Origin of the sequence: Pseudomonas sp. S30_BP2TU TE3576, from assembly GCF_050436025.1 — a bacterium.
Classification (GTDB): Bacteria; Pseudomonadota; Gammaproteobacteria; order Pseudomonadales; family Pseudomonadaceae; genus Aquipseudomonas.
Window position 1 is genome coordinate 3338864 of record NZ_JBNDLK010000001.1, and the last position, 56552, is coordinate 3395415.

The window sequence follows — 56552 nt, forward strand, 5'->3', positions numbered from 1 at the left end:
GCCGAACGAATGGAAATCTTCGGTCGTAAGGTGATTCGCAGTGAGATGCCGGACCAGCACCGCACGTTCTATCAGCAATTGCCCTTCATGCTGTATGGAGCGGTGGATGCCGACGGTCATCCCTGGGCCAGTATCCTTGAAGGCCAGCCCGGTTTCGCACAATCACCAGAACCTGGCCTGCTGCAATTTCGCAGCCTGCCGACCTTTGATGATCCCGCGCAGTTGAGCGACGGCTCGGCCATCGGCCTGTTGGGCATCGAGTTGCACACCCGCCGTCGCAACCGCATCAACGGGCATGTCCGCGCCATGACCACGGGCGGTTTCGCGGTGACGGTGGATCAGTCCTTCGGCAATTGCCCGCAGTACATTCAGTTGCGCCAGTTTCACTCGGTGCCGCTGGCCGACCCCTCGACGCGTGTCGCCCAGCATTTCAGCGGGCTGGATGACGCGGCCAAAGCCATGATTACCGGGGCGGACACGTTCTTCGTTGCCAGTTATGTGGATGTCGATGGCGAGCGCTCGGTGGATGTTTCTCACCGTGGCGGTCAGAGCGGTTTCGTACACGTGGAAGGGAATCGCCTGACCATTCCGGATTTCGCCGGCAACCTGCATTTCAATACCTTGGGCAACCTGTTGCTCAATCCCCGGGCCGGGTTGTTGTTCATCGATTTCAATACCGGTGATTTGCTGCAGCTCAGCGGACGTACTGAAATCCTTCTGGAAGGTCCTCAGGTCGAGGCGTTCCAGGGGGCCGAGCGCCTGTGGACAATCGATGTCGAGCAAGTCGTACGCCGCCCCGCCGCACTGGCGTTGCGCTGGCGTTTCGACGGCGTTTCACCCACCAGTTTGCTCACCGGTACATGGGCGCAGGCCGAGGCACGTCTGCAGGCCAAGGCTTTGGGCGATCAATGGCGGCCGTTGCGGGTGGCGCGGATTGAAGCGCAAAGCCACAACATTCGCTCGATTTACCTGGAGCCCGCCGATGGAGCCGGGTTGCCACTGTTTCAAGCCGGGCAGCATTTGCCCCTGCGCTTCAATATTGATGGTGATGTACACATCCGCACCTACAGTTTATCGAGCGCTCCGTCCGATGATTTTTTCCGCATCAGCGTGAAGCGTGACGGGCGGGTGTCTACGCATTTGCATGAGCAGATTCGTGTCGGCGACCTGTTGGAGGCGCGAGCGCCGCAAGGGCACTTCACCGTGGCGCCCCATGAGCGTCGGCCACTGGTGTTGCTGGCGGCCGGAGTGGGCATCACGCCGCTGTTGTCGATGCTGCGCGAGGTGGTTTACCAGGGATTGCGCACTCGCCGTATCCGCCCGACGTGGTTGATCCAGAGTTCGCGCACGCTGGCCGACCAGCCGTTTCGCCGGGAACTGGATCGCTTGCTCGAAGATGCCGGTGATGCGGTGCGGGTAGTGCGTTTGCTCAGCCAACCGGAAGCCGAGGCGGTGCAAGGAGAGGACTTTGACCTCAGTGGACGGATCGACGTCGCGCTGCTCAAGGATCTGCTGACGGTCGAGGATTACGATCAGCTGGATTTTGTTGTCTGTGGCCCCGGAAGTTTTACCCAGGCGCTGTACGACGGCCTGCGCGAACTGGACATTCGCGATTCGCGGATTCACGCCGAAACCTTCGGCCCGTCGACCTTGCGCCGGCGCCCGGACCCCGATGCGGTGGTCATCGAGCAACCGCCAGCCGCTACCACGTCCGTACCCGTAGTGTTCCAGCGTTCGGCCAAGGAGGCGCGCTGGCAACCGGAGGGCGGCAGCTTGCTGGAGTTGGCGGAAAGCCGTGGCCTGCGTCCGGAATTCAGTTGTCGCGGTGGCTCCTGCGGCACCTGCAAGACGCGCCTGGTCAGCGGTCAGGTGCATTACCCACTGCCGCCAGCGGAGGTGCCGGATGACGGACACGTACTGATTTGCTGTGCGATTCCGGCGCAGGGGGCGCAGCCGTTGGTGCTGGATATCTGAAGGAAGATTACCGCTGAACATTGCCCGCTGGTCGATGGCTGGGTAGGGTAGTGGGCAGAACGAAAAAGGGCCGCAGAGGCTAAGGCCATTCGGTCATGCCCCTGACATTGTGGGAGCGGGCTTGCTCGCGAAGGCGTCGTGTCAGTCAACATCAATGTTGCTGACACGACGCCTTCGCGAGCAAGCCCGCTCCCACAAGGTTTGCGGTGTGCAAACGCTTGACGCGGCCCTTTCTGCATTTCAGGAACAGGCGTTTCAATGGTTTTTTTCATTCGCTCGGTCGCCTTGCTGCTGGCGCTGGTGCTGACCGCCGGATGCGAAAGGCACGACGCACCGCCGCTGGATCAGCAACTCTACATCTGGCAGCGGCAGTGGACGCAGGCCCACGACGCCGCCCTCAGGGACAGCCGCGCCGATTTTACGACGTTGCGGGTGCTGGCCTTGCAGGCCTTCCCCAATGCCGGCTGGAGCCGTGCCCGAATTGATCCGGTATTGCTCAAGCGCGATGGCCGGCCGGTGATTGCGGTGGTTCGCCTGGATGGGCAGCTCAAGGCACTCGATCAGGAGGAGGTCACAGCACAGATCCGCCAGGTAATCAGCGATTGGCAGGAACAAGGCTTGAACCTTGTTGGCGTGGAAATCGACCACGACGCCGGAAACGCCCGGCTACCGGCGTATCGCCAGTTTCTGGCGCAATTGCGTGTAGCGTTGCCGGCTTCGCTGCCGCTGAGCATCACCGCGCTGCCGTCCTGGCTCGACAGTCGCGAACTGCCGGCGCTGTTATCCACGGTCGACAGCAGCGTGCTGCAGGTGCACGCAGTGAGCGATCCGCGTCGCGGCTTGTTTGATGCCGATCAGGCCCGGCAATGGGCGAAGGCCTGGAGTCGTATCACGACGAAACCGTTCTATGTGGCGCTACCGGCCTATGGCGTGGCGCTGCTGCCGTCGGTGGACGGTGCACCGGTTGTGGAAAGCGAAGTGACGCTGGAGCGCGAAGGCCTGCGCCGGGAATTACTCGCCGATCCGCAGTCACTGCGCACCCTCGGCACCGAACTGCGTGCCGATCCACCGAAACATCTGGCGGGACTGATCTGGTTTCGCCTGCCATTGGCCAACGACCGCCGGACCTGGAGCTTGACCACCTTGCGCGCCGTGGCGCGTGCCGATGTCCTCGACAGTCGGTTGACGCTGCAACTCTCGGCCGACAATGGCCTCTATGACATCGGCCTCAGCAACCAGGGCAACCTCGACAGCGCCTGGCCCGAACGCCTGACACTCACGGTCAGCGGCTGTGAAGGGGCCGATGCCTTGGCCGGTTACGCGTTGCAACAGCGACCGGATCTGCTTACCTTCACCCGCCTGCGCGATGGCCGAATTCCGGCCGGCGGACAGCGTGCCATCGGTTGGGCTCGCTGCGCACACATTGATCAAGGAGGTTCGAATGTTCACCCGTAACTGGCCGCGTCATTTGCTTTGCCTGAGCCTCAGCCTGCCGCTGGGCTCGGCGCTGGCCTGCGGCCCGGACTTCCCCATGCGCCTGCTGGATAACCGTGGCCAGTCGCTGGCGGAACTGCCCGAAGGCAACTTCAGCTTTGAAATCAGCCGCCTCGGCCACGCCATCAACGGCTTGAAGAACGTCACTGCTGGCGCCAACTACAGCGATCAACCTGACCTTGTAGCGCAACGGGATCAGGCCGAGCAGGCAGGACTTTCCGCTGAGCAACAAGTGTTGGTAAAACACTTGCGCAGCCTGACGGATGCCCGTCAGGTTGAAACCGAAGGAGCGCAACTGCCGCCCGAGCTCAGGTTGTATCTGGCAGGCGCCGTGGCATTTGGTACGGGTGATAATGCCTTGGCCGCCGGGTATTTCAAGAAAGTGCTGGCGTTGCCCGCCGAGCAACGGGCTTCGCGCAGCACCTGGGCGGCTTACTCGCTGGGGCGCGCGTTGTTCGCCATGAGCGCTGAAGCCGATGCGGCTCCGGATCTGCTCGAACAATCCCGCAAGGCCTTTGAGCAAACCCGGCAATTGAGCATCGACGGCTTCAGCGACCCGCTGGAACTGGGGGTCGCCAGCCTCGGTGAAGAAGCCCGGGTGGCGCGTATCGCCGGCGACTGGAACCGCGCCATCGAATTGTACGCCACGCAAAATCTGCACGGTTCCGCAGTGGGCTACACCTCGCTGAAGCTGTTGATGGCGGACCTGATGACGCTGCCGGAGGATCAAGTGGCCGAGTTGCTCAAGGGCCAGCCTGTGCAGCAATTGGTGACCGCATCACTGATCAGCCGGTTGGGCTGGTCCTTCGGCGATCAACCACCCAACGAACAAAAAATGATCAAGCTGTTGCAAAACAGCACTCGCGGCAGTCTCGAAAACGCCGACCGCCTGGCGGCGATGAATTATCAACAGGGCGATTACGCCAGCGCCAAGGCTTTCCTCGAGCATGCCGGCGATGGCGGGTTGGCCTGGTGGCTGCGGGCAAAACTGGCGGTGCGCGAGGGCGATAAAAACGCGGCCGCCGCAGCCTATGCCAAAGCGGCCCAGGCCTTCCCGCAGAATGAATCCTGGGGCGAGCGACGGACCCCGGACTTCGATTACGAAACACTTCAGCCCAAATGCCGGGTCGAGGGTGAAAGTGCGATCCTGGCCCTGCAACGCGGGGACTACCTGCAGGCCTTCGATCAGCTGTATCGCAGCAAAGGCATTTACTGGTTCGACGCCGCCACCGTCGCCGAGCGCGTATTGACCCTCGAGGAACTCAAGCACTACGTCGACACACAAGTACCGGCCCCGCCTCCACTCAGCCAGCAGGAACGCGACAATTACGTGCCCTTGCCGGTGGCGGCGAGCCTGCGCAATCTGCTGGGGCGGCGCTTGTTGCGCGAGGGGCATTACGAGCAAGCGCTGGCGTACTTCGATAATGACGGCTTGCGGCACAAGGCCAGGTTGTATGGCGAGCAACGTCTGGCGGCTGATTCTGCCTGGTGGCCGACCCGTCGCGCTGCTGCGTTGTTCCAGGCGGCCTGGACGGCACGCGAGTGGGGCATGGACATTCTGGGCTACGAAATGGCGCCGGATTACGCCACGTTCGGCGGTAACTTCGTTCTCGAAAACGCCGAACTCAAAGTCGGTCCATTGGTGGCCGAGGACGAAGTGAAGCGCCAGCAGGCCAGCGCTGCCCAACCTGATCAGCGTTACCACTATCGCTTCGTGGCCACGGCGTTGGCGAGCAAGGCCGCGGATAACTTGCCTCACACCAGCCAGGCGTTTGCAGCGGTGCTGTGTGAAGCGTCGGGGTGGAACAGCAGCCTTGAGGAGCAACGTGCGATTTATCAGCGTTATGTCAAAGAAGGGCCTTACGTGGAATGGGCCGCCGATTTCGGCCACCAATGCCCGTATCCCGACTTCGAGAACGCCGACAAACGCTACGTGACTCAAGTCACCGACGCTGCGCGTTCGGCCTTGCGGCCGTACAAGACACTGTTACAGGTCGGTGGCGTACTGGCGGTCGTGGCAGCCGCGCTGTTGTTGTTCAATCGCCGCCGCAAGGCGCAGTAAGGTTCAAACCTGTTGCACGAAGGTCAGCCGCACGGCGAAACCGATCAACAGGCTACCGAACAACCATTGCTGCAAGCGCTGGGCAGAGGGGCTGCGTTGCAGCCACCGGCCAAGTGCCGCACCGACCAGGGCGTAGGCGCTGTCGAACAACAAACCGACGCCGACCAGCACCACGCCCAAGGTCACAAATTGCCCGAGCACCGGCCCGGCCTGTGGATTGATGAATTGCGGCAGCAGCACCGAGCAGAACAACAGTGCCTTGGGGTTGAGCAGGTTGGTCAGCAGTCCGCGCCGAATGGCTGCGCTCCAGCGCGGTTTTTCGCCGGTTGTGTCGGCGCCTCCGAGGTTCGGCAGCATCGTCGTCCGCAGGCACTGAATACCGATCCACAGCAGATACGCGGCGCCTGCCAGGCGCACCACGTCGAAGGTCCAGGGCGCAGCCTTGAACAGTGCCGCCAGGCCCAGCGCCGCCAATGCCACATGACAACCGCGGGCGATGCCCAGGCCCACTGCCGTGGCCAGCGCGGCGCCTTTGCCCTGGCGGGCACCGGTCTGCAACAGCAGGATCATGTCAGGCCCGGGCAAGAGATAGACCACTGCCAATGCCATGAAAAACAGCCAGAGCCCTTGCATGTTGCACCCCATTCGTTGTCGATTCGGTCGTGCCAGTCTAGGGCTGAAGGGCGGGGCAGGTGCTTGCGTTGTCAGCTTCTATCGGAGTCTGTATTGGCATAATCTGCCACTTTATTTCGCTTGAACCATCGGGATCTGCCAAACCATGAAACTTGACGCCTACGACCGCAAGATTCTCGCGGCACTGCAACGGGACGGTCGCCTGAGCAATGTGCAACTGGCAGACGAGATCGGCCTGTCGGCATCGCCTTGTTTGCGCCGGGTCCGGATGCTCGAAGAGGCGGGGGTTATTCGCGGCTACCAGGCCAATCTGGATCGCGACGAAGTGGGGTTGGGGCTGACGGTGTTTGTCGGGGTCAAGGTCGAGCGTCATAACGACGAACAAGCCGAAGCCTTTCGCCTGGCGGTGACGGCATTGCCCGAGGTGATTTCGGCGTTTCTGGTGTCAGGGGAGTCGGACTTTCTGCTGCAGGTGGTGGTGCCGGATTTGCGTGCCTATGACCGGTTTCTCACCGGGCGTTTGTTGAAGCTGCCGGGTGTGAGCGACATCCGCAGCAACTTTGCGATTCATACGGTGAAGGCCCCGGGGGCGTTGCCGCTGGAGCATTTGCCGCTTTAGACCGAGTCGTCTGCCTTCGCGAGCAAGCCCGCTCCCACATTTGATTTGTGGCGCACACAAAACCAATGTGGGAGCGGGCTTGCTCGCGAAGGCGATAGATCAGTCACTGCAACTCTTCAAGCCTTACATCTGCGTCGCCATCCCCTCCACATTCATCGCCGCCTGACGCAACGCTTCGGAGCGGGTCGGGTGTGGGTGGCAGGTCAGGGCGATGTCTTCGGCCGAGGCGCTGAACTCCATGGCCACGCAGTACTCGCCAATCATTTCACTGACGCTCGGGCCCACCAGATGCACGCCGAGGACCTCGTCCGTGCGCTCATCGGCCAGTACTTTGGCGAAGCCTTCGGTTTCGTGGTTGATCTTCGCCCGGCTGTTGGCGGTGAAGGGAAACTTGCCGACCTTGTACGCCCGGCCTTCAGCCTTGAGCTGTTCTTCGGTCTTGCCGACGCTGGCCAGTTCCGGTTTGGTGTAGACCACGCTAGGGATCAGGTCGTAGTTGACCTCGCCAGCCTTGCCGACGATCTGTTCGACGCAGGCCATGGCTTCGTCCTCGGCCTTGTGCGCGAGCATGGGACCCGAGGTCACGTCACCAATCACCCAGACCCCGGCGGCTTCGGTGCGATGCCCCTTGTTGGCGAGCATGCCGCGTTTATCCGTGGTGAGGCCGACGTTTTCCAGGCCCAGGCCCTGTGTATAAGGTCGGCGTCCGATGGCCACCAATACGTAATCGGCTTCCAGCAACTCGGCAGCACCGCCAGCGGCAGGCTCGATGCTGAGCTGAACGCCATTGGTGGAGCTGGTGGCGCTGGTCACTTTCGAACTCAACCTGAAACTCAAGCCTTGCTTGCTCAGGGAGCGTTGCAGGGTTTTGCCGGCTTCGATATCCACGCCTGGGCAGATCCGGTCAAGGAATTCGACCACGGTCACCTGCGCCCCCAGGCGTCGCCATACCGAACCCAGCTCCAGGCCGATCACGCCGGCGCCGATCACCACCAGATGCTTGGGCACCTCTCTCAGCGCCAGGGCACCGGTGGAGTCGAGGATGCGTTTGTTATCGATGTCCACGCCGGGCAGGGGCGTGGGTTCGGAGCCGGTGGCGATGATGATGTCCCTGGCGCTCAGTTCGGTCTTGCCGACGGCGCTATCGGTCACCGTGACTTTGCCCGGTCCGTCGATGTGGCCCCAGCCTCTGATCCAGTCGACTTTGTTTTTGCGGAAAAGAAACTCGATGCCCTTGGTCAGCCCGGTAACGCTTTCATCCTTTTGCTTCATCATCTGGGCGAGGTTGAGACCGGGTTTGACTTCGATCCCCAGGTTGGCGAATTCCGCGCCCATGGCTGCGTCGTAAAGTTCGGAGGCATGCAGCAACGCCTTGGATGGCATGCAGCCGACGTTCAGGCAGGTGCCGCCGAGTGTGGCGCGGCCTTCCACGCAGGCGGCTTTCAGACCCAGTTGTCCGGCGCGGATCGCCGCGTTGTAACCGCCGGGTCCACCGCCGAGTATCACGACGTCATAAGTGCTCATGGATGTACTCCTGGATCGAAAGGGGAAGGGATGGGTAAAAGTAGTTCCTGGATAAAATTACGAACGTAATATGTGCGTTCTGCAGCATTTCGGTCAAGGCTTCAGGTACGCGACAGGTTGGGCATCTTTAGATGGCGCGCTTGAATACGGAAATTTCACCATTTTCGTTATATCGTAACGAATTGCCATGTTAGCGAAGACACTCTGGGGTGGTATGCAAGTCGATCTCGATGTTGATGAAGCGCCGTTAGCCGGGTTGCCGCGCTTTCAGCAGGCGGCCATACAAGGGCGGCGGTTGCGTCAGTTCGCCATCGGTGCGGGCATACTCGCGACGGTAGGTGTGCTGCTGGCATCTTTTGCCTGGCTGTTTTCTTCGCAAACACTGTGGCCAGCGTTGTTGCTGAACCTGAGCGCGGCGTCTGCGGTGTTGATGGCGGGTGCGCAATCGGCCGGGTGGGTGGCCCAGTGGCGTGCCCGCGCAATGAGTCCCGTGGTGCCGGAGGGCGTTGTCGACGAATCTGTCGCGCCTTCGGGGTGGTATGAACGCTTGCTGGACCGGATCAGCCGGCAATCGCAGCACCTGCTCAGGCAAATAGGCGCGCCGACGCTGTGGCTTGGCGGTTGGGCCGTGTTGGCGCTGGTGGGCGTCGAACAGGCCTGGAACCTCACGTTGCCCCCGGCAGCGTTGGGCCTGGCCGCCACTGTCGGGGCGGCGTGCTCCTTGCTGTTGGCGTTCGGCCTGTTGGTGATGGAGCGCCATCTGACCCAGGAAAACCCCGCGCAATGGCCTGAAGCTGCCGCGTTGGCGCAATTGACGCGTGTGGCGATCATCAGCCTGGTACTCGGTGCCTTTTGTCTGTTGTTTGCCGATGAAACGTCGATATGGCCCGTACGCCTGGCGGTATTGATCGGACTGCTGCCGGGGTTGGTGGCAGCAGAACTGTTGCTGCGCACGGTGTTGTCATTGTTCAGCCCGCGCCGCGAACGCCTGGAACCGGAGCTGCTGGCGCGCAGTTTTGTCGCTGACATGTTGCGCTGGCCACCACAGCCATTGCTGGCGCTGCAGCACGAATTGCATAACCGCTTCGGCATCGATCTGCGGCAGATCTGGGCCTTCACTTACATGCGTCGGGCGTTCCTGCCGGTGTTGGCGGTGGTTGCGCTCGTTGGCTGGTCGCTGACTGGCATTCACGAAATTGCGCTGCAAGGGCGTGGCATCTACGAACGATTCGGCAAGCCGGTGGAGGTGTTTGGCCCAGGTTTGCATATGGGGTTGCCGTGGCCATTGGGCCGTGTGTTGAGCGTCGAGAATGGCGTGGTTCACGAGTTGGCCACCAGTGTTGGCGAAACCTCGGCCCCCGTTCAGACCGACCCCGCTGAAGGCCCGGCCCCGGCGATTGCCAATCGTTTGTGGGACGCCAGCCATGTGAACGACAAATCCCAAGTGATCGCCAGCAGTCGAGCCGACAAGCAGAGCTTTCAAATCGTCAATATGGACGTGCGCTTCGTCTATCGCATCGGTCTGAGCGATGAGGCGGCGTTGGCCGCGACCTATAACAGTGCCGATGTGCCGATGTTGATTCGCAGCACCGCCAGCCGAATTCTGGTTCACGACTTCGCCTCGCGCACCCTCGACGGTTTGCTGGGCGAGGACAGGGTAGGGCTGGCTGAAGAAATCGGTCGCGCCGTCCAGGCTGACTTGCAAAAACTCGACAGCGGCGTGGAAATTCTCGCCACGGTGGTCGAGGCGATTCACCCTCCGGCCGGTGCAGCCAACGCCTATCACGGTGTGCAAGCGGCGCAGATTGCTGCGCAAGCCTTGATCGCCCGTGAACGCGGCGCCGCTGCCGAGGCCACCAACCTGGCGCAGTTGCAGGCCAGTATCGCCCGCGATCAAGCGACGGCCAGTGCGCGGGAAATCAATGCTGGCGCCCAGGCAGCGGACCTGAAATTCAATGCCGAGCGAAAAGCCTATGCCAGCGCTGGCCAAGCCTTTGTGCTGGAGCAGTATTTCAGTCAGTTGTCCCAGGGTTTGGCCAACGCCAAATTGCTGGTTCTCGATCATCGTCTGGGCGGCAGCAGCAACGCGCCGACCATCGACCTCCGTACTTTCACGCTGCCGGTTGACCCTGCGCCGTCGCGTAAAACCGCTCAGCCAGGAGCTGCCAATTGAGCCAGTCCCATACGCACGATCACGATGACCACAGCAGCCACGACCACGGCCATGGCGGGCATCACCACCACGGCCATCACCATCATGGCGATCCTCAGGAGGCCGGACCGTTTCCATGGCGCCGTATGGGGTGGGCTGCTTTGTTGGTCGCATTTGCTGTCGCTGCCGCGAGCCTGGTGCAGGTGCGTTCGGGTGAGGCTACGGTGATCACGCGCTTCGGCAATCCTTCACGGGTTTTGCTGGAGCCGGGGCTGAGCTGGCGCTGGCCGGCGCCGTTCGAGGCGGCGATCCCGGTGGATCTGCGGCTGCGCACCACCTCCAGCGGTTTACAGGACGTGGGCACGCGGGACGGTTTGCGCATCATCGTTCAGGCCTACGTGGCGTGGCAGGTACAGGGCGATCCGGACAATGTGCAACGCTTTATGCGTGCAGTGCAGAACCAGCCCGATGAAGCAGCGCGGCAGATTCGCACCTTTGTCGGTTCTGCACTGGAGACCACCGCCAGCAGTTTTGATCTGGCGAACTTGGTGAATACCGATGCCAGCCAGGTGCGCATCGCCGATTTCGAAGCGCAACTGCGCAAGCAAATCGATCAACAGCTGCTCACCACTTATGGCGTGCGTGTGGTGCAGGTCGGTATCGAGAGGTTGACGTTGCCATCGGTGACGCTCACCGCGACCGTCGACCGGATGCGTGCCGAGCGTGAAACTATCGCCACTGAACGCACGGCCATCGGCAAGCGTGAAGCTGCACAAATTCGTTCCGCCGCCGAGCGTGATGCGCGGATCGTGCAGGCAGATGCCACAGTGAAAGCCGCGGATATTGAAGCGCAATCACGCGTCGAAGCGGCACAGATTTATGGTCGTGCCTACGCGGGATCGCCGCAGCTCTACAACCTGCTGCGCTCGCTCGACACCTTGGGCACGGTGGTGACACCGGGGACCAAACTGATTCTGCGCACCGATGCTGCACCGTTCCGGGTGTTGGTTGACGGTCCGCCGAACCTCGAAAACAAGTCCGGATCGCAGCCATGAGTTTAGTTCCACGTGGAACAAATGAGTTGAGCAGTCCCTGGATTCAGGCCGGGCGTTTGGCGTTTATTGCCCTATACGCGGTGACGGTGTTGGCGGCGTTGGTGTGGGCGTTTTCCAATGTGCGGCAGATTGATCCACAAAATCGCGCAGTCGTTTTGCATTTCGGCGCGTTGGATCGCATTCAGAATGCAGGGTTGTTACTGGCCTGGCCGCAACCGTTCGAGCAGGTGATTTTGTTGCCGGCGGCGGATCGAGTGATCGAGCGTCGAGTGGAAGGCCTGCTGCGCAGTGGTGCCGCGATACAGGCAGATCGCGTGGCCAGTTTTGCCACGCCGATCAGCGATGCCCTCGCAGGCTCCGGCTATCTGTTAACGGGGGATGCCGGGGTGGTGCAACTCGATGTGCGGGTTTTCTACAAAGTCACTGAGCCCCATGCATTCGTGCTTCAGGGCGAACATGTGTTGCCGGCACTGGATCGGCTGGTAACCCGCAGTGCCGTGGCGCTCACGGCCGCACGGGATCTGGACACCATTCTGGTTGCTCGCCCGGAGTTGATTGGAGCCGATAGCCAGGCGGCAGAAAGACGCGAGCGCCTGCGGGGTGATCTGGTGCAGGGCATCAACCAGCGCTTGGCTGAGCTCACTGCGATAGGGCAGGGTTTGGGGATCGAAGTGGCGCGGGTCGATGTGCAATCGAGTCTGCCCAGTCCTGCGGTCAACGCCTTCAACGCGGTGCTGACGGCTAGCCAGCAAGCCGATAAAGCCGTCGCCAATGCGCGCACCGAAGCCGAGAAGTTGACGCAGACCGCCAACGAGCAAGCCGACCGCACACTGCAGGTGGCTCATGCCCAGGCGAGTGAACGACTGGCCAAAGCGTCGGCTGACACGGCCACTGTGTTGAGCCTGGCCAAGGCTCAACAGCAAGGTACTGACCCGCAAATGCTGCTGCGCATTTATCGCGAGCGGATGCCGAAAATTCTCGGCCAGGCCGGATCGGTCACGACGGTCGATCCCAAAGACGATTCCCGCCTGATCATTCAGGGAGCTGCACAATGACCGCTCAAACCGCCGCCGCACCGAGCCTGTTGTCGTCGACCGAACAGCGCCGCGCCGCGCGCCAGTTGACCCTGGCCATGCTCGCATTGGGCCTTCTCGCGCTGGGTTTGATCTGGCGTTGGCTGGCGCCGCAGCAGAGTGGCGTCAGTCAGCTGTTGCTGGGTTTTGCCTCATTGCTGGTCGCCGTGCCGGTCATGCGCTCGGCCTGGTACAGCCTGCGTTATCCAAGCCTGCATGGCATCACCGATCAATTGATTGCCCTGGCCATGCTGGGTGCCTGGGCCACCGGGGATCTGCTGACGGCAGCCCTGTTGCCGATCATCATGATCTTCGGTCACGTGCTGGAGGAGCGTAGCGTGATCGGTTCCCAGGAAGCGATTCACGCCCTCGGCAAACTGACCCGCAGCCACGCGCGCAAGGTGCAGGCGGACGGCACCATCATCGAAGTCGACAACGGCACGCTCAAGGCCGGCGATCTGGTCGAGGTGCGCGCCGGGGATCGGGTGCCGGCGGATGGCCGGGTGTTAGCCGGCCAGGCCAGTCTGGACACCGCCTCCATTACCGGCGAATCGGTGCCGATGGAGGCGGGTGTCGGCATGTCGGTGTTCGGTGGCGCGATCAACCTCGACGGTCTGCTGCGAATCGAAGTGACCCGCACCGGCCATGAATCGACCCTTGGCAAAGTCATCGCCCTGATGCAAAACGCCGAGCGCTCGAAGCCGCCAATCACCCGTCTGCTGGAGCGTTACGCCGGCAGCTACATGGTGCTGGTATTGCTGCTGGCCGCCGTGACCTGGTTCATCACCAACAATGCCCAAGCGATGCTCGCGGTGTTGGTGGCCGCCTGTCCTTGTGCGTTGGTGCTGTCGGCACCGGCCACGGCGATTGCCGGGGTGGCCGTGGCAGCGCGGCACGGGATTTTGATCCGCAGCTCTGCGTTCCTTGAAGAGTTGGCGGACCTGACTTCGCTGGTGGTGGACAAGACCGGGACGCTGACCTTCGGCACCTTGCGCCTGCAATCCATCGACAGTCCGCTGGAGGATCGCAGCCATGTCCTGAAGCTCGCCGCCAGCCTCGGCTCGGCCAGCAGTCACCCGGTCAGCCGTGCGCTCGCGGGGTTGGTGACCCAGGAACATTTCCTGCTGCTTTCTGACATTCATGAACGCCAGGGCCTGGGCGTGGTGGCGATGACCGGGCAGGGCGAAGCGGCGCTCGGCCGGCCAGAGTTGTTTGCGCAACTGGGCATCAGCACAACGGCGGTTCCCGATCACGACGGTCCGATTGCAGGGCTGGCGCTCAACGGCGAGTTTCTTGCCTGGCTGTTGCTGGCCGACAGCGTCAAACCCGAGGCGCAGTTTGCCTTGGGTGAGTTGCGTGAACTGGGTCTGGGTCGCCAGCTGTTGCTCACGGGGGACCGCCATAGCGTCGCGCAGACACTCGCCCGGGATGTCGGGATCAGTGACGTCGAAGCGCAAGCCCTGCCCGAAGACAAACTGAACCGCGTGCTCAAGGAAATCGACAGCGGCTTTCGGCCGATGGTGGTCGGCGATGGCATCAACGACTCCCTGGCCCTCAAGGCTGGCGTGGTGGGTGTCGCCATGGGCGCCGGCGGCGCAGACATCGCCCTGGCATCGGCTGACATCGTGTTGATCGGCAGTGACCTGCGTCGCCTCGGCACCTGCGTGCGCCTGAGTCGTCAGTGCCGTCAGACGTTGCAGGTCAATGTGATTATCGGACTGGGCTGGACCCTGGCCATTGTGGCCTTCGCCGCGTTCGGCTGGCTCGGCGCTGCCGGGGCGATGATTGCGGCGTTGTTGCATAACCTCAGCACCTTGCTGGTGTTGGGTAATGCCGGTCGTTTGCTGCGGTTCCAGGAGCCGTTGCTCAAACTCAAGGATGAAGCCTGAAAGCGAATGCTCTAAACCGGGTAATCACGGGGCTTTAACTTTTTAGAACTGTGCGCGTACTTTGTAGTCATTGGAGATGAGGGCACATCATTTTGTGTGTTCGCGGCGGCCGGTATGGGCGTCGCGAAACATTGAAAAAGGCTATTAATTCGATAGCCAGCTATTTTTCAAAGATGGTCTACCCTCTGTTTAGACGTCTGAAACAAGGGAGATTCTCCATGCTCGCGCATCTTCCACCGGCCTTACAGAATCTGCAATTGCCGCTTCGCCTGAGACTCTGGGATGGCCATGAATTCAATCTGGGGCCAACGCCCAGCGTCACGATTGTGGTCAAGGACCCACAAATGGTCTCCCAGTTTACCCATCCAAGCCTGGATGCCCTGGGCGCTGCATTTGTCGAAGGCAAACTGGAACTCGAAGGCTCCATCGGCGATGTGATCCGCGTCTGCGATGAATGGAGCCAGGCGTTGCTGGATGAAGGCGAAGGCAATCAGCCGGTTCGTAGCGCCCACGACAAAGAAATGGACGCCAAGGCGATTTCCTACCACTACGACCTTTCCAACGCGTTCTATCAGCTGTGGCTCGACAGTGACATGGCGTATTCCTGCGCTTACTTCGAGACCGGCAGCGAAACCCTCGAACAAGCCCAGCAAGCCAAGTTCCGTCATCTGTGCCGTAAGCTGCGCCTGCAGCCCGGCGAATACCTGCTGGATGTGGGTTGTGGGTGGGGCGGATTGGCGCGTTTTGCGGCGCGGGAATTTGGCGCGAAAGTGTTCGGTATCACCCTCAGCAAGGAGCAGTTGGCCCTGGCCCGGGAACGTGTAAAAGCGGAGGGCCTGGACGACCTGGTCGAACTGCAACTGCTCGACTATCGAGATCTGCCGCAGGATGGCCGTTTCGACAAAGTTGTCAGCGTCGGCATGTTCGAACACGTTGGCCACGCCAATCTTGCCGAGTACTGCAAGACCCTGTTCGGCGCGGTGAAAGAGGGCGGCCTGGTGATGAACCACGGGATCACCGCCAAATACACCGATGGCCGGCCGGTGGGGCGCGGTGCCGGTGATTTCATCGGGAAATATGTGTTCCCCAACGGCGAGCTGCCGCACCTGTCGATGATCTCCGCCGAGATCAGTGAGGCCGGGCTGGAAATCGTCGATGTCGAAAGTTTGCGCCTGCACTATGCGCGCACCCTGGATCACTGGAGCGAACGCCTGGAGGATAACCTCGAAGCGGCGTCCAGACTGGTGCCTGAGCACGTGCTGCGGATCTGGCGGCTGTATCTGGCCGGATGCGCTTATGCGTTCGCCCGGGGCTGGATCAACCTGCACCAGATTCTTGCGGTGAAGGCCCACGCCGATGGCAGTCATGAACTGCCGTGGACCCGTGACGACATCTACCTCTAGAGAATCGGTGAAATCAGCCGGGCGACCCGCATGCCGACCTGCTGCAGGCGGTGGGTCTCCCGGCCTTCTTCTTTGGCGATTTCGTGGGCGTTGGCGAAGTCATCGTTGAGCATCAACTCCACCTCGGCGGCAAACGCGCGGTCGACGGTCAGTAGCATTACTTCGAAATTCAGCCGGAACGAACGGTTGTCCATGTTGGCGCTGCCAATGGCGCTGATTTCGCTGTCGACCAACACCACTTTCTGATGCAGGAATCCGGGCTCGTAACGGAACACCCGCACTCCGGCGCGCACCGCTTCGAAGGCATAGAGACTGGAGGCGGCGTAGACGATGCGGTGGTCAGGTCGTGACGGCAACAGCAGACGCACATCCACACCGCGCAGTACCGCCAGGCGCAAAGCCGCGGACACGGCTTCGTCGGGGATGAAATACGGGCTGGTAATCCATACCCGTTCCGTTGCCGCATGGATGGCTTCGACAAAGAACAGTGAACAGGTTTCGTAGGAATCTGCCGGACCGCTGGCGAGCAACTGGCACAGCACGCCGTCTTCCGGATAAACCTCGGGCAGGATCAGTGGCGGCAGTGCACGAGCCGCCCAGAACCAGTCTTCAGCGAAAGACTCCTGCATACACGCCACCACTGGCCCGCGCACTTGTACGTGGGTATCGCGCCATGGTGCCAGGGGCGGCTTCTCGCCCATGTACTCGTCACCGACGTTGTGGCCGCCGACGAAGCCCAGAATGCCGTCTACCACCACGATCTTGCGGTGGTTGCGGAAGTTCACCTGAAAGCGATTGAGCCAGCCACTGCGGGTGGCGAAGGCTTTGACCTCGACCCCGCCATCACGCAAGGCCTGCAGATAGCCGTGGGGTAGGGAGTGGCTGCCGATTCGGTCATACAACAGGTAAATCGCCACGCCTTCGGTGGCTTTCTTTAACAACAGGGTTTGCAGGCGTTGGCCGAGGCGGTCATCGTGAACGATAAAAAACTGGATCAGCACGGCTTCTTTCGCCTGGCTGATGGCATCGAAAATGGCGTCGAATGTCTGCTGGCCGTTGATCAACAATCGCATCTCGTTATTGGCCAGGCATGGCATGTGTCCCAGTTTCGGCAGCGCTCTGAGTGAGGCATATGCCGAGGAAGCGCGGGCGGTGAGTGCTTCTTCCACCCAGGGTCGCCAGTTGAGTTCGGAGATGGCCTTGCGCATTTCCTCGTTGGCCTGCCGCCGGGCCTTGATGTAGCCATCGAACGTGCTGCGGCCGAACACCAGGTACGGGATCAGCGTGAAGTAGGGGATGAAAAACAACGACAGGGCCCAGGCAATCGCACCTTGGGCGGTACGAACAGTCAGCACGGCATGTATGGCCGCGATCATGCCCAGCGAGTGCAGCAGGGCGATGGTGTAACCGAAAATATGCGGTCCGAAATAATCCATGGGGCTGCCTTGCTCCTGAAGATTCAGTGCTTAACAGACCATGTTCCGTGCAGAATGTCGCTAATTAATTGGCCCATGAACCGAAGCCGGCGGCTGACGTCTAACGGCCACTACTGATCAGGAGTTACTCGATGAACGTTCGTCTGCTGGGTTTGGCCATGGCACTGGGTTTGGCACTTCCTGTGGCGGCTCACGCGCAAATGCTGCAACCAGGATTGTGGGAGCTGACCACGAGCAACATGAAGGTCGATGAGCAGAATATGCCGGACCTGCAATTGATCCTCGGTCAGCTCCAGAGCCAGATGACCCCTGAGCAGCGTGCACAGCTGGAAAAACAGGGCATCACCATGGGCGGCAAAGGGATCCGGGCGTGCCTGACCCCGGAACAGGTCAAGACCGACAACATTCCGCTGACCGATCCGCAGTCGGGCTGCAAGCAGGAAATCACCGACCGCTCCGGCAATCAGTGGAAATTCCGTTTCAGCTGCCCTAAAGCCCAGGGGGCGGGCGTGGCGACATTCCTTAGTGATCGCGAATTCACCACCAAGGTCAACGGGACGTTCAACGCTACCGGCATTCAGCAGAAGGGCAGCCTCGAATCCCGCGCTGTCTGGTTGGGGCAGGATTGCGGCACTGTGAAGCCAAGAGCTTAAAAGCTTCGCGAGCAAGCCCGCTCCCACATTTGATCTATGGTGTTCACGAAACCAATGTGGGAGCGGGCTTGCTCGCGAAGGCGTCCATCCAGCGTCCCTAGATCCCCGGCCGACTCAACCACTCACACGCCGCCTCGACAGCCATCCGGCCAAAATCCTCCCCGGAGCGACTGCGCACACTGACAAATCCGCCCGCCTGTTCTTTTTCGCCCACCACTACCAGGTACGGCACGGTCCGGCTGTGCTGGCGAATCTTATAGTGGACCTTTTCGCTTCGCAGGTCGGCCCGGGCGCGCACGCCCCTTTGGCGCAAGGATTCGGTTACCGCTTGTGCATAAGTCGCCTGGCGGTCATCCATGCTCACGACGACCACGTGGGGTGGAACGCGCCAGTGTTGCAGCTCCTGATGGTTCGACCAGCAGGTGCCGTAGATCCGTTGTTGCAACGTGCCGCTGATGTGATCGAGGGTAAACGCCTGCAGGACTTTAGTGGTGGGGACATGCGGCCCGAGGCTCGGGTACTCGGTGTCTCCCAGACGGTACAGTGACACCTCTTCGCGTGGTGGCCGACGACGGATCGAGTGATTGGTTGCTGCCAGTGACTGCATGCGCGCTTCGATAAGGGGCAGGTCTGCCGGGGTCAGCGGTTGCTCGACTGCAAACTCGTAAAAGAAGCCATCGCCCAACTCCTTTCCCGCGCGCATTTGCGCATGTGGGTGAAGTTGCTTGATCGCCATGGCCAGCATCAATGCACAGGAGCGGCGCAGGATCTCCAGGCCGTCCGGCTCCCGGGGGGTGACAATGCTGACCCGGGCATCCGCCTCGATCATGTATTCGCAGTCCACCAGTACACCATTGACTCGACCCGCTACGGCCGCGCTGGCCAGTTCGGAGCCGATGCTGGCAGCTAACTCGTGCACGGAGAGCGGTTGGTCGTACTCACGCAATGAACCATCGGGCAGGGTGATCTGGATCATGGTCGGCGTACTCACGTGCTTCTTACGAGCGTTATTGCATAAACCGTAGGCGCAAATCCTGGCAGCTGTCATTACGACGTTTGTCGTGCCAGGAAAATTGCCCCGACACGATCACGGTGCTGATGCTGTGCCGAAAGCTCCGGCGGGCGAAGGGGGCGGCCGCATTGCGGCCGGATTGGTTGCGTGGAAACGGCAACGCCGCCAGGCTCGGGTTTGATCAGCGCCAGATCTGCCCAATAGCCGTCTCGAAGATAACCGTGATCGGGAATGGCGAATAGGTCGGCGTGGGGTTCTTGCAGATCATGGCTTGCTCAACGCGTTGTACAGGGTGTTGAGGTTGTACTCGAACAACCCGGTGAAGGTGCTGGCCGGACCGCTCGCCGCAAGGGCATCGGAATACAACGTGCCCCCGATCTGCGCGCCGCTTTCATCGGCGATCTGCTTGAGCAGGCGGGCGTCCTTGATGTTTTCCATGAACACGGCTTTGACCTTGGCCTGACGAATCTGGGTGATCAGTGCGGCCACCTCGGCGGCTGAAGGTTCGCGCTCGGTGGACAGGCCTTGAGGCGCCATGAAGTCGATACCGTAGGCTTGGCCGAGATAACCGAAGGCGTCATGGGACGTCACGATCTTGCGGTTGCCCGGTGGCAGTGAGCCGAGTTTGGCCTTGGCTTCGGCGAGCAAGGCGTAGACCTGTTTCAGGTACACCTGGCTGTTGCGCTCATAGTCGGCGGTGTTCGCCGGGTCAGCGGCGATCAGCGCCTTGGTGATGTTGGCGATATACAGCTCGGCGTTCGCCAGGTTATGCCAGGCATGCGGGTCGGGAACGGTTTCGCCGTCTTCATCCAGGCTACGCGGTATGACACCGTGGCTCGCGCTGATGACCGGCGCTTTGGTCTCGGTGCTCGTCACCAGGCGATCCAGCCAGGGCTCGAAACCCAAGCCATTCTTGATGATGAGTTTGGCATTGAGCAGCGCCTTGGCGTCGTCCGGTGTCGGCTCGTACGTGTGGGCATCCGCGTCCGGGCCGACCATGTTGGTGATCTGGATATGATCCTTGCCGACCTGTCGGGTCATGTCGGCGAGGATGCTGAAGCTGGTGACCACCTGTAGTTTTTCGGCGGCAGACAGCGACATCGACACCATCAAAATGAACAGCACGAGTAAAGCGCGCATCGGGTAACACCTCATTGGGATGTGAGCAAAGGTGGGCGGCGCAGCAAACCGTGCACCGGCCCGAACACCACGGACAACAGATACCAGCCGCCCGCCACCAGCACGATTGCCGGGCCACTGGGCAGTGAGTAGTGGAACGAGATCAACAGACCGAGCCACACCGAGATGCTGCCGAGCAAGGCCGCGACGACGATCAGTACTGGCAAGCGGCGGCTCCAGAAACGCGCGGCGGCGGCGGGCAACATCATCAAGCCGACCACCATCAACGCGCCGATCGCCTGGAAACCGATGACTAGATTCAACACCACCAGCGTCAGGAACACGCCGTGGGCCAACGGGCCGAGTCGGCTGACGGTTTGCAGAAAAAGCGGGTCGAGGGTGTCGAGCAACAATGGTTTGTAGATCAGCACCATGGCAATCAGACTCAGGCCTGACACCCAGAGCATGCCGGTCAAGGTGGGGCCGTCGACCGCCAGCGCCGAGCCAAACAGCAGGTGCAACAGGTCCAGGCGTTTGCCGGCGATGCCAAGAATCAGTACGCCACACGCCAGGGAAATCGGGTAAATCGCCGCGAGGCTGGCATCCTCCCGCAGGCCGGTGCGTCGCGTAATCCAGGCAGCGAGGCCCGCCATACTAAGGCCGGCGCCGAGGCCGCCAATGGTCAATGCCGGGAGGCTCAACCCGGCAAACCAGAAGCCTAAAGCCGCACCGGGAAGAATGCCGTGGGCGACGGCATCGCCGATCAGGCTCATGCGCCTGAGGATCAGAAACACCCCCAGCGGGGCTGTGCTGCACGCCAACACCAAACCACCGAGCAGCGCCCGACGCATGAAGACGAATTCGTGGAACGGTTGCCAAAGATGCGCAGCAGCGGTCATCAGGTCACCTGCGCTTGTGGTTGTTGGCGGATCAGTTCGGTGCTCTGACCGAGTACGCAACCGCTGCTTTTGATCAGCAATGTTTGTGGGATGTGCTCGCGGACAGCCGCGAGGTCATGGCTCACGACCATCAGCGTCCGGCCTTCGAGGTGCCATTCGTGCAGGTGCTTCCAGAGCAATGCCTGGCCGAGTTCATCGAGGGCCGCGTGGGGTTCGTCGAGTAACAGCAAGGACGCTTCGGTCAGGCTCAAGCGGGCGAGCAAGGCACGTTGCAATTCACCGCCGGAGAGCGCCATCAGCGGCCGATCTTCCAGGCCGTTCAGGCACCAGTTTTCGAGGACGGTTTTCAGTCGTTGGCTGCGGATTTCCGGCGACTGTTTGTTGCCCCAAAAACCGGCGGCGACCAATGCCTGAAGACTGATCGGGAATTGCCTGTCGAGGTGTTGTTGCTGGGGCAGAAACGACACTCCGCCCTTCAGTGGAACGCTCAGTCGCACCTTTCCGGCCAGCGGTTTTTGCAAGCCGGCGATGACCTTCAGCAGGCTGCTTTTACCGCAACCGTTCGCGCCGATGATGGCGGTCAGGCTGCCCTTCGTCAGTTCGAGGTCCAGCGCCGGCGTGAGTGGCTGACCCGGTGCACCCCAGCGCAATGCGTGGCAACCAATCATGCGATCTCCCAGTTGAAACGGCTTTCGGCCACGGCGTCATGAGCGTGCAGGCTTTCGGCGTGGATGACACGAATGTGGAAGGCATTGATGCCGGTGGAGCGTTTCAGGGCCAGATTCAAACGGCGTGCGGCGTCTTCGCAGAACATCAGGTTCTGACCATTGGCCAGGGCGAAAGCTTGTTCGTCGGCGCGTTTTACCGCTGTTTGAACGGCTGTGCCGAGTGCGGCTTCGACGTCATTGATGACTTCGATCAGAGGCAACTCATCCAAAAAATCAGCCAGACGTACGCGCAACTTTGCGCTGCTGCGTTGGCTGTGAGGTGTGGCGACGATGCCACTTGTGGAGCCGAGCCACGCTAAAACGTCGGCGTGTTGCAGTGACTTGTTGGCGAAATCATCGGCGAACTGTTGCTGAATCAACTGTCGAGAGAGGGCCGCGGAACATGGACAGGTTGAGGAATAAGGCACGTCGATTTTTAGTTCCACGTGGAACATCGCGTTTTTCAAACGCGCTTCGATGCTCATCGGATAGCTTTTCCAGCCAGACAGTGGACTGATCAACGCCGGCCTTTTCAGCAACAAATCGGCGTGAATGGTTAAGTGAGCACTGCCGGAAAGCCCTTCATGGCTCTCAAGAAAACGCTGCAAAACCCTGCGCAATAAAGCAGGTGAAAGGCTTTCCTGCTCCAGTAATTCAAGCGCCAGATAGAGCCGTGACATGTGAATGCCGCGAGCGTTGCCATCGTCGAGACTCACGCCAGCATCGGCCTTTGCATTCAGTCGTTGGCCGTCAAACAAAACAGGAAGAGCAATGCCGCACATGCCCACCCACTCCAGTGGCAGGGCTTGGCGTGAGGCCTGCGCGGCGATATCCGGCAGAGTCAGCGCATTCATGAGCAGGTCCATCGTGGGAGTTGATTTGGCATGTTATAGTATAACAATAAAATCAACGATGCCTTTTTCATGAACAGGCTTTCATCATGCACGACGCCACTTGCTCAACTTGATTCTGGCCAGCGCCGCATTGGTGCGTCGGCTACGCAAATTCGAAGAAAAAAAGGCAGGCCTAACAGCCGGCGATCCGGCTGCAGGTGAATTTGGCGCTGCTGCCGCCGGAGCTGGAAAACCGGTTGATCGTGGTCCAGCCGACGCGCTGGTTGTAGCCAACCCAAGCCTCGCCATCGGACGCGATGCCGGTGAAAAACGTAAGCTGACCGTAGCGGCTGTTGGTCTGCACCCAATAGCGTTTTCCGGCCATTTCGAATCCCCGCAGATAGATTGTGCTTCCGGCGGTGTTGACGCTGTAGGCGTTGCCATCCGCATCCACGCAGGCCAGCAGGTTCGCGCTTCGGGTGCACCTGGCCAGGCTCGGGGCCTGTGCCAGCGCGTCGGCAGCAGCCAGCAGGGAAAGCATTATCAACGCAGGTTTCAGGGCGTTGCGCATGGGGATTCTCACGGAGGGGATGCATTTAGCATCGTGTCCTTTGCCCGGTTGGGCAAGAGGGGATGGCTTATTTGTGTTGTTATACTATAACATCAAAATAAGCCCGACATAGCGACCGGGCATCCCTGTGAGGAATATGCAGATGTCCAATCGACTCCCCGTGACCGTTCTCTCCGGCTTTCTTGGTGCCGGAAAAAGTACACTTCTTAATTACATACTACGTAATCGCAATGGCTTGCGGGTTGCAGTCATCGTCAACGATATGAGCGAAATCAACGTCGATGGCACCGAAGTCCAGCGTGATGTCAGCCTGAATCGGGCTGAAGAGCGGTTGGTGGAAATGAGCAACGGGTGTATTTGCTGTACGTTACGTGAAGATTTGCTGGAGGAAGTGAGTCAACTCGCCAGGGATGGCCGCTTCGACTATCTGCTGATCGAATCCACCGGTATTTCCGAACCGCTGCCAGTGGCGGAGACCTTTACCTTCCGCGATGAAAACGGCCAGAGCCTCAGCGACATCGCACGTCTCGACACCATGGTCACGGTGGTCGATGGCATGAATTTCCTGCTCGATTACCAGGCTGCCGAAAGTCTGGCTTCCCGAGGAGAAACGCTTGGGGAAGAGGACGAGCGTTCGATTACCGATCTGTTGATTGAACAGGTGGAGTTCGCCGATGTGATTTTGCTCAGCAAGATCGATTTGATCAGCAGCTACGAACGCGAGGAGCTGATTGCCATCCTTGAACGGCTCAACGCCCGGGCAGAAATCATTCCGATGGCGATGGGCGAAATCCCTTTGAATAAAATTCTCGACACCGGTCGTTTTGACTTCGAAAAGGCTGCCCAGGCACCGGGATGGTTGCAGGAACTGCGTGGCGAACACGTATCGGAAACCGAAGAGTACGGCATTGCTTCCAGCGCCTACCGGGCACGCCGACCGTTTCATCCGCAGCGCTTCTTCAACTTCATCGACGGCTCTTGGGACAACGGCAAACTGCTGCGCTCCAAGGGCTTTTTCTGGCTGGCAAGCAAGCACATGGACGCCGGCAGCTGGTCCCAGGCCGGAGGTATGATGCGCTATGGTTTTGCCGGGCGCTGGTGGCGTTTCGTACCGAAAAACCAATGGCCGCAGGATGCGGAAAGTACCGCCGGGATCATGAAAAACTGGACTGCCGACAGCGGGGACTGTCGCCAGGAGCTGGTATTCATCGGCCAGAACATCGACTTCACGCAGCTCGCGGCCGAGCTGGACGCCTGCCTGCTGACCGATGAGGAAATGGCGCTCGGTGTAGAAGGCTGGCGATTGCTGGCTGATCCCTTCGGCCCTTGGTACGAAGAGGCTGCCTGAGCCTTTACGGAAGCTTCAAGGCTTGAGCCAGGTGCCCTGGCTCTGGGCCTCGCAGTACGGCTGTAAATACGCCACGTCGGTGGCAACGCCGTAATAGTGAATATCTTGCCGGTAGGGCATATTGGCGACTTGGGCGTTGCTGCAGATACCAAATGCGCCGCCGGGGCATTGGTCGACATACTTCACTTCGACTTTCTGCCCCGCCAGGTTCGGCTGGCAGAAACCATCGGCGAAGAGCTTTGGCGGGATGCTGCGATTCTGCTGGCAAACCTGGACGTCAAGCCGCTCGGCCTGGCTGTGAACCACACACGCCTGGGCCAGCGCCTCGCCTGAAACGAGTGCCAGGAGCAACGACAAGCCAATCAACCGCATCCATCACCTCCTCAGAAACCATCGACCATGCTGCAGAATATCCCCACTCATGTCATTGCCGGCCCGTTGGGCGCCGGCAAGACCAGCCTGATCAAGCACTTGCTGGCGCAGCGCCCGGCCGGCGAGCGGTGGGCGGTATTGATCAACGAGTTCGGCCAGATCGGTCTCGACGCTGCGCTACTGACCCGGGACGCCGATGGTATCGCACTGGGCGAAGTGGCCGGGGGCTGCTTGTGTTGCGTCAATGGGGCCCCGTTTCAGATTGGTCTTGGGCGTTTGTTGCGCAAGGCGCAACCGGATCGGCTGTTCATCGAGCCCTCGGGGTTGGGGCATCCGGCGCAGTTGCTCAGGCAATTGAGCGAAGCGCCGTGGCAAGGCGTGTTGGCTGTTCAGCCTTGTGTGCTGGTGCTGGACGCCCAGTCGCTCGCCGCTGGCAAACCGTTGCCGGATGCGCAACAGCAAGCGTTGAGCCATGCGGGATTGTTACTGCTGAACAAATCTGAAGGTCTCGACGAAAACCGCCGCCAGGAAATTGCCGCGCTATTGCCGTCGACTCCCCTGTGCTGGACGCAACAGGCGGTTTTACCCTTGAACGAGTTGCCGGGGTTGAATACCAGAGCGCGGGCAGGTGTGGATAACTTCGTCGTGCCCAAGGGGTTGGCACAGTTGCCGGCCGTCTGGAGCGATCCCGAGTTGCCCATTTGCCTGAGTCAGGAACAGGACGGTGGCTGGAGCATCGGTTGGCGTTGGCATCCAGGCCAGGTGTTTGATGCCGCTCTGGTTGGCCAGTGGCTTGAGTGCCTTGGCTGGAGGCGGGCGAAGCTGGTTATCCACAGTGTCGAAGGGTGGGTCGCGGCGAACGCTGTGGATAACTCGGTACTGGACTGGCAGCCCAGTGAATGGCGACAGGACTCACGTATCGAGCTGATTTTCAGTGAGCCGCAAAATGCAAAACTGTTGCAGGGTGAGCTGGCAGCGTGCCGATCCGAATCGGGTTAATGTGGTTCAAGGCCGCCACTTGGTGTGTTCCTGACGCCACTGGCTCAGCTCGATCACCTCTGCGCGAGGCTTCACCACATCGACCACCGATTCGGTTTCGTCGAATGGGGCCGGGTAGGGCGCCAGCTCAATCTGTGCGCTGTGAGCGCCGAACTGGGTGATGGTGCCGTTGTGGCGGGTTTCGCCGGTTACGGTGAACTCGAAGTTATACACACGGGCCAGGCGTCGCCGACCACTGGCATCCCTGATGAACGCGATTCTTTTCAAGGCCACGTTGCCGTCGAGCAATTCGATCCCTAGTTTGCTGCAATGCTGTTTGACCCGCTCCAGTGCGCGTTCGCGCAAGCCGTGGTTGTGCCATAGCCATGCGCCGGCAGTGGCGAAAAGCATCAGCACGAATATATTTCCAAGGGTCAGCATCAACAGGGTGCTCCAACAAGATAGTGTCAGCTTAACTGTGTCGCTGGTCTGTCGTACAGGCTGCGTTTAGTCGCATACTGCGCGGCTAGAATTTCAATCGTTTTACGGAAATCCACCGCATGAAACGTACTCCGCATTTGCTCGCTATCCAGTCCCACGTGGTATTCGGTCACGCCGGCAACAGTGCCGCGGTTTTCCCGATGCAACGGGTCGGGGTGAATGTCTGGCCGCTCAACACCGTGCAGTTCTCCAATCACACCCAGTACGGTCAGTGGGCCGGTGAAGTGCTGGCGCCGCATCAGATACCTGACCTGGTCGAAGGCATCGCGGCGATTGGCGAGTTGGGCAACTGCGATGCGGTGCTCTCCGGTTACCTCGGCAGTGCGGCCCAGGGCCGGGCGATCCTGACGGGGGTGGCGCGGATCAAGTCGATGAATCCCAAGGCGCTGTACCTGTGTGACCCGGTCATGGGGCATCCGGAGAAGGGCTGCAGTGTTCCGGCGGAAGTCAGTGATTTTCTGCTGGAAGAGGCCGCTGCCGTGGCGGACTTCATGTGCCCGAACCAGCTGGAACTGGACAGTTTCTCCGGGCGCAAGCCGCTATCGCTGTTCGATTGCCTGGCCATGGCGCGTGCATTGCTGGCGCGCGGCCCGAAAGCGGTGCTGGTCAAGCATCTGGACTATCCCGGTAAATCGGCAGAGGTCTTCGAGATGCTGTTGGTGACGGCCGAAGGCAGTTGGCATTTGCAGCGCCCGTTGCTGGCGTTTCCGCGTCAGCCGGTGGGCGTGGGCGATCTGACGTCCGGGCTGTTCCTGGCACGTGTGCTGTTGGGTGACAGCCTGGTGGCCGCCTTCGAGTTCGCGGCGTCGGCGGTGCATGAAGTGCTGCTGGAAACCCAGGCGTGTGCCAGCTACGAGCTGGAACTGGTTCGGGCTCAGGACCGGATTGCCCATCCGCGGGTGCGGTTCGAGGCGACACCAATCAGTCTCTGATTGAGTGTTGAAACCATTCGCGAGCAAGCCCGCTCCCACACTGGATCTATGCAACACCAAAGATCAAATGTGGGAGCGGGCTTGCTCGCGAAGGCTATGTAGAGAACACCATCAACCTGACTGAAAAACTCAGGCGTCGCCCTTGATATCCTGATAACGCTTTTCCAGCTCCTGACGAATCTGCCGGCGCTGTTGGGCCTGCATGTAGCGGCGCTTGTCTTCACTGTTCTGCGGTTGCAGCGGTGGTACCGGTGCAGGTTTACGCTGGTCATCCACGGCGACCATGGTGAAGAAGCAACTGTTGGTGTGGCGCACCGACCGCTCGCGAATGTTCTCGGTCACCACTTTGATGCCCACCTCCATGGAGGTGTTGCCGGTGTAGTTGACGGAGGCGAGAAAGGTCACCAGTTCGCCGACATGGATCGGCTCACGGAAAATGACCTGATCAACCGACAGGGTCACCACATAGCGGCCGGCATAACGGCTGGCGCAGGCGTAGGCCACTTCGTCGAGGTACTTGAGCAGGGTGCCGCCGTGAACATTGCCAGAGAAGTTGGCCATGTCGGGGGTCATCAATACCGTCATCGACAGCTGGGCGTTTCCGGGTTCCATAGCATTCTCACGGGTCAAGGCCAGGTTTGAGGGATGCACCTCTGCGGGTGCCTCAGCGGTTTTTTCAAACCAACAGTTATCGGGACGCCGGGCGCAGAGTCGCCGTCACGCCGGATCGATCTGTTTCCATATATTGCACCGCCTTTCTGCCAGAAGTCGCGGTGTTACCCTGCAAAAAAGCCCTGCCTCAAGGGCATTTCCTACGCGAAATTCCGATTTTTGTTCTGCTCGATCAGACTTTTCATGCGTCCGGGGATCGAGCAATGCCAGCCAGGGAGTCTCACGCCGTGCATGCCATCAGTTTCATTCAGGATCTGGCAGTGATCATGTTGATCGCAGGTGTGGTGACGGTGATTTTCCATCGCCTGAAACAACCGGTGGTGCTGGGCTACATCGTCGCCGGTTTCATCATTGGCCCGCACACCCCGCCATTCGGCCTGATCCATGACGAAGAAACCATCAAGACCCTGGCCGAACTCGGGGTGATATTCCTGATGTTCTGCCTGGGCCTGGAGTTCAGCCTGCGCAAGCTGTTCAAGGTCGGTGCGACGGCATTCATTGCGGCGTTCCTGGAAATCGTGCTGATGATCTGGATCGGCTACGAGATTGGTCGCTGGTTCGACTGGAACACCATGGATTCATTGTTCCTCGGCGCGATTCTGGCGATCTCCTCGACCACCATCATCGTCAAGGCGCTCAACGATCTGAAGCTGAAGAACGAGCGATTTGCACAGCTGATATTCGGTGTGCTGATCGTCGAAGACATCCTGGGCATTGGCATCATCGCACTGCTGTCCAGCATCGCCGTCAGCGGTACGGTCAGTTCCGGTGAAGTGTTCTCCACAGTCGGCAAGCTATCGCTGTTCATGATCGTCGCATTGGTCATCGGTATTCTGATGGTGCCGCGGTTGCTGGCCTACGTGGCCAGATTCGACAGCAACGAAATGCTGCTGATTACCGTGCTGGGCCTGTGTTTTGGCTTCTGTCTGCTGGTGGTCAAGCTTGAATACAGCATGGTCCTCGGGGCATTCCTGATTGGCGCGATCATGGCAGAATCCCGGCAGTTGCTGAAAATTGAGCGCTTGATTGAGCCGGTTCGCGATCTTTTCAGTGCGATTTTCTTTGTGGCCATCGGGCTGATGCTCAATCCGGCGATCCTGCTTCAATACGCGTGGCCAATCGCCGTAATCACCGTAGCCGTGGTGCTTGGCAAGATGCTGTCCTGTGGCCTTGGTGCATTTATCGCCGGCAATGACGGACGCACCTCACTGCGGGTCGGGATGGGTCTTTCACAGATTGGCGAATTCTCTTTCATCATCGCGGCACTGGGCATGACGTTGCAGGTCACCAGCAACTTTTTATACCCCGTGGCCGTGGCTGTTTCGGTGATCACGACCTTGCTGACGCCTTATTTGATCCGCGCGGCCGATCCATTGTCGATCAAGCTCGCCGGCGTCATGCCGGAGCGCCTGGGACGGGTGTTGGGGATGTACGGCGAATGGCTGCGAAGCATCCAGCCTCAGGGTGAGGGGGCATTGCTGGCATCGATGATCAGAAGGATTTTGCTGCAGGTCGGGGTCAACCTGGCATTGGTGATCGCGATCTTCCTCTCGGGCGCGTTCTTCGCCGAGCGCATGTCGGCTTACTTGCAAGGCTGGATCAGCGACCCGAGCTGGCAGAAGGCATTGATCTGGGGTGGGGCGCTGTTGCTGTCGCTACCTTTTTTGATTGCGGCGTATCGCAAGCTAAAAGCATTGTCGATGTTGCTGGCGGAAATGGGGGTGAAGCCGGAAATGGCCGGGCGCCACACGCAGCGAGTGCGCCGCGTGATCGCCGAAGTGATCCCGATCCTGTCGCTGCTGGTGATCTTTTTGCTGTTGGCAGCCTTGTCGGCCAGTATTCTGCCGACCAACAAGTTGCTGGTGCTGATCGCCATCGTCGCGGCCGCCGTGGCGGCATTGCTGTGGCGCTGGTTCATTCGTGTGCATACGCGGATGCAGGTGGCGTTGCTGGAAACCCTCGACAATCACAAGGAGTCGTCCGGGCATTGACCACCCTGCGGTGTTGACTGGATCAGCTTTCCAGCCAGACGTCCCGCGCCCAGTGCCACACGGACTCCCAGGTTTCTTCGGCGATCAACTCTTCTTCGGCCTGCCAAAACACCACGGTGCCGTCCTCTTCGACCAGGTAGTAGTCATCACCGACCTGGCAGATAGGAATCATGCTGCGATCGACGCCAGCGTCCCAGGCGTTGGCGGCAACGTCGGGCAGGTAGGTGTGAGATTGCGGGTCGGTGACGGTGACCGGTTCCAGGCTTCCGTAGACCACGTCGCTGACAGTCAGCAGAAACTCTCTGAAGACGAACGGAATGTCGATGAACAGTTGTTCTTCGATTTCGACCAGCAGGTCTTCGTCGGGCAACTCCAAGGGGACCGGTACCGGTTCGTTCGCTTCACGCAGTTGTTCGATGATTTCTTCCACGTCCGGGATCCTCTTGCTTGTATGGCGCGGTTTATATGGGGCGGTTTATACAGTAGCTCGCTATAGATGCAACCGCGAAATAGAAAACCCCAGCCAGGGCTGGGGTTTTTATTACAGCAAGTGAAACGCGGAGGAGGATCAGCCGTTCTGGCGGATACCGGCCACCAGCCAAGGCTGGTTTTCACCCTGTGTACGTTCCATGTTCCAGCTTTCGCTGAAGACTTCGCCCTGGTCGAAACGCGAGGTTTTCGACACGCCAGTGAAGGTCAGGGTGGCGATGGTCTTGTCGGCGCGATCGTCCACACCGTCCAGCTGTACATTGAGGTTATCAATGTAGGTGGACTGGAAACCGTCACCCAGGTCAGCCCGCTCACGCTTGAGGAACTCCAGCATTTGCGGGGTCACGAACTCGGCGATCTTGTCCATTTCATTGGCGTCCCAGTGCTGTTGCAGGGACTGGAAGTGATTGCGCGCCGCTTCGACGAAGTTGCTTTCGTTGAACCAGGCTGGAGCATTGATCACCGGACGAGCGGCAACAGGCGCTGCCGAACCACCGAAGATCGAACCGCCGGCCGGCTTCTGTTCGAACACTTCTCGTTGCATCGGCGCGTGGCCGGCCGGAGCGTAATGCTCTTGCTGCTTGCGACGACGGGCGGCGATAAAGCGGAAGACCAGGAACGCAATGACGGCCATGATCAGGATGTCGAGCATCTGCATGCCCTGGAAGCCGTCACCCATGAACATGGATGCCAGCAAGCCACCGGCCGCGATACCGGCCAGAGGGCCGAGCCAGCGCGAAGCGCCACCGGCCTTGGCAGCGGCGCCAGCGGCACCGGCAGCACCAGCGGTCGCCGCAGCGCCGCCCATGCCTGGGGAAGAAGGAGCCATCTGGCTGGTCTGGTGCGTCGGCGCAGCACCTGCGCTTTTGCCACCACCGAAGCGCTTGGCGGCATTGACGTCGAGACTCATCGTCAGGCCGATGCACAACGCCATGGCGATGCTAAGAAAACGTTTCATAAAGGGAATTCCCATTTGTGGAAGGCACGCGCGCCATGTTGCACAGCTGAAGTGTTACTGGCTAGCGGCAGAGTGTTTCGGGCTTTTGCCTGACAGGTCATGTTCAGCTTCAGTCAGCGCAATAAGGCCTTTTGACTTTGATATGTCAGATGAATGGATAAGTTTTGTAGGACGTTCGCCTAGCGTCGCAGGGCCAGCATGACGACCCCGGCCGTGATCAGACCGATTCCGCCCCATTGGCGCAGGTCGAGTTTTTCGCCCAGCAGGACAACGCCAAGAATGGCCACCAGCACCACGCTGAGTTTGTCCACTGGGGCAACCAGTGATGCCGGGCCAACCTTGAGTGCACGGAAATAGCAGATCCACGATGCACCGGTGGCCAGGCCCGACAACAGCAGGAACAGGTAGCTCTTCGCAGAGATCGATCCCAAAGACTGATATTGGCCCGTGGCGTACAAAATCAAGGCCAGACTGACCAACACCACTATCGTACGTAGCAGGGTGGCGAAGTCGGAGTTGACGTTTTCGATGCCAACTTTCGCGAAAATGGCGGTCATCGCCGCGAACGCCGCCGATAACAGGGCCCAGAATGTCCAGGAAGAAAAGAAGCCTGAGCCCATATTTGTTCCCTTTCATTCACATAAGCCAACGCCTAACCCTGTGGGAGCGGGCTTGCTCGCGAAGGCAGCACCGCGGTTCGTCAGAAACACCGCGTGATCGTTCTTCGCGAGCAAGCCCGCTCCCACATTAGACTTCTGGCGGTCTTTTAGATCGCTTCCAGCTTGGCATAACCCAGCATCAGCCACTTGCTGCCTTCGCTGAAGTTCACCTGCACCCGGGCCTGAGCCCCGGCGCCTTCGAAGTTGAGGATCACACCGTCGCCGAACACTGAGTGCCGTACGGTCTGGCCGAGGCTGAAGCCGGTTTGTGGTATCTCGCTGCCGCTAAACAGGTTGCTGCCACTCATCGACTGGTTGCCACCAAACGGACGGCTGACACTGTTGGACAACCGCACCTCCTGAATCAGACCTTTCGGCACCTCGCGTACGAAGCGCGACACCTTGTTGTAGGTCTCGCTGCCATAAAGGCGGCGGGTTTCGGCAAAGGTCATCACCAGGTTCTGCATGGCCCGGGTGATGCCGACGTAGGCCAGTCGACGCTCTTCCTCAAGGCGGCCGGGTTCTTCCAGGCTCATCTTGTGCGGGAACAGGCCTTCTTCCATGCCCACCAGGAACACGTAAGGAAATTCCAGGCCTTTGGCGCTGTGCAGGGTCATCAGTTGAATGCTGTCTTCGTGCTCGTCGGCCTGGGTATCGCCAGCCTCCAGCGACGCGTGACCGAGGAACGCTGCCAATGGCGTCAGGTCTTCGTCTTCTTCGCTGTTTTCGAAGTTGCGCGCGGCGCTGACCAGTTCCTCAAGGTTTTCTACCCGGGCCTGGCCTTTCTCGCCTTTTTCCGCTTCGTGATAGGCAATCAGCCCCGACTGCTCGATGACGGTCTGGGTCATCAGGTGCAGCGGCATTTCCATGCATTTGGCGGCGAGGTTCTCGATCAGCTCGATAAACGCGCCAAGGGCACCGGCCGCACGACCGGTCAGGCCTTTGTTGGCCACCAGTTGGCGCATTGCCTCCCACATCGACACATCGCTGTGGCGTGCATGGTCACGGATCGCTTCGACGGTTTTCTCGCCGATGCCACGGGCCGGCACGTTGATCACCCGTTCCAGCGCGGCATCGTTGCCCCGACCTTCGAGCAACCGCAGGTAAGCCATGGCGTTCTTGATTTCCGCGCGTTCGAAGAAGCGCTGACCGCCATAGATGCGGTACGGAATGCGTTCACGCAGCAGCGCTTCTTCCAAAACCCGCGATTGGGCGTTGGAGCGGTACAGAATCGCGATATCGCTTCGGGACAAGCCGGTTTTCAGCGCACTTTCAATGGTTTCGACAACGTAGCGGGCTTCGTCGTGTTCGTTGAAGGCGGCATACAGGTTGATGGCTTCGCCGTCGCCGCCGTCTGTCCACAGCTCTTTGCCCAGGCGCCCGGTGTTGTTGGCGATCAAGGCGTTGGCAGCCTTCAGGATGCCGGCGGTGGAGCGATAGTTTTGCTCCAGGCGAATGGTTTCGGCGTCCGGGAAGTCTTCGGAATACTGGTAGATGTTCTCGATTTTCGCGCCGCGCCAGCCGTAGATCGACTGGTCGTCGTCGCCCACCACCATCAGACTGTCGCCACCCTTGGCCAGCAGGCGCAACCAGGCGTACTGCACGGCGTTGGTGTCCTGGAATTCGTCCACCAGAATGTGTCGGAAGCGCTTTTGATAGTGAGCGAGCAGGCCTGGGTGATCGCGCCACAGATCGAGGGCGCGCAGCAGCAATTCGGAGAAGTCGATGACGCCCGCACGCAGGCAGGCGGCCTCGTAGGCTTCATAGATGCCGCGCATGGTCGCCAGGAACAGATCACCACTGGCTTGAATGTGTTGCGGGCGCAGGCCTTCGTCTTTCTGCCCGTTGATGAACCATTGGGCCTGACGGGCCGGCCAACGCTGTTCGTCCAGGCCGAGCTCGCGGATCACCCGCTTGACCAGCCGTTGCTGGTCATCGCTGTCGAGGATTTGGAAGGTCTGGCTTAAGCCCGCTTCCTGCCAGTGCGCCCGCAACAAGCGGTGCGCCAGGCCGTGGAAGGTGCCAACCCACATGCCGGCCGGGTTGATGCCCATCAGCTGCTCGATACGCTGGCGCATCTCGGCAGCAGCCTTGTTGGTGAAGGTCACCGACAGGATGGAGTGGGGCGAGGCGTTTTCGACCTGGATCAACCAGGCGATACGGTGCACCAGCACTCGGGTTTTACCGGAACCAGCACCGGCCAGGACCAACTGACGACCCACGGGGGCCGCTACAGCCTGGCGTTGGGCATCGTTGAGGGAGTTCAGCAGAAGGGAGAGATCATCGCGCATCAGGGCATTCTAGGGGGCCGCGACACACCGGGCAAACTCCGCTTCGATTTAGCCGATGAAAGTTATGCAAAGGACGACCGGTCAGTCATCGGCTGCAGGCGTTGGCGGGGCGTGCCTTCGGCGTTTTCAGGGGGCGTCGGCGGCTGAAAAATTTGGCGACTTGTTGATCAGCAGGAGTTTGGTCCGGGCAATTGCTTGTGTATGCTCCGAGCAGTTTCGGGCCCATGCTCATCATTATAAGAACAAGAACATCGCCTATGACCCTCAGCTTCGACCTGTCGGGCCCCACTGTGGAGCCCCGGGTTATCCGCAAGCAATACGCTATGGAAATGGCGGTCGAACGCACGCGCCTGTTGTATCAGGGCTCGCTGCTGCCCACGTTGTTCATGCTGATCAATGGCCTGGTCTGCGCCGGTTTGCTCTGGAGCCCGCAGCGCTATTTCCTGGTCAGCGTGTGGCTGGTCTGGTTGCTGTCGCTGGTGGCATTGCGGGTCATCCAGGTCGCCGCCTTTGATTCGGCCATTCCCAATCGTCAAGCCAATCCAGTCTGGGGACGAATGTTTTTGCTCGGTTCGGGCCTGACCGGCCTGACCCTGGCGGGTGCCGGCATCGCGTTGGTCCCCGCCGACAACTTCATCCAGCAAGCCTGGGTGTTCGGCCTGATCGGCGCCGCGGCATTGTCGGCCAGCGTTGCTTATGCAGTGAGTCTGCCGGCCTTCCTGTCTTTTACCTTGCCCTGCCTGTTGCCGGCCATTGCCTATATGTTCTGGGGCGCAGATGAGCAGCAGCACGGCTGGGGCTGGTTCGGCCTGATATTGCTTGGTGCACTGAGTGTCGTTGCCTGGCAGGTCAATCGATTGATCGACCGCGGTCTGTTGCGGCGTTTTCAGAATCAGGCGCTGATCGAGCATTTGCAACACGCCCGCAATTGCAGTGACCAGCTCAATCAGAAACTGGCCGGGGAAGTCGACCAACGCCGTCGGGCCGAAGACGAGTTGCGGCAAATCCAGGCTGAACTGGAAAGCCGCGTCACCCAGCGCAGCCTGGAACTGGACGCGGCCAACCAGGCCCTGAGCAAAAGCGAAGCACGCCTGGCGCTCGCCTTGAAAGCCAGTGAGCTGGGTCTTTGGGACTGGAACCTGCAGACCGACGAAGTGCATCACACCCTGATTCAGGAGCTGTTCGGTCTGGAGCCGGAATATGTGACAGCGATGCTGCGCCATCTCAAGCCGCGCTTGCACCCCGAGGATCTTCCAGTCTTGCGTCGGGCGCTGGTCGAGCACTTGAAAGGCCGCAGCGAGGATTACCAGGTCGAGTACCGGGTGCGTCATGGCGATGGTCACTGGGTCTGGATCGAGGACCGTGGCCGGGCAGTCGAGCGCAGCAAAAACGGCCGGGTCATTCGCATGGTCGGGACGCGGCGCGACATCAGTGCCAGCAAGGTGCTGGAGGAACAACAGCAACTGGCAGCGACGGTGTTCGAGGCGGCCAGTGAAGGCATCGTGATCTTTGACCCCGCCTATGCACTGATTGCCGTCAACCAGGCTTTCAGCCGCGTAACGGGTTATGACATCGAGGACATTCTCGGGCGCAACGTGGTCGAGTTGCCGTGCAGTCGCGACGCCCGCCGGCACTTCACAGCGATCCATCAAGCGCTGGAGCAGCACGGCAGTTGGCAGGGCGAACTGGTGGAAACCCGCAAGAACGGGGAGATGTACCCGCAATGGCTTCAGCTGAATACCGTGCGTGATCCTCGGGGAAAGATCAGCCATATAGTAGGCTTCTTCGCAGATCTGTCGGCGAGACGCGAATCCGAAGAGCGCATGCGCTACCTGACCCACTATGACGAATTGACCGGCCTGGCCAATCGCTCGCTGTTTCGTGAGCGGTTGAGCGAGGCCCACCAACGGGTACGTCAGGGCGGTTATCGCAGTCTGGCATTGCTGCACATCAATCTGGACCGCTTCAAGCTGCTCAACGACAGTCTCGGCCATGAAGTCGCTGACCAACTGTTGCAGAAAATGGCCCGGCGGATGGTCAACGCATTGCCGGAGGCAGACACCATCGCACGCTTGTCCGGCGATGAATTTGCGGTGCTGTTCAATTCCTACGGCAACCTGTCGAGCCTGGCGCGGGTGGCGACACGGTTGGCAACCAAGTTGCGCCTGCCGGTGACGGTCGAAGGGCATGAACTGGTGGTCAGTGCGTCCATGGGCATCAGCCTGCTTCCGGACAACGCCCGGGAGATGTCTGCATTGGTCAGCCAGTCGAACATGGCCATGCAACATGCCAAGCACCTGGGCGGCAACAACTTCCAGTTCTACACCGACAGCCTGCAAGCCAGCACCCTGGAACGCCTGCAACTGGAAAACCATCTGCGCAAAGCCATCGAAGACAAACAACTCAAGGTGTATTACCAGCCGAAGCTGTGCCTGGCCACCGGCCGGTTGAACGCCGCCGAAGCGCTGGTGCGCTGGGATCATCCGACCATGGGCCGCGTGCCGCCGGGAGACTTTATCGGGCTGGCCGAGGAAACCGGGCTGATCGGTCCGATCGGCGAGTTCGTACTGCGCCAGGCTTGCTGGCAAGCCTGTGAATGGCAGCGCCAGGGGCTTGAGCCGATTCGGGTTTCGGTCAATTTGTCGGTGCATCAGCTGCGCCAGGGCAAATTGGTCAGCCTGGTGCGCCAGGTACTGGAAGAAACCGGGCTGGCGCCGCACTTCCTGGAGCTGGAGTTGACCGAAAGCCAGTTGCTGGACAGCGTCGAGCACATCATCGCGACCTTCCAGCAGTTGCGCGATCTAGGGGTGAAGCTGGCGATCGATGATTTCGGCACCGGCTATTCATCCCTGAGCTACCTCAAGCGCATTCCCGTGGATTACGTGAAGATTGATCAGGCGTTTATCCGCGGGCTGGGGGAGGGTACCGAGGATGCGGCGATCACCCGGGCGATCATTGCAATGGCCCATGGTTTGTCATTGAAGGTTGTGGCGGAAGGGGTGGAGCGACAGGAGCAGCTTGAGTTTCTCAAGCGTGAGCACTGCGATGAGGTGCAAGGTTATCTGATCAGTCGGCCGGTAGAAGCGCAAGACCTGGCGGGCCAACTGCGAGGGCAGGACGCGGATTGACTGAGGAGGCTTCCCGTCAGGCCCTTTGGCGGTCTGACGGGAAGTTTGCAGCAGGTAATTATTTAATCGGTGATCAGTACTTTATCAATGTGGTGCAGTAACTTTCCTTCGAAGAAAATACTGACGCCAGTGACCTTGGGATTTCCAGTGATTTTATATTCGACAAACTTGTCTGTTAGAATTTGGAGTGCAACTTCGTGGGTTGTTTCAAGTTCCAGGTCAAGTCGCAAATCAAAAGATTTGTCCTGAAGCTTACTCAGTACCAGCTTTGGCGTAATGCCAGCGTTTGCAACGGTTACCGTGCCAAAGGCACGGAAGGAAGCAGCACCGGGCATGCGGTCAGTTTGGGCGAGCCAATCTTTGGTTGTAATGATCATAGCGTGTAGCTCCTTTAATTAAGATAAGTGCGTCCTGCCTATTTAATATATCCATCTTTATTTAATTTGTGGGTGGCGATAGTTGACTTGTTTGTAAGTTGATGTGGGTTGTGTGTTGTTGATGAGATAACTAATGCTGAAGTTTGTAAGGGCAGGCTCATTTTTGTCGCAACGCCAAAAGGCGAGCATCGATGAGCAACTGGAAAGCTGGTGAGGAGCGCTACATGGAGCGCGCGTGCCTGAATGTCGAGGGATGTGGTTACGCATTGAGCAGGCAAAAAGCCGATTCATGTAGTATAACTACAAGCGTGCTGCATCCCCGGCACCTGCCAATAACAAAGAGTCCAGCCCTTTGAATCTGCTGCAACACATCGCCCAGTCTCGCCACCTGTTACGCAAGTCGGAGCTCAAGGTCGCCGACCATGTGCTGCTTGATCCTGCGGCCGTGATGCACAGCTCAATGGCCGACCTGGCCCACAGCGTGGGCATCAGCGAGCCGACCATCGTGCGTTTTTGCCGCGCCATCGGTTGCTCCGGTTTCCAGGACCTGAAGCTGAAGCTGGCCCAGAGCCTGGCGGCGGGCGCGAGTTTCGGCCAGTTCGCGATCCATGAGGATGATTCGGTCGCCGACTACAGTCTGAAAATCTTCGACACCACATTGCACACCCTGATGGAGGTTCGCGAGAAACTCGATCCGGTGGAGTTGCAGCGAGCGGTGACGCTGATGTCCCAGGCCCAGCGTGTCGAGTTCTATGGCTTCGGCGCCTCGGGTGCGGTCGCGGCGGATGCTCAGCACAAATTCTTCCGTTTGCTGCTCACCGCTGCGGCGTATTCCGACCCGCACATGCAGGCGATGTCGGCGGTGACCCTGAAGCCGACCGATGTGGCGATCTGCATTTCCCAGTCGGGGCGTTCCAAGGATTTGCTGATCACCGCCAACCTGGTGCGTGAAAGCGGTGCTTCGTTGATCACCCTGTGCCCGAGCCAGACGCCATTGGCCGAGCTGTCGACCGTCAACCTGGCGATCGATGTGCATGAGGACACCGAAATCTACACGCCGTTGACCTCGCGAATCGCCCACCTGGTCGTCATCGACGTATTGGCGATGGGTGTGGCCATGGCGCGCGGACCGAGCCTGGTGAATCACCTCAAGAGCGTCAAGCGCAGCCTGCGCAGTTTGCGGTTGTCGCCCAAGTCGGTGAAGGCGCTGGACGATTGATTCTGATCTGAAATGACTGAAGGTCGTTCCGACCTTATTCGCGAGCAAGCCCGCTCCCACATTCGGCCAGGTTCTGCCTGATGGATACGGTCAAATGTGGGAGCGAGCTTGCTCGCGATGGCGTCCTCGACTACGCCGCAACTTTCATCAGTCTGTAACGCCCGAGCCGCCAAACCGTCATCCCGCGCGCCTATCTTGAAACTCCCGTACTCGCCTTGGGAGACTCGAAATGGCCATGCCCTACGAAGAACGCAACAGCGCTGTCAAAACCCGTCGTCAGCAAGAAGATCAGCGCCGTATGGAATTCCGCCGCGCCATTGAAGATCGCTGCGAACGTCGTCAGCTTCTGGCCGAGATTGGCGATTTTCCAGAGCTGGAGCTCAACTTCTGGCAGTCATCTCCCTCGACTTCCCGTCGAAACGCTCAACCAGCGCGCTGATCTGAATCCGTTCGCTACGAACAAACGCCAGGAAGGCGTGAGCCACCGGTGACAGGCGTTTCGCCTTGGCCTGCACCAGACACCAGCTGCGGTAGAGCGGCAATTCTTCGACCGGCAATTCGATCAGTCCGCCGGTTGCCAGCTCAAGGTTCAGGGCGTGGCGCGTCAATAGCGCAACGCCCAGACCTGCCAGTACACATTCACGCTGGGCTTCGGCAGACGAGACTTCCTGAGTCTGGTTGAAGTGCACGCGCTTCTCTTTGAAGTATTCTTCGCACGCAAGCCGCGTCCCGGAGCCTGGCTCACGCAGAAGTAGTGTGTAGGGCTCGAGATCCTGCAAGCGCAGCGGCCCCATATGGCACAGCGGATGATCCGGTGGTGCCACGGCGACGATCGGGTTGTTCAGGAACGGCAGGAATTCCAGGCCCATGTCCTGGGGCACCATGGACATGATCACCAGGTCGTCGCGGTTATCCGACAGACGCCGAATGACCTGGCCGCGATTGACCACCGTCAGTTGCAGGTTCACTTCCGGGTGCTGGCGTTTGAACGCGGCAAACAAATGCGGCACGAAATATTTGGCGCTGGATTCCACTGCCAGTTTCAGTTGCCCCTGCAACGAACCCTGCATGTCCGACAGCTGCATGTCGAGGTTTTCCAGGCGTCCGAAAATATCCCGGCTGGCCCGCTGTAACGCTTCAGCGGCTTCGGTCATGTAGAGTTTTTTGCCGACGTAATCGAACAAAGGCTGGCCAATCAGCTCTTCAAGCTGACGAATCTGTAGGCTGACGGCAGGTTGTGTGAGCGACATTTCCTCGGCCGCTCGGCTGTAGGACCGCAAATCACAGACCTCGTTAAAGATCTGCAATTGCCGCAAAGTCATACGCATCAATGACTTACGCATTATCTTGTCGCTCTCGTCGCTGGCTGGTGATTCAACTATAAGTCTTTACTTATGCGCGACCCAATTATTATTCATTTTTGTTAATCCCTTGTGGGCGCTAGTGTGGACCTGCGACCAAATTGAAACATTTGGTCACGCGTCGACCTGGGTCTAGCAGGTCGTGGGTACCACCGGCTCAAGGGAAACTCCAAGTGATAACAAAGATCCTGATCGCCAACCGTGGTGAGATTGCCGTACGAATTGTACGTGCCTGCGCCGAAATGGGCATTCGCTCGGTCGCGATCTACTCCGACGCCGACCGTCATGCTTTGCACGTCAAGCGTGCGGACGAAGCCCACAGCATTGGGGCTGAGCCGCTGGCCGGTTATCTGAACCCGCGCAAGCTGGTGAACCTGGCTGTGGAAACCGGTTGCGATGCGCTGCACCCCGGTTACGGATTCCTTTCGGAAAACGCCGAACTGGCGGAGATCTGCGCCGAGCGCGGGATCAAGTTCATCGGCCCATCGGCTGAAGTCATTCGCCGCATGGGCGACAAGACCGAAGCCCGCCGCAGCATGATCAAGGCCGGCGTACCGGTGACCCCGGGCACCGAAGGCAACGTGTCGGGCATCGAAGAAGCCCTGACCGAAGGCGATCGCATCGGCTACCCGGTAATGCTCAAGGCCACGTCCGGTGGTGGCGGCCGCGGTATTCGTCGCTGCAACAGCCGCGAAGAACTCGAACAGGCCTTCCCACGCGTGATTTCCGAAGCCACCAAGGCATTTGGTTCGGCGGAAGTGTTCCTGGAAAAATGTATCGTCAATCCCAAGCACATCGAAGCGCAGATTCTTGGCGACAGCTTCGGCAACGTGGTGCACCTGTTCGAGCGTGACTGTTCGATCCAGCGTCGTAACCAGAAGTTGATCGAGATCGCCCCGAGCCCGCAACTGACCCCGGAACAGCGTGCCTATATCGGCGACCTGTCGGTGCGTGCAGCCAAGGCCGTGGGTTACGAGAACGCCGGCACCGTGGAGTTCCTGCTCGCCGAGGGCGAGGTGTACTTCATGGAGATGAACACCCGGGTGCAGGTGGAACACACCATCACCGAAGAAATCACCGGCATCGACATTGTCCGCGAGCAGATCCGCATCGCTTCCGGCCTGCCGCTTTCGGTGAAACAGGAAGACATCCACCACCGTGGTTTCGCCCTGCAATTCCGGATCAACGCCGAAGACCCGAAGAACAACTTCCTGCCGAGCTTCGGCAAGATCACCCGCTACTACGCCCCCGGTGGTCCTGGCGTGCGTACCGACACGGCGATCTATACCGGCTACACCATTCCACCGTTCTACGACTCCATGTGCCTGAAACTGGTGGTGTGGGCGCTGACCTGGGAAGAGGCGATGGACCGTGGCTTGCGCGCCCTGGACGACATGCGTCTGCAAGGGGTCAAGACTACCGCCGCGTATTACCAGGAAATCCTGCGCAACCCGGAATTCCGTAGCGGCCAGTTCAATACCAGCTTCGTTGAAAGCCACCCTGAACTGACCAACTACTCGATCAAGCGCAAACCCGAAGAGCTGGCCCTGGCCATCGCCGCCGCCATCGCCGCCCACGCAGGCCTGTGAGGAATAAAACAATGTCCAAGAAGATTCATGTAACCGACACCATCCTGCGCGACGCCCACCAATCGCTGCTCGCCACCCGCATGCGCACCGAAGACATGCTGCCGATCTGCGACAAGCTCGACAAAGTCGGCTACTGGTCGCTGGAATGCTGGGGCGGCGCGACATTCGACGCCTGCGTGCGCTTCCTGAAAGAAGACCCGTGGGAGCGTCTGCGCCAACTGCGCGCCGCGCTGCCTAACACCCGCCTGCAAATGCTGTTGCGCGGCCAGAACCTGCTGGGCTACCGCCACTACAGCGACGACGTGGTCAAAGCTTTCGTCGCCAAGGCAGCGGTCAACGGCATCGACGTGTTCCGTATCTTCGACGCCATGAACGACGTGCGTAACCTGCGCGTGGCCATCGAAGCGGTAAAAGCCGCCGGCAAACACGCCCAGGGCACCATCGCCTACACCACCAGCCCGGTGCACACCATCGAGGCCTTCGTGAACCAGGCCAAGCAAATGGAAGCCATGGGTTGCGACTCGGTGGCGATCAAGGACATGGCCGGTTTGCTGACCCCATACGCCACCGGCGAACTGGTCAAGGCCCTGAAAGCCGAGCAATCGCTGCCCGTGTTCATTCACTCGCATGACACCGCTGGCCTGGCCGCGATGTGCCAGATGAAGGCCATCGAAAACGGTGCCGACCACATCGATACCGCAATCTCCAGCTTCGCCTGGGGCACCAGCCACCCGGGCACCGAGTCGATGGTCGCAGCGCTTAAAGGCAGCGAGTTCGACACCGGCCTGAACCTGGAACTGCTGCAAGAGATTGGTCTGTATTTCTACGCCGTGCGCAAGAAGTACCACCAGTTCGAAAGCGAATTCACTGCCGTTGATACCCGCGTTCAAGTCAACCAGGTGCCGGGCGGGATGATTTCCAACCTGGCCAACCAGTTGAAAGAGCAGGGCGCACTCAACCGCATGAACGAAGTGCTGGCCGAAATCCCGCGGGTTCGTGAAGACCTCGGCTTCCCGCCGCTGGTGACCCCGACCTCGCAGATCGTTGGCACCCAGGCGTTCTTCAACGTGCTGGCCGGCGAGCGCTACAAGACCATCACCAACGAAGTGAAGCTGTACCTGCAGGGCGGTTACGGCAAGGCGCCGGGCACCGTGAACGAACAACTGCGTCGCCAGGCCATCGGCAGCGAAGAAGTGATCGACGTGCGTCCGGCCGACCTGCTCAAGCCGGAAATGGCCAAACTGCGTGCCGATATCGGTGCACTGGCCAAGTCTGAAGAAGACGTGCTGACCTTTGCCATGTTCCCGGACATCGGCCGCAAGTTCCTCGAAGAACGCGCGGCTGGCACCCTGACTCCTGAAGTGCTGTTGCCGATTCCGGAAGCCGGCAAGATGGCTTCGGCGGGCGGCGAAGGCGTGCCGACCGAGTTCGTGATCGACGTCCACGGCGAAACCTACCGCGTCGACATCACCGGTGTCGGCGTCAAGGCTGAAGGCAAGCGTCACTTCTACCTGTCCATCGATGGCATGCCGGAAGAAGTCGTGTTCGAACCGCTCAACGAGTTCGTCAGCGGTGGCAGCAGTAAGCGCAAGCAAGCCACTGCACCGGGCCATGTCAGCACCACCATGCCGGGCAACATCGTCGATGTGCTGGTTAAGGAGGGCGACACCGTCAAGGCAGGCCAGGCTGTGCTGATCACCGAAGCGATGAAGATGGAAACCGAAGTCCAGGCCGCCATCGCCGGTAAAGTCACCGCCATTCACGTGGCCAAGGGCGACCGGGTGAACCCGGGCGAGATACTGATCGAGATCGAAGGCTGAGTTAACAGCCGGGATAACAACGCTTTATACCTCGGGGGGGCATGTGCTCCCCTTTTTTTGCCCGCAAATCCGTTCATGAAAGCGTCGCCTATCCTGTGGGAGCGGGCTTGCTCGCGAAAGCGGTCGATCAGCCAGTTCATATGCTGAATGGTTAACCGCGTTCGCGAGCAAGCCCGCTCCCACAGGTATTGTGTTGAGTCAGTAGGTAATCAGAAAGCTATCCGCCACTGACCCGTTACACCATAGTTGCGCCCATCATTGCCTGCCTCCCCGGTGAGGCCGACACCTAAGGTATGGTTTGCCGAGAGTCCAAGGTCAAGTTCGGCATCGAGGCTCAGGCTGTCACGATCCAGCGGCGCACCAGTGACGGTGTAGTTTCGACCGCCCGTGATAAGTCGTTGGCGGGTTTCGGTAGAGGCCTCGCCGTAGAGATGTTTCCAGCTGGCGCTGAAACGAGGTGTCAGTTGCATGCCGTTATCCAGCGTGTTGAATTTTGTCAGGTGCAGGCCGAGTGTGCTGCTGAGGTTGTTCTGCAATTGGTCATGGACTTTAAGCGCTGCGGCACCCCCTTTTTCTGTGTAGCCATTGCGCTGATAACGTTGATAGCCAAGACCTGCGAATGGCTCGATATTGATGTTGGCGCGGCCGAGGTTGTACCCGACTTCAGCAAACGCCTGTTGGGTGCTGGCGTCGTACCTGCCTTTGGGGCGGTCCTTGAAACCATTGAAGGCCACCTGACGTTGGGTACTGCCGTCGTGATTGTTGTAGCTGGCGCCAAGACGCAAGGAAATGAAACCACTCTGGCGCAGGGCATAAGCCCCTAAATGCCAGCTATCGAGGTCGCCATCGAGGTCACGGCTGTCCAGGCGAGTGTGTGATTTTCCGCCCATCACACCGATTCGCCATGCTTCATCAAATGCCCAATCCGCTCCCAGAACCAGTCCTTGGGTCGCATATTTCAAGGCGTCGTAGTCACGGTCCAGTGTGCCGCCATAGCCCAATGCCTGGAGCCAGACTCGGCTGTCGATTTCGTTGCCCGCTGCCTGGCGTGGTGCCCTCTTCTGACTGCTCAAACCCGAGGTTCCGTCTAACTGGTGCATCGCCGAGAGCATCGTGGCGCTCACTGCGCTGTCACTGTTCAACGTAGCTTTGGCCAGGTTGGCGGTAGTGCCTGCGGCCAGTTGCTCGATAGCGTGAGACGCGGTGCTTTTGTCGGCACCGAGCAAGGCTGCGACAGCCGCGTTTGTGGGGCTGGCTGGTTTTGGCGCACTGGCTACGGGGCTTGGCTTCGCGGGGGATGCTGGAGGTGCCAATGCTGTTTTGGTGTGGGTGGTGGGTGTTAAAGGGGGCGTCGGAGTCTCAGTTGTCTTCGGTGTTGCGGGGGTGAGTTCAGGAGCGTCGGTGTTTACAGGCTCGTTCTGGACGATAGCGTCGGAGGTTTCATCCTGAGGTGGCGCCTGCGTGGAAGATAAATCTCTGGATTCCTCAATGCTCTCACCGAGTCTCTGCCCGTTTTCAGTGGTGGCGAGATTACCGATAGCTACTTCGTTACGTGCATAGGTGAGCTCGACGGTAGCTCCCTCGTATCTCACATTGGGCGTCATGAAAGCGAGGTTGTTTTCGACGTTGGTAAATTCTCCGTCAAGCGTGTTGGCTTCGATGACGGTGTACCGGCTCATTTGCGGATACTCACCGTCTATCGCGAGTACTTTCAGAGTGGCACCCCCAATGCTGGCAGTGCCGTCGACCTTGATCGTTTCACCACGACCGGCCGCGTTGATCTCATAAGCCAGTACTGCCTTGTCGGACAGCTTCAGGTCGCCCGCGACCGTCGGTGCGCCGTGCAAATGATTGACGATAAGCTGGCCGCGTACACTCAATGAGCCGACGTGGCCGTTGCCGCCGAACGTGCCCGATTCGTCCACCTCGACGTTGTCGCCAATCAACCCGTTATTGATCAACGAGCCTTGAACGACCGCACGCCCCTGAATGTGTCCGTTGTTGGTCAGCACTGCTTTTGGGCGTATTAACGCGGTTTCGCTGAAGTCCCCGGAACCTGTCAGGGTCCAGGGGCCCTGGTTGACGTCCAGCCGCTGGAATTGGCGGGTGTCACCCAGGTTGCCGCCTTTTGCCGCATTGAGTTGCAGGACGTTTTGACCGGCCCCGCCATCCAGGAGCCCGGTGAGACTTCCGCGAGAGCTCAGGGTGATCAAATCATTGCGATCGTCCAGTTTCAGGGTTGTGCCGTCGGTGGCTTTTTTGATCTGGAACAGTACGGTGTCGGAGGCTTTGGCGAAGGCGTCCAGATCGGCGATCAGCACGGCCGATGTCGAGCGCGTCGGGGCGGGTGGCTGCGGTTGTTGGGCTGTTGCAACGCCAGTGCAACCCAAGGCAAGTGCAATTGCCAGGGCGAGTTGTTGTGGACGGTGTTTGTTTGGAATGGGCATTGAGTTTGGCCTCCATGGCAGAAGACCAAACTCTAAATGCAGGGCTATCGGCACCGATGTCAGGCGGTTCCGGTGGTGGTGCGGGGGATGTCAGATTCTCATGCGGAAAATGTCTGGCTGCTCGAAGAAGGCAGTTTTTGCCCCTTCGAGCTAACGTTTTTTCTTACAAAAAAACGGGACATGGCCGGCTATCGCAATGCTTGGAAGCACATTACGCCCGACACTCCGCCAACCCTTTCACCTGCCCCGAAGCCGTCTGGTTCTCAGCGCTCAGCCACTTCTCAAACCCGGCGCCAATCGCCGGCCATTCCGAGTCAAGGATCGAGTACCACGCGGTATCGCGGTTCTGCCCCTTGACCACCATGTGCTGGCGGAACACGCCTTCAAAACTGAAGCCCAAACGCTCGGCCGCGTATTTGGAGCGGGCGTTGGCGTTGTTGCATTTCCATTCCAGGCGACGGTAACCCAGGGCAAAGGATTCCCTGGCCAGCAGGTAAACCGCCTCGGTGCTTTTCGGCGAGCGCTGCATCGGGGCACCGAAGGTGACGTGGCCGATCTCGATGCGGCCCTGGGCCGGGACGATAGACATCAGGCTGAGAATGCCTTGTACCTCGCCGCTGGCGCGGTCGATCACGCTGAAAAAATACGGGTCGCTGCTGACCGCGTGGTTGTTCAGCCAGTCGTTGAAGGTACTGCGTTCGGGGAAGGGGCCGTAAGGCAAGTAGTCCCACAGTTTTGGATCGGCACCCGGGCCTTGCAGCACATTGAACAGGTCGTCGCCATGGCGCGCCGGGTCGAGTTTTTCCAGGCGGATGTAACGGCCTTCGATCAGTTGAGTCGTGGGAGCCGGGACGCCTTTCCAGTCGGCGAGTGAAATCGACATGCTGTTCTCCTTGAACCTAAATGGCTTTGCGAAACTGGATGAAACCGGGGCGTTCGGCGATGCGCTCGTAGAGCTGGATCGCGGTTGCGTTGGTTTCGTGGGTGAGCCAGTGCACCTTGTTGCAGCCGTCTGCCTTGGCCGTGGTGTAGACGAACTCGATCAGCTGACGGCCGACGCCGGTGCCACGGGTTTCCGGAACCACCAGCAAGTCTTGCAGGTAGCAGGAATTTTCGATGGCCCAGTTCGAACGATGGTAGATGAAATGCACCATGCCCACCGCTTTGCCGTCAGCCCAGGCGAGGGCGGCGTGGGTTGGCTCGTGCGGATCGAGCATGCGCTGCCAGGTGTTGTGGGTGACGGCCTCCGGCAACTCGGTTTTATAGAAGCGCAGGTAGGCTTGCCACAGCGGCAGCCACGCGGCGTGATCACCGGAGGTGACTTGGCGAATGTCGATTTGACTCATGGTGATTTCCTTAGCGCATCAATTGGGCGAGGGTCTGGTCGTTGACGTCGGGGCTGGCGGCCAGGCCTTCGCGTACGCCGGCGATGTCGGCGGGGCTGCGGTTCTGGCTGAGCTTGCGCTTGCCTTCCAGACGGTCGATGGGAATGGCGAAACCGACGATGGCCTTGAGCATGCCGTCGATGTAATCGGCGGGGGCATCGGCCACTGACCACGGTTGGGCGCGGCCAGCTTCATGACGGTCGGTGAGGGTGCTGACGATGTCGAGCAGCCGCCCGCCATCGCTAAAGGTTTCGGCTCGGCCATAGGCGTGTACGGCGACGTAGTTCCAGGTTGGCACGACTTTGCCGTGTTCGGCCTTGCTCGGGTAGAAGCCGGGGCTGACGTAGGCGTCGGCACCGGCAAAAATCAGCAGGGCTTCGGCACCGTCGCGCAGGTCTTTCCACTGTGGATTGGCTTTGGCCAGATGCCCGTACAACGTGCCGTTCAAGCCTTGTTCGCAATGCAGCAGCACCGGCACATGACTGGCTTGCAGGCCGCTTTCGCCGTGGGTCACCAATATGGCGAGACGGGTGGCGAGGATCAGTTCATGTAGTTGGGACAACTCGTCGATGGCAAAAGCGCGCGGCGTATACATGGAGATATTTTCCTTGGCGAATGTCTGCATCCTAGGCAGGCTATTGGTCTGTTGTAAGAGCCATTAATGATCAATTTCATGGGTCCATTGTCATGACGGATGCGCCGCTTTCCTTGTCGTTCAACCCCGCTGGTATCGAACTTGATCGTCGCCAGGGGTTGAGTCGCCAGCTCTATCAGGCCTTGCGACTTCGCGTTCTCGACGGACGATTGGCCAGCGGTACGCGTCTGCCAGCCAGTCGTGACCTGGCTGCGGCGCTGGCGATTTCCCGTAACAGCGTGGTGCGTGCCTACGATCAGCTGTACGCCGAAGGCTTCATTGAGGGGCGAGTCGGGGATGGCACCTATGTCGCGCAACTGCCTCAAGCGGTGTTGCCGACAAAAAAACTATCCACAAAAGTATCCACAGGGTTTTCAACAGGCTTACCCACAGCCTTATCCACAAATTGGCTGGATTTGCCTGTGAATTCATCCAGCAAAGTTATCCACAACAACGCGTTGGCGCGGGTTGAAAACAACCATTTGGCCAGCCCGCCGAGTGGCCCGCCTCGAGCTTTTCGGGTGGGTGTTCCGGCGTTCGATCTGTTCCCGTTCGAGGTCTGGGCCAAGCTGAATGCGGCTTTCTGGCGCAAACCGGATTTGCAGCAACTGTGTTATGGCGACCCGGCCGGCGATGCGCGCTTGCGTGGAATGATCGCCGCGTATTTGCGCAGTTCCCGTGGCATGCAGTGCACGGCTGAACAAATTGTGATCACCAGTGGCGCACAGCAGGGGATCAGCCTTTGTGCACAGCTGCTGGTGGAGCCCGGTGACGGGGTGGCGATTGAAAATCCGGGGTATCGGGCGGCCGGTCATGCGTTCGCCGTGGCGGGGGCCCGGTTGCATGGGGTCGCGGTGGATAGTGAGGGTATCGACTGCAACGCACTGGCACAGCTCGGCGATTGTCGTCTGACGTACGTCACACCGTCCCATCAGTACCCCACCGGGGTGGTGATGAGCCTGGCTCGCCGCCTGGAGTTGCTGGCCTGGGCAGAACGCACTCAGGGCTGGATCGTCGAGGATGACTATGATGGCGAGTACCGCTACAGCGGTGCGCCGCTGGCACCTTTGGCAGCACTGGATCGACAAGGCCGGGTGCTCTACGTCGGCACGTTCGGCAAAGTGGCGTTTCCGGCGTTGCGCCTGGGTTACCTGGTGTTGCCGGCAGGGCTGGTGCAGGCGTTTGCCCAGCGTCGTGCAGTGGACGTACGCCATTCTGAAGTCAGTACCCAGGCGGTGATGGCCGAATTCATGGCGGCCGGGCACTTCCAGCGGCATATCCGCCGCATGCGCCGTGCGGCGCTGAGCCGGCGTAATACGCTGCTCAGCGGCTGGCCGGCGGATGTGCCTGGCGTCGGTCAGTTGCCCACCGTCGCCGCGGGGCTGCACATGACCGTACCCGTCGATAGCGTGGCGCGTGAACGTGAATTGATCGAGTTGGCGCAAAGCGTCGATGTCGAGATCAACGGTTTGAGCAGCTATTGGTTGCCCGACTCCGCAATGCCGATGGATCAGCGTGCGGGACTGGTGCTGGGCTTTGCTGCCGTGCCCGAAAAAGCGATCGAGTCAGCGCTGGAGCGATTGCGCAGTGTGTGGAAGGTTCGCTGACGCGGGCGGCTTTTCAGTCCGCCCACCAGGCTGTTTCAGGGTTGAGCTTCGAGTTGGAAGAACAGCGTCGAGTCGCTGATGCGCCTCAACACGTAGTCGATCGGTGCCAGGGTGGTGAGTGTCTGGCGGTAAATAAATATCGCGGGTAAAAAAGGTTCTTCACGGAATCCAGGGAAGAACCATTTCTATGTGAGATAAGGGAATTCCTGGATCATTGCGAAATTGCGCTCCACTTGACCACCCGTTTGCATTCTACCTGACCAGTCACTTGCATTCGTTCTGACCAGCACGCGTTGTAACCATGATCGGCAGAGAACGGCCACAAGCAGTCATTCAGATGTAACAACGCACATACAATTCGGTGCAGAGGGTATTGAAATTTTCTGACATCTCCCTACCTAATGGCCAATTGATATAGGGGGTGTAGGATGCACGAGGCGCTGACAGCGATTCAGACTCAGCTAGAAGCTGTGATTGCACAGGTAAAAGCTGTAGTACCTAACGATGAGCCATTCGGGAACGCACATAACAATTGGTCGTTTCCTGGACTTACGAAATCGGAGCTCATTGAAGAGGCACAATTAATCATTGAGATGATTGATGATAATGGTACTGATGAGTTAGGAGGCTCAGAAAGCCGAATTAAGGACTACGCTCGTCGCCTAAACTACTTGCAAGGGAACACTGTTCCAAATCTTTGGGGCAGCGCAGCCGCTGCGGTTCCTGCTTATATGCTAACGATGGCGGGACTACGCAAGGCTCTCGAGCCAGTTTTGAAAGTAGACGAGCGCGCAGAAGCGCAAGCAAAAATCCGGAGGCTGACTATTCAACTAAGGGCTATGGAAGCGCGGGTCAAAGGACTAGAACCGCGTACGACTGACCTTAATTCAATGGTTGAAAGGATCGAGCAAGCCTATAACGCAGCTGACCAGCTACCGGCCGACTTGGAGCAACTGTCAGAGGCACAACAGAAGATCGACGACCTTGCTCAAGTAGCAGCTAAAGACCAAGCTCGAATCCTAGCTCTTCGAGAGCATGCCGACGACCTTGATGGTCTACTGAAAAAAAGTGCAGAAGACGCAGAGGCCGTGCTAGAGCGTTGCGAGACCGCCTACTCTGCAGCGACGAGCGTTGGATTGGCTGCCGCATTCAGTGAGCGTTCTACTGCTCTATCCAAGTCGATGTGGTTTTGGGTTGCTGGACTTGCTGTTGCCTTGGTAGGGGGTAGCTACTTCGGCTCCAATCAGCTTCACACGCTATCAGAGCTTTTCAAGGTTCCAAACCTATCGACATCGGTAGTCGCACTAAATTTGCTTCTGTCACTACTGTCGGTAGGCGCGCCTGTTTGGTTTTCATGGTTGGCTACAAAGCAGATAGGACAACGGTTCAGGCTTGCCGAGGATTATGCCTTCAAGGCATCCATTTCACGCGCGTATGAAGGTTTTCGTCGAGAAGCTGCTAGGTTTGACAAAGATATGGAAGCGAAACTTCTTACATCTGCGCTTACGCGCCTTGATGAGCTCCCCCTGCGCCTCGTTGAGACAGATAGTCACGGCAGTCCTTGGCATGAACTCGCTTCGTCGGACATAGTGAAACAAGCATTTAAAGCTGTACCTGGCTTTGCTGAACAAGTGAAGGATCTAGCGAGCAAAGCCATTGTCGCCATGACACCCTCAAAGGCGAAACCAGCCCCCGAAGCTGCACACGCCGAGTAATCGCGACGGTCTGCTTATCCAGCGCTAAAGTGCCGCGTGGATGGCTTGAGTGCTCGTTGGTGACGCAAGCCTCCATGCGGTTGTGTGCGAATAATTCATGGTTATTCGCTCCTTGAATTGTCGTTGTGACCACAATTGCGGCAATCTGCCGGGATTCGTCAATACCTTCGAGCGTCTGCTTCTGTCCGTTTTCTACCTTTCGCCAAGGGCAGTAATCGGCCAGCAGCAGTCAATTGGTGGTCAGTGGCTGTCCACCACGTACACCGCCATTCGCTAGAACGGTATGTCCTCGAAGGGATCTATTACCTTCTTGAGAGACAGAGCATTCTTTGGCAGCGGCAGGTTCGTAACAATGAATAGGTCGAGGATGTCATTCCTGTCCATAAACATGATCTGAGAACGCTTCGTGGCGTCCAGCTTGTTGCCTAGCCAGTTTCTTGCCTGTTTTGTTATCTCGCCGCCTGCGACGATGAATGCATGATCAACCAGCACTCGCCGATTCAGCTCTGAGTCGAAAATCTCGTGTCCTAGCATCATGTTCACCTGATTGTGAATCTCCGCGACATTTGCTGAGCCAGTCTTTCCGACACCTGCTGAGTCCAGCTTGCCCTTCTTAACTTGGATTCCGAAGTAGAGGACATGGAGGGTCGGCAGGGTGTATTTCATCCAGACGTCCTTGCCGTACTCCAACGCCTTGTCTTTGTGACCCGCTGCCGTGATGCGATGAAAGCCAAGCTGACGGAACAGCGGCAGCAACACTTCCTCGATCAGCTCATCTTCGGAGCACTTGTCGAGGTAGGTGGTGAGCTGCTCTCGGCGTTCCACCTCTGCTGGAGTCAACGGCCGATGAGGGTTCGCCATCTGCGCAATGGTGTTCGTGGCACTGTGGCGCAATTGGCCGATGCTGTGCTCGTCGTAGAACGCTTCCCAACCTTCCCGCGCCAACACAGCATTAAGCGCGGCAAGTGCTTTTGTCCTGTCCGGATCGCCGTCCTGGGCGTCGCCCTTGTCGAGAGTTGCGCGAATGATCCGGATGAACGCATCAGGAGGAACCGACGGGGTGGAATGCGGTAGAGCCAGCACCTCCTCCAGCCTGCTTGCAACCCATGCCCACCGGGTCGAACCATCGTGTGCGTAATCTAGATCACAGTCTTGAAAGAACTCAGTGATGTAACTACTTGAACGATACCGAAAGTGCTCAGTGTCGCCGCAAACAATGTGGGCGAGTTCTCTGATATTTCTGCTCTTCCATTTCATTTGCGTTCCTAGACTGGGCTGAGTGAGGCTGAGGCGCAGTAGCCGATATACCACACTTAGCTGATAACGACCGACTGCTTTGGGTCGTTCTCTGCCGGTCATGTCCACGAATCGTGCTAGTCAAATCCGATGTAAATGACAGGTCAGGTCGAATGCAAATGGGGGGGCAAGTCCGTGCAATTACCCAATCATGGTTTGCTTCAAAAAAATCAGCCCCAATTGTTTACGACAATTGGGGCTGTGCTTTCTCTGCGCGAGTAATTTTGATCCAGCCTTATGCTTTGACAAGACTCCCCGGTATTTCTGGGTCATCCAGATGATCCAGTGCTCGCTCCACCAGTAAATGAACTCCATCAGCCAGGCGGCTGATTGCCAAGGCAATAGAGCGGCTTGAGCCATCAACATCGTCTGCGAGATCGGCGGCTATGGCGCTGATGGATAGTAGGTCTTCTGAGGCGTTAGCGAGTAATGCTTCGGTGTTGACGTTTGGGTACACGCTGAAGAGCTGGCCTTTGCGTTTTGGTGGTGTTTGTTTTGGTGGGGCAAGATGGTGATCGAGGGCGCGTTCCGCGGCTTCATGAAGCCTTTTGGTATCGAGGCCCTCGTAGGGAGATGTGTCAGGGTTATCTGGCGGATTGGGTGTTGGCTTGATCATTGGTGTATCCCGATATGTGTGTTTAGGGACTGACACCTTTTCGCTTGCATTCGAATGGTGGTGGCAGCCGTGCGCAGGTGTGCAAGACCGGGCATATCGGACCCCGGCAGGTCCCAAAGGAACCTCCCACGCACAGCCGCCATATTGCGATCCAAAAAACATTTTAATGCTTAAAGGTCTGCGAGGCGTTTGCGCGGCGATATGTACCGGACTTGCACGTCCGTGTCACCGTTTTTTGCGGTGATGAGCAGAGGTTAACCGGGGATAGGGAAGGTGAATAGTTCATGGAGGGCTCGACTTTTCGAAGGAAAAGTCCGAGAAGGTTGCGGGGAATAGGTACGAAATCGCACTCCGCTTAAACGTCTCTTTTCACGTGCCTGCTCAGCCATTTGGGTTGCATCTGACCGTTCAGCTACATGGAGCTTTCGAACTGGGTCGAGCAGCGTGGATCAGATGACGTCGCCAATAACGTGCGAAGTGCCCTCTGTACCGTCAGCAAGAACGAGGAGTTCACTCGTTGTAATGGTGGAGAGCGATTGACTGTAATCGACTATTGATTCATTCAAGGCACCGCGCAAAAGCGATGAAACGCATTGGCGAGATCAATGCAATAACTCAAATTCAGGTCAAGAAATTGTAGTTTTTGAATGCGACTGAAAGACGTGTTTCGTCAATGACTTGGTAGTCATCAGCGTCAAAAACGGCGACATCTTCTTCTAACGAAACTCGATAGTGGCGTTCCTGTTCGAAGCCGTTACACTGCCCCGGCCGTTCAATTTTCTTCTGAGGCTGTGCGCATGAAATTTCGTTTTCTGCTGTGGATGCTGGGTTTGTTGATGGGTAAGGCCAGCCGGACTAATCCGGCGTTTCAGCAGCAGTTGGGTGACAAGGACCTGGTGTTTCAGCTGCAGACCCTGGACGGGAAAGTGGCGCGGCACTTTCGGGTGAAGGACCAGCGCATTACCAGCCAATCGGGTGTGCATGCCGAGCCTGCGTTTGCGATTGCCTTTAAAGACGCCGCGTATGGCTTCGCCACGATGCAGGCGAAGAACAAGCAACTGGCGTTCATGACGGGGATTCAGGACAAGTCGATCCAGATCAAGGGCAACCCGGCGCTGGTGATCTGGTTCCAGGGGCTGACCAAGTATTTGAAGCCGAAGAAGGCCAAGCCTAAGGCTAATGCCGCTTAGTTAAGCCACAACGCAATCTAATGTAGCAGCTGGCGTAGCCTGCGTCCGGCTGCGCAGCAGTCGTAAATCCGGCTTGCACGATCTCTCTGACGTACCGCGAACTCTGATTTTACGACTGCTGCGCAGCCGGACGCAGCCTTCGGCAGCTGCTACAAGGGAGGTGTAGCGTCTGGGTTCGCCTGACTGATCGGCATTGGGCCTAAGGCTTGAGGTTTTTCCGGCCGACCGCGAGGGTTCGTCGTAAGCTTTCAGTCATCCGACTCCTGCGGGCCTGATGTGTCGAGTGGTCGTGCCCTGTAAGTCTTGTAGATCTGCTGGACTTCCGGATTATCCAGGCTCTCGTAAGTAATGCCTTCCTTGTCCAGGCCATCCAGGCCTCTGATGCTACTGATGGTCGCTGGCCACTCGTCTCGACTGGCGATATCGACTACGAACGGTTTCAGGTAATGGTCGAGATGCCTCTCGCGAGGCTCTCGAATTTCGTCACTGAGTGCTCGCAGGTAGTCGTCTTTGGTGGTCTTTGACCAGTCGATGGCGAACCTGGCCCGATAGCAGAGTTCCATGAAGACCAACAGGATCGTGCGCCCATTGCCGTCAAGAAAGGGGTGTGCGAACGCTAGCTGGCCCATTACTTCGCCAGGGCGCTCTCTGAAACGCTTGTGGTCCGCTGCAAGCTCCAGCGCATAGTCGACAGACATCTTGATGGCGTTCGGATGTTCAAAGACGGTGGCTCGCGGATCGCCGTGCAAGCCCTTGAAGACGGCCAGATGAGGGACCAGTTCGTTCCGGTCTTTCCCTGCCCAGGGATAGAAGCCGGAGAAGAGGATTTCATGAACTTTGAGGACGGACGTGTAGCTGATCGGCTTCGTCTTGGCCAGATAGGCCAAGGCCTCTTCGATGCTCAATTCGAACGCGAAATGTTCTGACTCTTTGACTTCAGTGGGGTCTTTCAGCTGTAGCGAATTTTGAAGGTAGCCAGCCGTTTCGAAATCGCCGAAAGGATCAAAGGTCATGCGCTACGTTTCTTCGAGCGCCTCTCTTGAAGGTAACGCCCTTGCAGCGCCAGGGCCTCCGACTTGCTCAGAGCACCTTTTTTCTTGAGATTGACCAGCAGCTGTTCGACGCCATCCAGTTCGACGATATCGCCAGCCAGGCAAGTAATGGTCACGGCCATACGACTCATGCCGTCAGGTTCGGCAGTGATCTTGTGGTGCTTGGCAAGCTTGCGGACTTGGCTTGCAACACTGACAGCTGCTGTTTGGGTCATCGGAAAGCCCTCTGTTTGCAGTCAAATCATAGCAGTGCGCTTGCTTGTTGTCGTTGTTGGGCCGAACGGGGGCAAGCCCCCTCGCCACAGAAACTTCTTCGGATCGCCGCCCATGGCTTGCCCGCGATGCTTTTCAGCCTTGGGTGAATTGCGAGGCGAGTTCGCGCAGCAGTACTTCGGCTTCGAGGACTTTGCTGACCACGTCATTGGCTTTGTCGCGGGTCAGGCCCAGGCGTTCGAGCAGCGCGTCGGGGATGTCTTCGTCCGGGCCGGAACCGATGCCTCGGCTGCGCAGCAGGCGGACCGACAGGCACACCAGGTTCGGGTACTCGGCGTAAGGGCCATCGTAGGCAGGATCGTGCTGGAAGCGCAGGGCGGTGGCCAGTTCTTCGGGCATGTCCCAGTGGCGCATCAGCCACGAGCCGATCTGTTCACGGCTGATGCCCAGCAGGTGTTGTTCCACAAAGCTGTGGCACAGGTGCGGGTTGACCTCCAGGTGACGGCAGATCAGCGAGAAGTGCGGCGGGAACACGTGGGCCAGCAGCAGGTAGCCGAAGTTGTGCAGCAGGCCCGCGAGGTAGGTCAGGCCGGCTTCCGGGCGT

Annotated in this window: 49 protein-coding genes and 1 pseudogene (2 of these 50 running past the window's edge); 22 read left to right on the top strand and 28 right to left on the bottom strand. The window is 59.2% G+C overall.

The annotated features are described in order from the left end of the window. The 3 genes from ABIA48_RS15110 to ABIA48_RS15120 form a co-directional block, all read left to right on the top strand. Positions 1–1974 carry the 3' portion of a pyridoxamine 5'-phosphate oxidase family protein gene (locus tag ABIA48_RS15110; protein WP_429489644.1) on the top strand. 57 nt of this gene lie to the left of the window's left edge, so only the last 1974 of its 2031 coding nucleotides appear in the window; its start codon lies beyond the left edge, outside the window; it ends in the stop codon at positions 1972–1974. Positions 1975–2232: 258 nt separating this feature from the next. After that, positions 2233–3429, top strand: coding sequence for a DUF3142 domain-containing protein (locus tag ABIA48_RS15115; protein WP_429489646.1), 1197 nt, complete (start codon positions 2233–2235; stop codon positions 3427–3429). After that, positions 3416–5530 carry a hypothetical protein gene (locus tag ABIA48_RS15120; protein ID WP_429489648.1) on the top strand — a complete coding sequence of 705 codons (2115 nt, stop codon included), beginning with the start codon at positions 3416–3418 and terminating at the stop codon, positions 5528–5530. Before ABIA48_RS15115 ends, ABIA48_RS15120 begins: the two co-directional genes overlap by 14 nt. A gap of 3 nt (positions 5531–5533) precedes the next feature. On the opposite strand, the gene ABIA48_RS15125 is transcribed toward ABIA48_RS15120, so the two are convergent. Next, entirely contained in the window at positions 5534–6163 is a 630-nt protein-coding gene (locus ABIA48_RS15125) for a LysE family translocator (RefSeq protein WP_429489650.1), read from the bottom strand. Between the two features lie 145 nt (positions 6164–6308). Between ABIA48_RS15125 and ABIA48_RS15130 the strand changes: the two genes are divergently transcribed. Then, positions 6309–6782 (top strand): Lrp/AsnC family transcriptional regulator, encoded by a 474-nt coding sequence (locus ABIA48_RS15130; protein ID WP_007969928.1) that lies wholly within the window; start codon positions 6309–6311, stop codon positions 6780–6782. Between the two features lie 123 nt (positions 6783–6905). On the opposite strand, the gene lpdA is transcribed toward ABIA48_RS15130, so the two are convergent. Beyond that, a complete protein-coding gene (lpdA, locus tag ABIA48_RS15135) occupies positions 6906–8306 on the bottom strand; it encodes a dihydrolipoyl dehydrogenase (RefSeq protein ID WP_429489652.1) in 1401 nt (466 codons plus the stop codon). Positions 8307–8520: 214 nt separating this feature from the next. On the opposite strand from lpdA, the gene ABIA48_RS15140 reads away from it, so the two are divergent. From ABIA48_RS15140 to cfaB, 5 genes are all read left to right on the top strand, one after another. Next, a complete protein-coding gene (locus ABIA48_RS15140) occupies positions 8521–10479 on the top strand; it encodes an SPFH domain-containing protein (protein ID WP_429492870.1) in 1959 nt (652 codons plus the stop codon). Further along, complete coding sequence (hflC, locus tag ABIA48_RS15145; protein ID WP_429489654.1) at positions 10476–11513, top strand: protease modulator HflC; 1038 nt, start codon at positions 10476–10478, stop codon at positions 11511–11513. The genes ABIA48_RS15140 and hflC overlap by 4 nt, the downstream gene beginning before the upstream one ends. Then, positions 11510–12568: a protease modulator HflK gene (gene hflK / locus ABIA48_RS15150; RefSeq protein WP_429489656.1), complete on the top strand. Its 1059-nt coding sequence runs from the start codon at positions 11510–11512 to the stop codon at positions 12566–12568. The genes hflC and hflK overlap by 4 nt, the downstream gene beginning before the upstream one ends. Beyond that, entirely contained in the window at positions 12565–14475 is a 1911-nt protein-coding gene (locus ABIA48_RS15155; RefSeq protein ID WP_429489658.1) for a cation-translocating P-type ATPase, read from the top strand. Before hflK ends, ABIA48_RS15155 begins: the two co-directional genes overlap by 4 nt. Positions 14476–14693: 218 nt before the next feature. Next, entirely contained in the window at positions 14694–15878 is a 1185-nt protein-coding gene (gene cfaB / locus ABIA48_RS15160; protein WP_108230957.1) for a C17 cyclopropane fatty acid synthase CfaB, read from the top strand. Here the strand turns inward: cfaB and cls are convergent. Next, positions 15875–17314: a cardiolipin synthase gene (gene cls / locus ABIA48_RS15165; protein WP_429489661.1), complete on the bottom strand. Its 1440-nt coding sequence runs from the start codon at positions 17312–17314 to the stop codon at positions 15875–15877. The genes cfaB and cls overlap by 4 nt on opposite strands. 131 nt (positions 17315–17445) lie before the next feature. Here cls and ABIA48_RS15170 point away from each other — a divergent pair, with 131 nt between their 5' ends. Next, on the top strand, positions 17446–17967 hold the full coding sequence (locus ABIA48_RS15170; protein ID WP_007989673.1) for a DUF3617 domain-containing protein: 522 nt from the start codon (positions 17446–17448) through the stop codon (positions 17965–17967). A 97-nt stretch (positions 17968–18064) separates the two neighbouring features. On the opposite strand, the gene ABIA48_RS15175 is transcribed toward ABIA48_RS15170, so the two are convergent. The 7 genes and pseudogenes from ABIA48_RS15175 to ABIA48_RS15205 form a co-directional block, all read right to left on the bottom strand. After that, positions 18065–18943, bottom strand: coding sequence for a His/Gly/Thr/Pro-type tRNA ligase C-terminal domain-containing protein (locus ABIA48_RS15175; protein WP_429489663.1), 879 nt, complete (start codon positions 18941–18943; stop codon positions 18065–18067). A 31-nt stretch (positions 18944–18974) separates the two neighbouring features. Next, positions 18975–19227, bottom strand: a pseudogene (locus tag ABIA48_RS15180) (dihydroorotase); the annotation flags it as partial. A gap of 16 nt (positions 19228–19243) precedes the next feature. Beyond that, the gene (locus tag ABIA48_RS15185; RefSeq protein WP_429489665.1) at positions 19244–20119 is read right to left on the bottom strand and encodes a metal ABC transporter substrate-binding protein; all 876 of its coding nucleotides are present in this window, start codon (positions 20117–20119) and stop codon (positions 19244–19246) included. 11 nt (positions 20120–20130) lie between these two features. Then, positions 20131–20997: a metal ABC transporter permease gene (locus ABIA48_RS15190; protein WP_429489667.1), complete on the bottom strand. Its 867-nt coding sequence runs from the start codon at positions 20995–20997 to the stop codon at positions 20131–20133. After that, positions 20997–21665 carry a metal ABC transporter ATP-binding protein gene (locus ABIA48_RS15195; protein WP_429489669.1) on the bottom strand — a complete coding sequence of 223 codons (669 nt, stop codon included), beginning with the start codon at positions 21663–21665 and terminating at the stop codon, positions 20997–20999. Before ABIA48_RS15195 ends, ABIA48_RS15190 begins: the two co-directional genes overlap by 1 nt. After that, positions 21662–22558, bottom strand: a complete 897-nt coding sequence (folE2, locus tag ABIA48_RS15200; protein WP_429489671.1) for a GTP cyclohydrolase FolE2 — start codon at positions 22556–22558, stop codon at positions 21662–21664. The genes ABIA48_RS15195 and folE2 overlap by 4 nt, the downstream gene beginning before the upstream one ends. Before the next feature lie 172 nt (positions 22559–22730). Beyond that, positions 22731–23108: a glutamine synthetase gene (locus ABIA48_RS15205; protein ID WP_429489672.1), complete on the bottom strand. Its 378-nt coding sequence runs from the start codon at positions 23106–23108 to the stop codon at positions 22731–22733. 142 nt (positions 23109–23250) lie between these two features. On the opposite strand from ABIA48_RS15205, the gene zigA reads away from it, so the two are divergent. Next, a complete protein-coding gene (zigA, locus tag ABIA48_RS15210) occupies positions 23251–24456 on the top strand; it encodes a zinc metallochaperone GTPase ZigA (RefSeq protein ID WP_429489674.1) in 1206 nt (401 codons plus the stop codon). Positions 24457–24471: 15 nt separating this feature from the next. Here zigA and ABIA48_RS15215 read toward each other — a convergent pair whose 3' ends face one another. After that, entirely contained in the window at positions 24472–24828 is a 357-nt protein-coding gene (locus ABIA48_RS15215) for an NADH:ubiquinone oxidoreductase (RefSeq protein ID WP_429489676.1), read from the bottom strand. 27 nt (positions 24829–24855) lie between these two features. Between ABIA48_RS15215 and ABIA48_RS15220 the strand changes: the two genes are divergently transcribed. After that, positions 24856–25827, top strand: a complete 972-nt coding sequence (locus tag ABIA48_RS15220; RefSeq protein ID WP_429489678.1) for a CobW family GTP-binding protein — start codon at positions 24856–24858, stop codon at positions 25825–25827. Between the two features lie 6 nt (positions 25828–25833). Here ABIA48_RS15220 and ABIA48_RS15225 read toward each other — a convergent pair whose 3' ends face one another. Next, positions 25834–26247 carry a DUF3301 domain-containing protein gene (locus ABIA48_RS15225; RefSeq protein ID WP_007989653.1) on the bottom strand — a complete coding sequence of 138 codons (414 nt, stop codon included), beginning with the start codon at positions 26245–26247 and terminating at the stop codon, positions 25834–25836. Positions 26248–26366: 119 nt separating this feature from the next. Between ABIA48_RS15225 and pdxY the strand changes: the two genes are divergently transcribed. Continuing rightward, positions 26367–27239 (top strand): pyridoxal kinase PdxY, encoded by an 873-nt coding sequence (gene pdxY, locus ABIA48_RS15230; RefSeq protein WP_429489680.1) that lies wholly within the window; start codon positions 26367–26369, stop codon positions 27237–27239. A gap of 129 nt (positions 27240–27368) precedes the next feature. Here pdxY and ABIA48_RS15235 read toward each other — a convergent pair whose 3' ends face one another. Continuing rightward, entirely contained in the window at positions 27369–27851 is a 483-nt protein-coding gene (locus ABIA48_RS15235; protein ID WP_007989648.1) for an acyl-CoA thioesterase, read from the bottom strand. Between the two features lie 287 nt (positions 27852–28138). On the opposite strand from ABIA48_RS15235, the gene ABIA48_RS15240 reads away from it, so the two are divergent. Next, the gene (locus ABIA48_RS15240) at positions 28139–29902 is read left to right on the top strand and encodes a cation:proton antiporter (protein WP_116262389.1); all 1764 of its coding nucleotides are present in this window, start codon (positions 28139–28141) and stop codon (positions 29900–29902) included. Positions 29903–29924: 22 nt separating this feature from the next. On the opposite strand, the gene ABIA48_RS15245 is transcribed toward ABIA48_RS15240, so the two are convergent. The 4 genes from ABIA48_RS15245 to uvrD all read right to left on the bottom strand — a co-directional run bounded on the left by ABIA48_RS15245 (position 29925) and on the right by uvrD (position 34299). Continuing rightward, positions 29925–30332: an SMI1/KNR4 family protein gene (locus tag ABIA48_RS15245; protein WP_007989643.1), complete on the bottom strand. Its 408-nt coding sequence runs from the start codon at positions 30330–30332 to the stop codon at positions 29925–29927. A gap of 138 nt (positions 30333–30470) precedes the next feature. Beyond that, positions 30471–31349 (bottom strand): Tim44 domain-containing protein, encoded by an 879-nt coding sequence (locus tag ABIA48_RS15250; protein WP_429489682.1) that lies wholly within the window; start codon positions 31347–31349, stop codon positions 30471–30473. 179 nt (positions 31350–31528) lie between these two features. After that, positions 31529–31969 carry an EamA family transporter gene (locus ABIA48_RS15255; RefSeq protein WP_007989639.1) on the bottom strand — a complete coding sequence of 147 codons (441 nt, stop codon included), beginning with the start codon at positions 31967–31969 and terminating at the stop codon, positions 31529–31531. A 146-nt stretch (positions 31970–32115) separates the two neighbouring features. Continuing rightward, the gene (gene uvrD, locus ABIA48_RS15260; RefSeq protein ID WP_007995851.1) at positions 32116–34299 is read right to left on the bottom strand and encodes a DNA helicase II; all 2184 of its coding nucleotides are present in this window, start codon (positions 34297–34299) and stop codon (positions 32116–32118) included. Positions 34300–34556: 257 nt separating this feature from the next. Between uvrD and ABIA48_RS15265 the strand changes: the two genes are divergently transcribed. Continuing rightward, the gene (locus ABIA48_RS15265) at positions 34557–37427 is read left to right on the top strand and encodes an EAL domain-containing protein (protein WP_429489685.1); all 2871 of its coding nucleotides are present in this window, start codon (positions 34557–34559) and stop codon (positions 37425–37427) included. Between the two features lie 62 nt (positions 37428–37489). On the opposite strand, the gene ABIA48_RS15270 is transcribed toward ABIA48_RS15265, so the two are convergent. Continuing rightward, positions 37490–37804 carry a hypothetical protein gene (locus tag ABIA48_RS15270; protein WP_429489687.1) on the bottom strand — a complete coding sequence of 105 codons (315 nt, stop codon included), beginning with the start codon at positions 37802–37804 and terminating at the stop codon, positions 37490–37492. Positions 37805–38156: 352 nt separating this feature from the next. Between ABIA48_RS15270 and hexR the strand changes: the two genes are divergently transcribed. Together hexR and ABIA48_RS15280 are read left to right on the top strand one after the other, a co-directional pair. Continuing rightward, entirely contained in the window at positions 38157–39023 is an 867-nt protein-coding gene (gene hexR / locus ABIA48_RS15275) for a transcriptional regulator HexR (RefSeq protein ID WP_007927594.1), read from the top strand. Between the two features lie 229 nt (positions 39024–39252). After that, entirely contained in the window at positions 39253–39462 is a 210-nt protein-coding gene (locus ABIA48_RS15280; protein ID WP_007989628.1) for a PA3496 family putative envelope integrity protein, read from the top strand. On the opposite strand, the gene ABIA48_RS15285 is transcribed toward ABIA48_RS15280, so the two are convergent. Continuing rightward, entirely contained in the window at positions 39404–40366 is a 963-nt protein-coding gene (locus ABIA48_RS15285; RefSeq protein WP_007989625.1) for a LysR family transcriptional regulator, read from the bottom strand. The two genes, ABIA48_RS15280 and ABIA48_RS15285, sit on opposite strands and share 59 nt — an antisense overlap. 191 nt (positions 40367–40557) lie before the next feature. Here ABIA48_RS15285 and ABIA48_RS15290 point away from each other — a divergent pair, with 191 nt between their 5' ends. Together ABIA48_RS15290 and oadA are read left to right on the top strand one after the other, a co-directional pair. Then, a complete protein-coding gene (locus tag ABIA48_RS15290) occupies positions 40558–41973 on the top strand; it encodes an acetyl-CoA carboxylase biotin carboxylase subunit (RefSeq protein ID WP_060540229.1) in 1416 nt (471 codons plus the stop codon). Between the two features lie 11 nt (positions 41974–41984). Further along, positions 41985–43793 (top strand): sodium-extruding oxaloacetate decarboxylase subunit alpha, encoded by a 1809-nt coding sequence (gene oadA / locus ABIA48_RS15295; protein WP_429489688.1) that lies wholly within the window; start codon positions 41985–41987, stop codon positions 43791–43793. Between the two features lie 209 nt (positions 43794–44002). Here oadA and ABIA48_RS15300 read toward each other — a convergent pair whose 3' ends face one another. From ABIA48_RS15300 to ABIA48_RS15315, 4 genes are all read right to left on the bottom strand, one after another. Further along, entirely contained in the window at positions 44003–46240 is a 2238-nt protein-coding gene (locus tag ABIA48_RS15300; RefSeq protein WP_429489690.1) for an autotransporter outer membrane beta-barrel domain-containing protein, read from the bottom strand. A gap of 211 nt (positions 46241–46451) precedes the next feature. Then, positions 46452–47123, bottom strand: coding sequence for a GNAT family N-acetyltransferase (locus ABIA48_RS15305; RefSeq protein ID WP_429489691.1), 672 nt, complete (start codon positions 47121–47123; stop codon positions 46452–46454). 16 nt (positions 47124–47139) lie between these two features. Further along, positions 47140–47586 (bottom strand): N-acetyltransferase family protein, encoded by a 447-nt coding sequence (locus ABIA48_RS15310; protein ID WP_429489693.1) that lies wholly within the window; start codon positions 47584–47586, stop codon positions 47140–47142. A 10-nt stretch (positions 47587–47596) separates the two neighbouring features. Then, positions 47597–48220 carry an FMN-binding negative transcriptional regulator gene (locus tag ABIA48_RS15315; protein ID WP_007971713.1) on the bottom strand — a complete coding sequence of 208 codons (624 nt, stop codon included), beginning with the start codon at positions 48218–48220 and terminating at the stop codon, positions 47597–47599. Between the two features lie 92 nt (positions 48221–48312). Here ABIA48_RS15315 and ABIA48_RS15320 point away from each other — a divergent pair, with 92 nt between their 5' ends. Next, a complete protein-coding gene (locus tag ABIA48_RS15320; RefSeq protein WP_429489696.1) occupies positions 48313–49866 on the top strand; it encodes a PLP-dependent aminotransferase family protein in 1554 nt (517 codons plus the stop codon). 428 nt (positions 49867–50294) lie between these two features. After that, positions 50295–51581 (top strand): hypothetical protein, encoded by a 1287-nt coding sequence (locus ABIA48_RS15325; protein WP_429489697.1) that lies wholly within the window; start codon positions 50295–50297, stop codon positions 51579–51581. A gap of 273 nt (positions 51582–51854) precedes the next feature. On the opposite strand, the gene ABIA48_RS15330 is transcribed toward ABIA48_RS15325, so the two are convergent. Together ABIA48_RS15330 and ABIA48_RS15335 are read right to left on the bottom strand one after the other, a co-directional pair. Further along, on the bottom strand, positions 51855–52838 hold the full coding sequence (locus ABIA48_RS15330; RefSeq protein ID WP_429489699.1) for a hypothetical protein: 984 nt from the start codon (positions 52836–52838) through the stop codon (positions 51855–51857). Positions 52839–53112: 274 nt separating this feature from the next. Next, positions 53113–53493, bottom strand: a complete 381-nt coding sequence (locus tag ABIA48_RS15335) for a DUF6124 family protein (protein ID WP_429489701.1) — start codon at positions 53491–53493, stop codon at positions 53113–53115. A 797-nt stretch (positions 53494–54290) separates the two neighbouring features. Here ABIA48_RS15335 and ABIA48_RS15340 point away from each other — a divergent pair. Next, positions 54291–54683: a hypothetical protein gene (locus ABIA48_RS15340; protein ID WP_007989602.1), complete on the top strand. Its 393-nt coding sequence runs from the start codon at positions 54291–54293 to the stop codon at positions 54681–54683. A gap of 248 nt (positions 54684–54931) precedes the next feature. Here ABIA48_RS15340 and ABIA48_RS15345 read toward each other — a convergent pair whose 3' ends face one another. The 3 genes from ABIA48_RS15345 to ABIA48_RS15355 all read right to left on the bottom strand — a co-directional run. Then, a complete protein-coding gene (locus tag ABIA48_RS15345) occupies positions 54932–55696 on the bottom strand; it encodes a Fic/DOC family protein (protein WP_429489703.1) in 765 nt (254 codons plus the stop codon). Continuing rightward, complete coding sequence (locus ABIA48_RS15350) at positions 55693–55950, bottom strand: hypothetical protein (protein ID WP_204929768.1); 258 nt, start codon at positions 55948–55950, stop codon at positions 55693–55695. The genes ABIA48_RS15345 and ABIA48_RS15350 overlap by 4 nt, the downstream gene beginning before the upstream one ends. Before the next feature lie 133 nt (positions 55951–56083). Then, a protein-coding gene (locus tag ABIA48_RS15355) for an aminoacyl-tRNA deacylase and HDOD domain-containing protein (protein ID WP_429489706.1) crosses the window boundary here: on the bottom strand, positions 56084–56552 show its final stretch. Its footprint extends 932 nt past the window's final position; the window shows 469 of its 1401 coding nt (coding positions 933–1401); the start codon falls outside the window, past its right edge; it ends in the stop codon at positions 56084–56086.

What these genes read in the sequence shown, in the direction of transcription:
- ABIA48_RS15115 (WP_429489646.1), top strand. Translation starts at nt 2,233, where the DNA reads ATGGTTTTTTTCATTCGCTCGGTCGCCTTGCTGCTGGCGCTGGTGCTG.
- ABIA48_RS15120 (WP_429489648.1), top strand. Translation starts at nt 3,416, where the DNA reads ATGTTCACCCGTAACTGGCCGCGTCATTTGCTTTGCCTGAGCCTCAGC.
- ABIA48_RS15125 (WP_429489650.1), bottom strand. Translation starts at nt 6,163, where the DNA reads ATGCAAGGGCTCTGGCTGTTTTTCATGGCATTGGCAGTGGTCTATCTC.
- ABIA48_RS15130 (WP_007969928.1), top strand. Translation starts at nt 6,309, where the DNA reads ATGAAACTTGACGCCTACGACCGCAAGATTCTCGCGGCACTGCAACGG.
- lpdA (WP_429489652.1), bottom strand. Translation starts at nt 8,306, where the DNA reads ATGAGCACTTATGACGTCGTGATACTCGGCGGTGGACCCGGCGGTTAC.
- ABIA48_RS15140 (WP_429492870.1), top strand. Translation starts at nt 8,521, where the DNA reads ATGCAAGTCGATCTCGATGTTGATGAAGCGCCGTTAGCCGGGTTGCCG.
- hflK (WP_429489656.1), top strand. Translation starts at nt 11,510, where the DNA reads ATGAGTTTAGTTCCACGTGGAACAAATGAGTTGAGCAGTCCCTGGATT.
- ABIA48_RS15155 (WP_429489658.1), top strand. Translation starts at nt 12,565, where the DNA reads ATGACCGCTCAAACCGCCGCCGCACCGAGCCTGTTGTCGTCGACCGAA.
- cfaB (WP_108230957.1), top strand. Translation starts at nt 14,694, where the DNA reads ATGCTCGCGCATCTTCCACCGGCCTTACAGAATCTGCAATTGCCGCTT.
- cls (WP_429489661.1), bottom strand. Translation starts at nt 17,314, where the DNA reads ATGGATTATTTCGGACCGCATATTTTCGGTTACACCATCGCCCTGCTG.
- ABIA48_RS15170 (WP_007989673.1), top strand. Translation starts at nt 17,446, where the DNA reads ATGAACGTTCGTCTGCTGGGTTTGGCCATGGCACTGGGTTTGGCACTT.
- ABIA48_RS15175 (WP_429489663.1), bottom strand. Translation starts at nt 18,943, where the DNA reads ATGATCCAGATCACCCTGCCCGATGGTTCATTGCGTGAGTACGACCAA.
- ABIA48_RS15185 (WP_429489665.1), bottom strand. Translation starts at nt 20,119, where the DNA reads ATGCGCGCTTTACTCGTGCTGTTCATTTTGATGGTGTCGATGTCGCTG.
- ABIA48_RS15190 (WP_429489667.1), bottom strand. Translation starts at nt 20,997, where the DNA reads ATGACCGCTGCTGCGCATCTTTGGCAACCGTTCCACGAATTCGTCTTC.
- ABIA48_RS15195 (WP_429489669.1), bottom strand. Translation starts at nt 21,665, where the DNA reads ATGATTGGTTGCCACGCATTGCGCTGGGGTGCACCGGGTCAGCCACTC.
- folE2 (WP_429489671.1), bottom strand. Translation starts at nt 22,558, where the DNA reads ATGAATGCGCTGACTCTGCCGGATATCGCCGCGCAGGCCTCACGCCAA.
- ABIA48_RS15205 (WP_429489672.1), bottom strand. Translation starts at nt 23,108, where the DNA reads ATGCGCAACGCCCTGAAACCTGCGTTGATAATGCTTTCCCTGCTGGCT.
- zigA (WP_429489674.1), top strand. Translation starts at nt 23,251, where the DNA reads ATGTCCAATCGACTCCCCGTGACCGTTCTCTCCGGCTTTCTTGGTGCC.
- ABIA48_RS15215 (WP_429489676.1), bottom strand. Translation starts at nt 24,828, where the DNA reads ATGCGGTTGATTGGCTTGTCGTTGCTCCTGGCACTCGTTTCAGGCGAG.
- ABIA48_RS15220 (WP_429489678.1), top strand. Translation starts at nt 24,856, where the DNA reads ATGCTGCAGAATATCCCCACTCATGTCATTGCCGGCCCGTTGGGCGCC.
- ABIA48_RS15225 (WP_007989653.1), bottom strand. Translation starts at nt 26,247, where the DNA reads ATGCTGACCCTTGGAAATATATTCGTGCTGATGCTTTTCGCCACTGCC.
- pdxY (WP_429489680.1), top strand. Translation starts at nt 26,367, where the DNA reads ATGAAACGTACTCCGCATTTGCTCGCTATCCAGTCCCACGTGGTATTC.
- ABIA48_RS15235 (WP_007989648.1), bottom strand. Translation starts at nt 27,851, where the DNA reads ATGGAACCCGGAAACGCCCAGCTGTCGATGACGGTATTGATGACCCCC.
- ABIA48_RS15250 (WP_429489682.1), bottom strand. Translation starts at nt 31,349, where the DNA reads ATGAAACGTTTTCTTAGCATCGCCATGGCGTTGTGCATCGGCCTGACG.
- ABIA48_RS15255 (WP_007989639.1), bottom strand. Translation starts at nt 31,969, where the DNA reads ATGGGCTCAGGCTTCTTTTCTTCCTGGACATTCTGGGCCCTGTTATCG.
- uvrD (WP_007995851.1), bottom strand. Translation starts at nt 34,299, where the DNA reads ATGCGCGATGATCTCTCCCTTCTGCTGAACTCCCTCAACGATGCCCAA.
- ABIA48_RS15265 (WP_429489685.1), top strand. Translation starts at nt 34,557, where the DNA reads ATGACCCTCAGCTTCGACCTGTCGGGCCCCACTGTGGAGCCCCGGGTT.
- ABIA48_RS15270 (WP_429489687.1), bottom strand. Translation starts at nt 37,804, where the DNA reads ATGATCATTACAACCAAAGATTGGCTCGCCCAAACTGACCGCATGCCC.
- ABIA48_RS15280 (WP_007989628.1), top strand. Translation starts at nt 39,253, where the DNA reads ATGGCCATGCCCTACGAAGAACGCAACAGCGCTGTCAAAACCCGTCGT.
- ABIA48_RS15285 (WP_007989625.1), bottom strand. Translation starts at nt 40,366, where the DNA reads ATGCGTAAGTCATTGATGCGTATGACTTTGCGGCAATTGCAGATCTTT.
- oadA (WP_429489688.1), top strand. Translation starts at nt 41,985, where the DNA reads ATGTCCAAGAAGATTCATGTAACCGACACCATCCTGCGCGACGCCCAC.
- ABIA48_RS15300 (WP_429489690.1), bottom strand. Translation starts at nt 46,240, where the DNA reads ATGCCCATTCCAAACAAACACCGTCCACAACAACTCGCCCTGGCAATT.
- ABIA48_RS15305 (WP_429489691.1), bottom strand. Translation starts at nt 47,123, where the DNA reads ATGTCGATTTCACTCGCCGACTGGAAAGGCGTCCCGGCTCCCACGACT.
- ABIA48_RS15310 (WP_429489693.1), bottom strand. Translation starts at nt 47,586, where the DNA reads ATGAGTCAAATCGACATTCGCCAAGTCACCTCCGGTGATCACGCCGCG.
- ABIA48_RS15315 (WP_007971713.1), bottom strand. Translation starts at nt 48,220, where the DNA reads ATGTATACGCCGCGCGCTTTTGCCATCGACGAGTTGTCCCAACTACAT.
- ABIA48_RS15320 (WP_429489696.1), top strand. Translation starts at nt 48,313, where the DNA reads ATGACGGATGCGCCGCTTTCCTTGTCGTTCAACCCCGCTGGTATCGAA.
- ABIA48_RS15325 (WP_429489697.1), top strand. Translation starts at nt 50,295, where the DNA reads ATGCACGAGGCGCTGACAGCGATTCAGACTCAGCTAGAAGCTGTGATT.
- ABIA48_RS15330 (WP_429489699.1), bottom strand. Translation starts at nt 52,838, where the DNA reads ATGAAATGGAAGAGCAGAAATATCAGAGAACTCGCCCACATTGTTTGC.
- ABIA48_RS15335 (WP_429489701.1), bottom strand. Translation starts at nt 53,493, where the DNA reads ATGATCAAGCCAACACCCAATCCGCCAGATAACCCTGACACATCTCCC.
- ABIA48_RS15340 (WP_007989602.1), top strand. Translation starts at nt 54,291, where the DNA reads ATGAAATTTCGTTTTCTGCTGTGGATGCTGGGTTTGTTGATGGGTAAG.
- ABIA48_RS15345 (WP_429489703.1), bottom strand. Translation starts at nt 55,696, where the DNA reads ATGACCTTTGATCCTTTCGGCGATTTCGAAACGGCTGGCTACCTTCAA.
- ABIA48_RS15350 (WP_204929768.1), bottom strand. Translation starts at nt 55,950, where the DNA reads ATGACCCAAACAGCAGCTGTCAGTGTTGCAAGCCAAGTCCGCAAGCTT.